Genomic DNA, 56441 nt, shown 5'->3' on the forward strand with positions numbered 1-56441 from the left:
GCGCCCGCGCCCACCCGCACTTCCAGTTCGAACGGCGCGACGATCTCCGCACTGGCGGCAATGGCGGCCTGCATCTTCGCGATCGCGTGCGGATATTCGCTGCGAATGTAGACATAGCCGCGCTGCGCCCCCACCGCTTCGGCGGCGATCGCCATGCCTTCGATCAGCATGAAGGGATCGCCCTCCATCACCATGCGGTCCGCGAACGTGCCAGAATCACCCTCGTCCGCATTGCAGACGATGTATTTTTCGCCGCCGGCAGCCCCGGCGACGGTCTTCCACTTGATGCCGGCCGGAAAGCCCGCGCCGCCGCGCCCGCGCAGCCCCGACGCGGTTACCGTTTCGACAATCGCCTCCGGCCCGATCTCGCGCGCCTTGCGCAGGCCGTCCCAGCCGCCTGTGGCGGCGTAGTCATCAAGGTTGAGCGGCCGGGTTTTCCCCGCCCGCGCGAACGTGAAACGCTGCTGGCGCATGATGAACGGGTGCGCGGCAACGGGGCCGATACATTTCGCGTCAAGGCCGCCGTCAAGGATCGCCTGCACGTCGCCCGGCCCGACCGGTCCCCAGCCGATGCCGCCCACTTCCACCAGCGGTTCGAGCCAGTGCATGCCCCAGCTCGAAACACGCTCCACAGTGGCGCCCGCCGCCGTAAAGGCCGCGGCCACCGCATCGGCTCCGCACGCGAGCGCCAGCGCGTCGTCGCTGATCCGCACCGTCGTCACTTCGTCTGCTCCACAAGTTCGGAAAGCGTTGTGGGGTCGAGCCTCGCGTGAACCGTATCGCCGACCAGCGCGCTTGGGCCGGCGCTGCACAGGCCCAGGCAATAGACAGTGCCAAGCTGCGCACGCACCGATTCGTCCAGCGCGGCGACCAGTGCATCGACACCGCGAGCCTGGCACGCTTCCGCGCGGCACAATTTAACTTGCGGGCGCGGATCGGCATCTGTCGCGAAATCATGGTAGAAGCTGACCACGCCGTGCACTTCGGCGCGGCTGAGATTCAGCGCCGATGCAATCGCGCGAATCGCCTCTTCCGATATGTGTCCGAATGCGGCCTGCACATCGTGCAGGATCGGCAACAACGGGCCTTCCCGCCCGGCGTGCGCTGCGATTATGTCTTCAAGCCTCTCCATTGCGAGACATACTTACTCCGATGACGCTTTGTAAGCAACGCATACAAATATAATTGCGTCAGTGCGCGACGAGCCCGGCCAGCAGACGATGCGCGATTTCCGCCACGGTCTTGCGTCGCGAACCGTCCAACGCGTCCCAGCCAAGGAATGCCCGCGAAATGGGTTCTTCCCGCGTAAAGGCCGAAAGCGACGCGATCAGCATCAGTGCGCCGGCCCTGTCCTGCTCGCTGCCGGGTTCCCGCCTGCGCGCAATCGCGATCAGATCGGCGACAAGCCCGATGCCAGGCTGCCACAGTTCGTCGACCAGCAGGGTATAGCCCGGCCCCTGCTCGCTCATCTCGCGCAGAAGGAAATCGGTCGACAGGCGCTGTTCGGTATCGGCCGTGATCATGGCGACCAGCGCCGTGAGTATCTTTTCCAGCCAGTCGCGCGCCGCTTCGGGTGCCAAAGGGCCGGATGCCGCCTCTCTGGCAGCGCTGGTCAGTGGCAGCAGCTGGCGCCGGTGCTGTTCGACGATTTCCTGAGCGCAGGCGCGGTGCAGTCCGTCCTTGTTGCCGAAATGATAGGCGATCACCGGCAGCGTGACACCGGCTTCCGCTGCGATCATGCGGGTCGTGGCGCCGGCAAAGCCTTCGCGCGCGAAGCATCGCATTCCCGCAGCCAGAATGCGGTCTGCGGTGGTGCCCGAAGGCTCGGGCTTCACAACTGTCGAGGCGTCCATGCCCATCGCTATAGCGCGAACCCTGTTGCAGTAAAACCTATCGACTGATAACCCGGTCCAAAGTGGTCCGGGGAGGCTGGCATGGTGCGCCAGATTCGATCCGGGGCCAACGGGAGAACGGACTATATGACTCAGGCGACCGCTACCGCTCCGACCACGGCAGAGCGCACAGCCCACATCTTCACCTTCGACGATTTCATCCGCTTCTGGGCCGATGATCGCCCCGATCGCGTGGCGCTGGACGGTTTCGATGGCGTGCTTACCTACGCCGAACTGGCCGATACGACTGCCCGCGTCGCCGCAGGCCTGAAGGCGATGGGGATCACCAAGGGGGATCGCATCGCCTGGTTCGGCAAGAACAGCGTGCTTTACTTTACGGTATTCTTTGCGGCTGCCCGCGCGGGCGTGGTCATGGTTCCGGTCGGCTGGCGCCTTGCCCCGCCCGAAGCGGCGTGGATCGTCGAAAACGCGGAAGCCAAGGCCGTTTTCCTGGGTGACGGGTTCGATGCGATGCAGGAAACTTTCGGCAAGGTCGGAACCGTCCAGCGCTGCTTCACCGCGGACGAGGCCCGCAAATGGGTCGACGATTGCCAGCCCGGCGATTTCGAACCTGCGGCCGAAGAAGAAGCCGTGCTGCAACTCTACACCAGCGGCACCACCGGCAATCCGAAAGGCGCGGTGCTTTCCAACCGCAACCTGTTCGGCCTGCGCAAGCAGTCCATCGGGCAGGAACTGGCCTATATGCAGACCACCGACGACGAGGCGATCCTTGTCGCCATGCCCTGCGCGCATATCGGCGGCACCGGACTTGGCGTGATGGCGATCGCCGCGGGCCTGCCCGGCATCGTGCTGGCCGAATTCGAGCCGCGCGCGGTGTTCGACGCGGTGGAGCACAAGGGGATCACCCGTTTCTTCATCGTTCCCGCCGCGTTGCAGATGCTGCTGAACCATCCCGATTGCGGCAAGATCGACTACAGCCGCCTCAAATACATCCTCTACGGCGCGTCGCCGATTCCGCTTGAACTGCTGCGCGAATGCATCGCGATGTTCGATGCCGAATTCGTGCAGGCCTATGGCATGACCGAGACGACCGGCACGATCTGTTCGCTCCCGCCAGAAGACCACTCGGTGGAAGGGAACGAGCGGATGCGCTCTGCCGGCAAGCCGCTGCCGGGCGTGGAAGTGCGCATCGTCGATGCCGACGGCAACGCGCTCGGCCCGCGCGAGATCGGCGAGATCCAGACGCGTTCGTCCAACAACATGATCGGCTACTGGAAACTGCCCGAGGCGACCGCGAGCACGCTGTCGAACGACGGCTGGATTTCGACCGGCGATGCCGGATACGTGGACGAGGACGGCTATGTCTACATGCACGACCGCATGAAGGACATGATCATTACCGGCGGCGAGAACGTCTATCCCGCCCAGGTCGAAAGCGCGATTTACGGCCACCCCGACGTTCACGAAGTTGCGGTGATCGGCGTGCCTGACGACAAGTGGGGCGAAGCGGTAAAGGCCGTGGTCGTGCCCAAGCCGGGCCATACCGTCGATCCCGCCAGCGTAATCCAGTGGACGCGCGAAAAGCTGGCCGCGTTCAAGGTGCCCAAGACCGTGGACGTGATCGATGCCCTGCCGCGCAACCCCACCGGCAAAATCCTGCGCCGCGAACTGCGCGCGCCCTATTGGGAAGGCAAGGACCGGCAGGTAAACTGACCGGCCGGCCGGCGGTGGCCATGGACGAAACGCGCGGATCGGGGCAAAGCACCGGGCCGATGGCCTTGCAGCAACCGATCCGCGCGTGATTCGTCCCGCCCCGCTGATGGACCCGTGCGGCATAGAGCGCGCGCTGGTGCGCAGCGTGGACGTGCTGGTGCAGGACGCCGGTGGGCGCACGCTGCTGCAGTTCCGCGATGGTGCCGCGCGCACTTATCCGCTTGCCTGGAGCTTCTGGGGCGGCGCGGTGGACGATTGCGACGAAACGCTTGCCCATGCGGCAGCGCGCGAACTGGAGGAAGAACTGGGCGTATCCGTTCGGCCCGAAGAATTCGAACTTGCCGGCAGGCGCGTCGCGCGGTCGGGACGCACCGCACCGCTGTTCCGCCTCGTCCGTGCGCTCGCCTGGACAGACATAACCATACACGAAGGCGCAGGCGCGGGCTGGTTTCGCCGGGCGGAAATCCTCTCGCTGCCCGCGACGCCGAGCGTCGTCTTCCATGCACAGGAATCCCCGCGCCTGTTCGGCGATTAGGCGCCGTGAGGATAGAGTCCCCGCGGCCAAGGCGTGAATAGGGGCGATGCCGCTGCGCCGTTGCATCGTGATCGACGCGCAACGCCACCATCACGCCTTGGAAATGTTCAAGCGCCACACGGGCTTAACCAAAGCCCTATGAGTCAAGCTCATCGCGCTTTGGTATTACACGGCGTTGCTCCGATTCCTTCGCTTACCGCACGCCGTCGGTCCGCCGGATGAAGTCCGCCACGTTCGCGTGCAGTTCGGCCAGCACCTTCGGATTCACATAAACCATGTGGCCCGAACGGTAATACCGGTATTCGATGTTCTTCTGCAAAGCGGGCGACACCGGCAGGTGACGCAGTTCGAACTTGCCTTCGAAATAAGGGGTCGAAACGTCGAAATACCCGCCGTTGACCATCACCTTCAACGTGGGGTTCTGCTTCATCGCGGCGGCAAGGTCGGGCAGCACGTTGGGCAATGCGATCATGTCCCGCCCCGAACCTGGCGGGCGGTGGCGATAGTCCCAGCCCGAATAGACATCGATGCCCGCCTTGTAGGTCTTGCCCGCACCATAGTGCAGTGTCTGGCGGACATAGGTGTTGAGCGCGGCGACATAGGCCGAACTGATACCCGCGCTTTGCGGATCGTATTCGGCGACTTTGCTTAAAGGGTCGAGCGTCGGGCCGGTAAAGCGCGTGTCCAATGTGCCGGTGGTAAGACCGCTGCCAGCCAGCAATTCCTTCTGGAATGCGCCGTATTCGATGCGCAGGTTGGTCTTGATCAGATAGCTGACGGGAAGCCCCGTCAGGTCGTGCAGTTTCCGCGCCATCGCCTGCCTGTCCGCATCCGGCAAGTCGTTGCCCTGCATCAGCGCGGCGGCATATTCGGTAGTGGCAAAATGTTCGACCCGGGCCAGAAAGCCTTCCAGGTCGGCGGGCTTGTTCGGCAGCTTGTCATGATACCACGCGGTTGCGGCATATGTCGGCAGCGCGACGATATAGGGTTCGTCAATCGATGGATTGAGCTGCGGATCGTCCGGCATCGTATCCCAGTTGAGGATATTCGACAGCAGGATCGTGCCGTTAAGGTCGATGTCTTCCTGTTGCAGCGCCAGGGTCAGTCCCGCCGCGCGCATCGTGCCGTAGCTTTCACCGAAAAGGTATTTGGGGCTGTTCCACCGGTTATACTTCGAAAGGAACTGTCGGATGAACATCGCGAAGGCGTGGATATCCTGGTCCACGCCATAGAACGCCTTGTCCTTGTCTTTCCCCGCAATGCGCGAAAAGCCGGTTCCGGGTGCATCGACGAACACCACGTCCGACACGTCGAGCAGGCTCTGGTCGTTGCTGACGATGCTGTATGGCGCGGCGGGCGTGTGGGTGCCGTCGCTCACCACCACGCGCACCGGGCCGAAGGCGCCCATGTGCAGCCAGAGGGATGACGAACCCGGCCCGCCGTTGAAAACGAAGGTGATCGGCCGGCTGGCTGCAGGTACGCCGTCCCTGAAATAGGCGGCATAGAACATCGACGCTTCGGCCGGCGCCTCGTCCGCGTCCGCTTTGGCGTCCTTGCCCGTTACGGCGGCATCGTCCCAGCCCTTGGCGTGAACCACTAACGTGCCCGCCATCGCGGTATAGCCGATGCGCCGCCCGCCGATCGTTACGCTGCCGGCAGATCGCACTTCGTCCGGCGTGAACAGGCCCGCCTGCGCTTTTGCTTGCTGACCGCCATCGGCGGCATGCGCGGGCAACGAAGCCGCGGCAAGGCCCGCGGCGAACAGGACGGTAATGGATTTCATCTGCGCAAGGTTCCCCGGTTTGTCCGGCGTTAACTGCCGGTCCGGACCGAACAAATAAAGGGCGGGGCGGCTGTGTAAACCGCCCCGCCCCGCTGGAGAGCCTTCTGGGGCTGTCCCTTACCGGAACGTGGTCTTCAGCGTTGCACCCCATGTCCGGCTGTGGCCGGGGAAGCGCACCGCCGTGTTGGCGTTGGTCGCGGCCGATACCCAGTAGTATTCGTCCGTCAGGTTGCGCGCCCAGATCGAGAAGTCCCACTTCCCGTCAAGGTCGTGAACGCCGATACTGGCGTTGATCGTGCCGTAAGGCTTGAGGTTCAGCAGCGGATCGTTCTCGAGCGTGTTCTTCGCGCTTGACTGGTAATGCCCGTTGACGATTGCCCGGACGCCCAGCTTGTCGCTCACGGGCACGTCATAGCTGATCGTTGCCGCGCCCGAGAATTCGGGGCTGAGCGGGAAGGTCGCGCCGTCATAGCTCTTGGGCTGGCCCGCCGCGTCGATCCCGGTGAAGCCCTGGATCTCGGTCTTCAGCCATGTCGCGGCAAGAGAGACGTTGAGGTTGGGCGTAAGAAACCACGAAAGGTCGCCGTCGAGGCCATAGGCCCGCGACTTGGGCACGTTGTCGAGCCGCAGCAGCGTGGTGTAGATCGGGTCCGCGAAATAGACCGCCAGCTGCTTGTCGCGATAGTCGTAATAGAACCCTGTCAGGTTGAAGTTCAGCTTGCGGTCAAGCAGCCGCAGCTTGGTGCCCAGTTCATAGGACGTCAGTTCTTCCTGCCGCGCGGGCGCATCCTGCGTGGAGATGTTCGCGGCGTTCACCGGGGTAGAGCCCGATTTGTAGCCGCGGGAAACCGACGCGAAGAAGTGCGTATCCGGGTTCACTTCCCATCCCAGCGCGACGCGCCACGCCACGTTATCCTCGTCCAGCTTTGACTTGACGATGCCGAAGGTGCCCGTGGCCGGATCGAAGGTGTTGCACTGGTTGGTCCCGATCGGCGCCGTCACCACACCATAAACCTGGTAGAAGAACGCCCGGTTGAACAGGTTCACGTTGGGCTGCATCGACCCGTTGATATCGCGCGAACAGCCGGCGAAATCCTGCGTATCCTTGGTGTAGCGGATGCCGGTCGTCAGCGTCAGCGCCGGGGTAAGCGTCCAGTCGGAGCTTGCGAAGATGCTCTTCGTCTCGACGTTGAAGTTCGCCGTATCGCGATAGGTGCGGAACGATTGCAGCACGTCGGTAACGGTATAGCCTTCCGAATTGAACGGCGAGTTCAACAGGTCGAGCCCCAGGATCGTCGCGCGGATGGCGCCGACGTTGGCGTTCTGGCCCAGCAACGTCTGGTTGGTGTCCAGCACCTTGTCGTTGGCATAGTATCCGCCGATTACCCAGTCGGCCGGCCCGGTCTTGCCCTGGAAACGCATTTCCTGGGAGATCGAGTCAACATAGCCTTCGGCGTGCTGCACCAGGATCACATAGGGGGAGCCGGACCAGTCGAACGTGCCGTTGCGCTTTACCTTGTTATAGCCGGTGAGCGAAACGAACTGGATGTTGTCGGTCAGGTCGAACTGCATCAGCCCGCGGATGCCGATGTACCAATCGTTCTCGCGCAGCGGGTCGGAAATGCCCGCGCCGCGTCCGATGTCGGTCGAGCGCGACGAATAGGGAGCCCAGTCGGCGGTATCCTGGTTCCACGTGTCCTTGTGCGCGGCAATATATTCGGGCAGCCCCGCGGCGTTGAACATGGAAAACAGCGTTCCGTTCGCCGGATCGGTGTTGGGCGTAAAGCCGATGCCTTGCGCGGCCAGCGTGTCGGACTTGTTCTTCCAGCCGTTGATGCCGAGTTCCAGCTTCATTCGGTCGGTCGGGTGCGCGGTGATCGTCAGGCGCGCGCCATACTTGTGGACCTTGCCCAGCTTTTCGTCGCGGCTGGCGCTCTTCTGCCAACCTTCCCAGCTATCCTCGGTGCGCCACGCCAGGCGCGCGGCCAGCCCGTCACCCATCGGCACGTTGAGGAAGCCTTCGGTGTTCAGGGTCTGGAAGTTGCCGCCTTCCACCGTAAGCCCGGCGGAAAGGTCGTCCGTCGGCTTTGCGGTGATGAAATCGACAAGACCCGCCGTGGTGTTGCGGCCGTAGAGCGTGCCCTGCGGCCCCTTCAGCACCTCGACACGTTCAAGATCGAACACCGGGCCGGAATTCATGAACGGATAGGCCAGCGCCACTTCGTCGACATAGGTGCCGACCGTGGACGTGGAAGAAAGGTTGATCGTATTGAAGCCGATACCGCGCAGCGTATAGATCGGCACGCCCTGATACCCGCGCGAGACATTGAACGAAGGCACCACCGTCTGCAGGTCTTCGGTGGACGTGACGCGCAGATCCTTCAGCTTTTCGCCGCTGAACGCCTGGACCGATGCGGGCACATCCTCAAGCGACTGGGCACGCCTTTGCGCGGTAACGACGATAACGCCGTTTCCGGCCGCCGGCGCATCGGGCGTAGCGGCTTCGGCCGCCTGCGAATCGGGTGCCGTCTGCGCAAGCGCCGGTGCGGCGAACAGCGGCGTGGCAAGCATCGAAGCAGCAAGCAAGGAAGGCGCGATTCGCCTGGCAATCGACATGTTTCTCTCTCCCAAAAGCACAGTTGTTTGCCAGACAGTCTATCACCGGATAAAAAGTTATCAATCATGATAGTGAGGATGGGTTGTGACATTTTTGCACCATAGCGGGTCGGGCCGCTTGCTTTTCCCACCGCGAACCGGTCAAGTGCCGCGATGAAAGCCCCCGCACGCAAGTCCGCGGCCACGCGCCAGCCTCGCGAAAACAGCCGCGAGACGCTTCTGGACGCGACCAGCGCGCTGATGCGCGAACTGGATACGGTGGAGGTCGGCATTGTCGACATCGCCGCCCGCGCCGGGGTGAACCACGCGATGATCCGCTATTTCTTCGGCAGCAAGGAAGGGCTGATGTTCGCGCTTCTGGACCGCGACGTGGAAAAGCGAATTCGGCAGCTGGACCGGCTCTTCGCGCTAGACGTCACACCGACGGAGCGGATGCGTATCCACCTGCGCGGCATCATGGATACTTATTACGAGATTCCCTATCTCAACCGCCTGATCCAGCGCATGGTGCGCGAAGCGGACCCGGTGCGGGTGGAACACGTGGCGGAAGAATTGCTGAAACCGATCGCGCAGGCACAGCACCGAATTATCGAGGAAGGGGTGAAAGCCGGCGAATTTCGTCCGATCGATCCCAAGCTGTTCTATTTCAACACGATCGGCTCGGCCGACGGGCTTTATGCCAACCGCTTCACGCTTTCGGCCGTGTTCGGCGACGTTCCGCATTTCGATCCGCAGCTTCATGCCCGGTATCGCGATCAGACGGTAGACACGCTGATGCGGGGCTTGCTTGTCTGACCAAGCATGTTATCAGATCTGATAATTCGTATCACCCGATAACATAACCTGCCGGAGAACTGCCTCGTGAATCTCGAACTCGATGACGACCTGCGCCTGTTGGGAGAAAGCCTTTCGGGTTGGCTGGCACAGCATCTTCCGTTCGAGCGCCGCCGCGAGATGCGCGATGCCACAAGCCAGGCGGGCTTGTGGAACGAGATGAATGCCGCCCTGGGCCTTGCAGGCGCGGGCCTGCCCGAAAGCTGGGGCGGTTTCGGTCGCGGCTGCGAAGCGCACATGGTCGTGGCCGAAGCGTTGGGTGCCGCGCTGGCCCCCACACCCTATGTCGAAAGCGCGGTGCTTTCCGGCACGCTTCTGGAATCGCTGCAAGGGCAGGACGAACTGGGGGCACAGCTTGCCGCCGGACGGATCGTGATAACGGCCTGGGAAGAACCGCAGTCGCGCGGTGACGCGACATCGATCGGCACCGCCGCGCGGGCTGACGGCAACGGCTGGAAGATAAGCGGGCTGAAGCGCGCCGTGCGCTGGGCGGGCGAAGCCGATGCCCTGCTGGTGAGTGCGAGAACGGCTGACGGCCCGTCAATCTTCCGCGTCGCGCTCGATGCGCCGGGCATGGACCTGCGGGCCTATCGCCTGATCGACGATCATCCCGCATCCGACATAACGTTTTCTGACAGCCCGGCCACGCTTCTGGCAAGCGGCGCCGATGCTGCCGACGCGCTGTCGCGCGCGATCGACGCGGCCACCGCCGCTACCTGTGCGGAAGGTACCGGTCTGATGCGCACGCTTCTGGACGATACCATCGCCTATACGCGAGAGCGCAAGCAGTTCGGCCAGCCGCTGGCATCGTTCCAGGTCCTGCAGCACCGCATGGTGGACATGCGGATCGCGGTTGAGGAATCGAGTGCCGCCGCCTTGCTTGCGGCGCTGCGCGCCGACGATCCCGCCGCCGTTTCCGCCGCCAAGACCACCGTGGGCGAAGCGGTGCGCAAGATCGGCCAGGAAGCCGTGCAACTGCACGGGGCGATGGGGCTGACCGAGGAATTGCGCGTCGGGCATTATTTCCGCCGCACCACCGCGATCGAAAACCAGTTCGGCGACGCCGACCGCCACCTCGCACGTTATCGCGCGCTGAAGACCGCCTGACCGGCGCGCGCGCCCACGGCGGCCGCGGCTTCGGATTCGAGTGCGGCGCTAAACAGATATTAACCAAGCCGCAGCCATGATCCGGGCCGACGCCGCATGTTGGCGTTGCAGGCGAACGAGATGGCAACCAGAAGTTTCCTGAGAGGATTCACCGACCGTGCCGCCGCGCGGGGTGAAAGTGCGAAGCACTCCGACGATCACGCCGCCGTGATCGCGATGAGCGATAGCACGCGCCGACTGGAAGTGCTGGACGATTGCGAAAATGCAGACTTCGCCTGGCTTTGGGCCAGCGATCCCGAAGGCCGCCTGATCTATATCTCCCCCGGCGCCGCCGCCCGGCTGGATTGCGATGCAGAACAGATACTTGCCCGGCCGCTGGTGGATATATTCGAAGTCGCCACGGACAATCCCGGCGGCAGTTCGCAGCGGCCGCTGAAATTCCAGCTTACCGCGCGAAGCAAGATCAACAACCTGATCGTGCACGTCGCGCCGGGCGAAGGCGAGCGCACGCGCAAGTGGTGGTCCCTCTCCGGTCATCCCAAGGTCGATGCCGCCGGCACGTTCCTGGGCTATCGCGGAAGCGCCAAGGACGTAACCGTCGAATACGAGCGCAAGCTGCAGGATTCGCGGCTGGCCGAATACGATTCGCTGACGGGACTTGCCAACCGCCACCGCATGAACCGTCTGCTGGACGGCACGCTTGCCAGCTTCAAGGCCGCAAAGCGCAGTTGCGCGCTGCTGATGCTCGACCTCGACCGGTTCAAGCATGTCAACGACACGATGGGCCACCAGGCCGGTGACGACCTGCTGAAACAGGTTTCGGAACGGCTTTTGCGCATCATCGGCGATGCGGGCGAGGTCGGCCGCCTGGGCGGCGACGAGTTCCAGGTGATCCTGCCCGATCTCGACGATCGCGGCGCCCTGGGCGAACTGGCCGACAAGCTGATCCAGATGATCTCGCAGCCCTATCCCATTGGCGACAAGCGCGCGATCATCGGCACCTCCGTGGGCATCGCCATCGCCCCCTATGACGGGCTCGACCGCGATGGCCTGGTGCACAGCGCGGACCTTGCGCTTTATGCCGCCAAGAATTCGGGTCGCGGCCAGTTCCGTTTCTTTTCGCACGACCTGAAGGACGAAGCGGAAGAGCGCCAGCGGTTGATGGAAGACCTGCGCGAGGCGCTGGCGACCGACGCGCTGGAACTGCATTACCAGCCGGTCGTGCGGCTGGAAGACAACCTGGTGGTCGGCTTCGAGGGGCTGATGCGCTGGAATCACCCCGAACGCGGCTTCGTCAGCCCCGGCACCTTTATCCCGATGGCCGAGGAATCGAACCTCATCATCCAGCTGGGCGACTGGGCACTGCGCCGCGCCTGCCGCGATGCGGTGGCATGGCCGCAGACGGTGAAAGTGGCGGTGAACGTATCTGCCCTCCAGTTCGCGAACCCCGGCTTCCTCGATTCGGTAGCAGAGGCGCTGAAAAGCTCTGAACTGACGCCCGAACGGCTGGAGCTGGAGCTGACCGAAAGCGTGTTCATGGGCGACAACACGCTGGTCGACGAAACGTTCAAATCGCTGAAGGAACTGGGCGTAAAGCTGGCACTCGACGATTTCGGCACCGGCTATTCCTCGCTCAGCTATCTTCGCTCTGCCCCGTTCGACCGGATCAAGGTGGACAAGACGTTCGTCGATTCCTGTACCGCCAGGGACCAGAACAGCGCCAAGATCATCGCGGCGATCATCGGGCTTTCCAATGCGCTGGACATCGAAACCACGGTGGAGGGCGTGGAAGCGTTCGACCAGCTGGACCTCGTGCGCGAAAAGGGTGCGCGATTCATCCAGGGATGGATCTATTCGAAGGCGCTGCCCCAGAACGAAGTGATAGAACGCATGTCGATCGGCACGTTCAAGATCGAACCCGACGGGCCGGACCGCTATCGCGCCGAACGGCGCAAGGTGCTGAAGCGCATCGGCGTGATCCACGGCGACCATCGCCTGCAAGGCGTGATGCGCGACCTGTCGAAAACCGGCGCGGGAATAGAGGGACTGTTCGGTATCGGCATGAACGAATCCGTCGTGCTCGACCTGGGCGAAGGCCAGCTTGCCGTCTGCCAGGTAACGCGCGTGCGCGAAGGCGAGATCGGCGTGGAGTTCGAAACGCCGCTGGTCAGTGACGGCGCGGGCGGCCTTTGCACGCGCCACCGGATTTCTCCCTATGCGCTGGCAGCGGCCGGGATGCCGCTGGAAGCCTTGCCCAAGGGCAGCTACCCGATGGGGCTTTCCGCCAAGGCTTAGAGCGCTTTTCCGTTTCGGCGCGATGGTTGATGCAGCATTAACCGCATAGGTTATGTCATCCTTGATATCGCGACACAGACCCTCTGTTCATCGGTGGGCAGCCTGATAGGCTGTCATCCATCAACTGCTCGGGGGAGTGTTGAATGCGTAAGATCATCATAGTTTCGTCCATGTCCGCCCTGGCCCTGGCCGGTGCCGTCTATGCCGCGTCCGGTGGCGCGGGCGGCGGTGCAGGCGGATCCTTCATAACCTTGCCGGCCAGCGCCGCGGGTGGGGGAAGCCCCGCCGCAACGCTGAACGCCACGCCGGCCGCCGTGGATACGGCCGTGGACGACAGCGATGCCTCGCTTGTCGCCGACAGCTGGATCTGCGTGTTCAAGCCGGGCCTGACCCGCGCCGCGATCCGGAGCGAGGCGGCAAAGGCGGCGCACGCGGCGGGCGGATCGCTGGGCCATGTCTACAAGGTTGCGCTTCAGGGCTTCTCGCTGAAGGCCAGGGGCAATGCGGTTGACGCGATGAAGGCCCACAACCCGCGCATCGACTATTGCACCGCCGACAAGGTGGCGCGCATCATCGATCCGGCGGACGCTGGCTCCGACAAGGGCCCCGGCGCCAACAAGGGCAAGCCGGGCAGCGGCGGCGGCTCAACCGGGCAGGAAACGCCATGGGGCATTGCCCGCGTGGGCGGCGGCGCCACTTATACCGGCAGCAATTCCGCGTGGATCATCGACACCGGGATCGATCTGGATCACCCGGATCTCAACGTCGATACCGCGCGCAGCGCAAACTTCGTGACGCGTGAAACCTCGCCCGACGACCTTAACGGTCACGGCAGCCACGTGGCCGGAACAATCGGCGCGATCGACAACAGCGAAGGCGTGGTCGGCGTCGCCGCGAACGTGCCGGTGGTGGCCGTGCGCGTGCTCAACCGGCGTGGCAGCGGTTCCTATTCGGACGTCATCGCGGGTATCGAATATGTCGCCACCAACGGCAAATCGGGCGACGTCGCGAACATGAGCCTTGGCGGCCCCGCCGACCAGACGCTTGACTACGCGGTGATCAACGCCGCCTCCAAAGGCATAAGGTTCGCGCTCGCCGCCGGCAACGAGGCGGACGATGCCAACAACCATTCGCCCGGCCGTGCCAACGGGCCGAACATCTATACGATCTCGGCCATCGATAACACGGACACGTTCGCCTATTTCTCGAACTTCGGCAATCCGCCGGTCGATTTCGCCGAACCCGGCGTGAACATAAAATCGACGTGGAAGAACGCGGGCTACAACACCATTTCCGGCACATCGATGGCCACACCGCACGCAGCCGGACTGCTGCTGTGGGGCAACATCGCGACCGATCGGTATGCCTCTGCCGATCCGGACGGGAACCCGGATCCGATTGGCCACAAGTAAGCCGCAATACCGGAACCGCGAACGGCCGCACCTTGCGCAAGGTGCGGCCGTTTCACGCGCCTGAGTGCAAGGCAATGGCCCGGCGACCGGAAACGGCCACCGGGCCTGCGCCCGAAGGTATTTGTCGCGGCCGCATGGGCCGAAAGGTTTAGCGCAGCAGCGACAGCACGTTCTGCTGGCTCTGGTTGGCCTGCGCCAACATCGCGGTCGATGCCTGCGAAAGGATCTGGGCCTTCGCCAGCGCGGTGGTTTCGGCCGAATAATCGGTATCCTCGATCCGCGAGCGCGCGTCAGTCAGATTGGTGACATTCGATGTCAGGTTGTTGACCGCGGATTGAAGGCGGCTCTGGCCCGCACCCAGCGACGCGCGGGTTGTCGAAACCGCTTCAAGCGCGCTGTCGATGTTGGTCAGCGCATCCGTGGCGCCCGTTTCGGTGCCGATGTTGATGCCGCCGACAATGTCGCCGGAACTGCCCGACACATAGATCAAGTCGCCCGAAGCCAGCGTCAGCGATGTCCCGATCATGGAACTGTCCAGCGCACCCGATGACCCTCCGCCACTTGCAATCGTCGCGCCAAAGGCAACGTCTTCGGCGGTAACGATATGGCTCGAACCTTCAAGCCCGGTGGGAATCGCATTGGCCGCGCCCGCCGTGGGGTTGCCAAGCGCGCCGGTAACACCGGTAAGATCGAGCTGGCCGATCTTCAGGTCAAGCTGATCGGTCGCCCCGGCGCCGACCTGGATGCTGATGTTGTTGTCGGCAGTCCTGTCAAACAGCGTCACGCCGTTGAACGTCGTCCCCATCACGTCGATCATCTGCTTTTGCAGTTCGTTCACTTCCACCTGAAGGTTGGCGCGATCCGAATCCTGATAGGTTCCCGACGCGGCCTGAACCGAAAGTTCGCGCATGCGCTGAAGCATGTTGGTCGTCTCGTTCAGCGCGCCATCGGCGGTCTGCGCAAGGCTGATGCCGTCGTTGGCGTTGCGGATACCCTGGCTCATGCCGCGCACCTGCGCGGTCATCGTGGTGGCGATGGCAAGGCCGGCGGCGTCGTCCTTGGCGCTGTTGATGCGCTTGCCGGTCGAAAGGCGCTCCATCGACGTGCCAAGCATCTTGTCGGCCGTCGTCGAGGCGTTGGCGGCGCGCAGGGCGCTGATGTTGGTGTTGATTACGGACATACTTGGAATCTCCAGCTTGCGTTCCCGAAAAGGACGGCCGGCCATTTCCTGTTGAAGCGCGGCTGTCGCATGGAAAGACCGGCAGGCGCGCCGCAGAGTTAAGCCCCGTCGCCGGTTTCCGGGCTGCCGCACGTATTTTTCCGTAAGCAATCGCCCCGGCCTTAACCTTACCGCATGTTTGGCCGTGTCGCGCGAAAACACCCCTGCGACTGACGATGGTTAACACCGGGGGTAAACGATGAAGGGGACAGGAACGGCATTGCGTGTGGCAGGCGCGGTGGCATCGCGCCACGCACCGCTGGTCCAGCGCGCGGCGGCAGTGATCGGGTCTGCCGGAACCTGCGGGCGCGTGGTGATTCACGATGCACGCGACGAACCGCAAGGCGATCCGCTGGCAACGCAGGTTGCGCTGGACCGCGCGGGCACCCCCTCCCTGATCCGCCGGGGGCGCGGCCGGTTCACCCTTTCCTATGCAGACGGCGGAGGCGAAGCCGCCATGGCCGCGCTGCTGGCTGTAACCACACCGCCGGGAATGCCGATTGCCGCCGATCCGGAAAGTCTTTCGGTCCTCGCGCTGGCAGAGCGCCTGGCGGCCAGCGACATTCCCGTGCTGATCAACGGCCCGACGGGAACCGGCAAGGAAGTGCTCAGCCGCTTCATCCATGATCGCAGCCCGCGCAAGAACAAGCCATTCGTCGCAATCAATTGCGCGGCCATGCCCGAAGCCATGCTGGAGGCGTTGCTGTTCGGCCACCAGAAGGGTGCCTTCACCGGCGCCAACGCCGCGGGCGAAGGGTTCTTCCGCGCGGCGGATGGCGGCACGCTGTTGCTGGACGAAATCGCGGAGATGCCGCTGGCGCTCCAGGCCAAGCTGCTCCGCGCGCTGCAGGAAGGGGAAGTCGTTCCGCTGGGCGCGACGCAACCGGTGAAGGTCGACGTGCGGATCATCGCCTGCGCGAACCGCGACCTTCCGCTGGAAGTAGAGGAAGGGCGTTTTCGCGCCGACCTTTATTACCGACTGAACGTATTCCCGCTTGCGCTGCGCGCGCTGTGCGAACGGCGGGAGGATATCGCCCCGCTCGCCTTCGCGCTGGCGCTGCGCCACACACCGGAAGGTGCGAATATCCCGTGGATCGGCGAAGCGGCGCTGGCCATGCTGGCCCGCCACACCTGGCCCGGCAACGTGCGCGAACTGGAAAACGTGGTGCGCCGCGCATTGCTGCTGGCCGGGGACGAGGGGAAAATCGCGCCCGAACATATCGTGTTCGACCGTCCGGCCCGCCTTGTCGACCAACCGGCCCCCGCCCTTCCCGCCAGTGGCGATGGCGCGGGCAAGCTGTCCGACATCGTGCAGATGCACGAAGCGCGCGCGATCCTGAACACGCTGGACGCCTGCGGCGGCAGCCGCGTCGCCGCCGCGCGCGAACTGGGCATTTCCGAACGCACCCTGCGCTATCGCCTCGCAAGTTTCCGTGAAGCCGGGATCGCCGTTGCAGGAGGCCGGCGATGAGCGGGGTCGGCGCAACCGGCGCGGGCGGGGCTGCGGGCCTGCAGCAGATCATCGCACTGCGCCAGCAGATCATCGACCGGTCCGCCCTGCTTCAGCAGGTCAAGGACCCCGCCGCCGCGATTGGTACCGCACAAGGCGTTGCACCCGCGCAGCCGCAAGGTCCGGCAGGCGGCTTTACCGATGCGCTGCAATCCGCGCTCGATAGCGTGAACGCCAGCCAGCAGAACGCCGAAGCGCTGAGCAGCGGATACGAAAAGGGTGAAGTGACCGATATCGCCAAGGTCATGCTGGCGCGGCAGCAAGCAGGCGTCGCCTTCGAAGCGACGCTGCAAGTGCGCAACCGCCTGCTTTCCGCCTACCAGGACATCATGCGGATGGGGGTCTGATAGATGGCCGATGCAATCTCCGCCGGAAGCGCCCTTGCACCAGGCGCGCAGCAGGGCTCGCTCATCGCGCCGCTTGCCGATCCGGCGGGCGGAAGTGCGATGAAGCGCCTTTCCGCCTTTGTCGCGCAACCGCCGGTGCGCCGCGCGCTGCCGTGGTTCGCGGGCGTTGCCGCCGCGGGCGCGACCGCGCTGTTGTGGATGACGATGGCCCCTGCCCCGCAGCGCATGCTCTATTCGGACCTGTCGGACAGCGAACGCGCGCAAGTGGCCGCCGCGCTCGACAAGGCGGCCATCCCCTATCGCATCGACAACGCGACCGGCGCGGTGACGGTGGACGAAGACCAGCTTTACAAGGCACGCATGGTCGCGGCGTCCGACGGTGCGCTCGCCACCCCCGAAACCGGCGAACAGATGATCGACAAGCTGCCGCTGGGCGCATCGCGCACGCTTGAGGGGGAGCGGCTGCGCGCCGCGCGCGAGCGCGAGCTGGAACTGACCATCATGGAAATAGACGGGGTGGAAGGTCTGCGCGTGCACCTGGCCGAGGCGGCCAAGTCCGTCTTCGTGCGCGACAACACGCCGCCCACCGCATCGGTCATGGTAAAGCTGGCACGCGGGCGGCAACTGTCCGGCAGTCAGGTTGCCGCAATTGTCAACCTCGTCGCCGGATCGGTTCCGGGGCTGTCGCTCGATGCGGTCAAGGTGATCGACCAGCACGGGCGCCTCCTCTCGGACGGGAGCGGAACCGATGCCGACCGGCTGGACCTTCAGGCGCGCATGGAAGAAAAGCTGCGCAACCAGGTTTCGGCCCTGCTTACCCCGATGCTGGGCGCGGGCAACTTCTCGTCCGAGATCCAGGTCGATCTGGATATGGACCAGACAACCAGCGCGCGCGAAAGCTATGACAAGGACGGTGCCGTGCGCACCGAAGCCGAAGCGCAATCGCGCACCGCGGGCGGGCAGGCCGCGCAAGGCATTCCCGGCGTGCTGTCGAACACGCCCCCGCCCGCCACCACCGCGCAGCCCGGCCCGCCACAGGGAACGCAACCGCAAGCCGGGCAACAAGCGGCGAAACAGCCTCCGCTCAACACCGAAAGCTCTTCGAAAAAGACCTATGAACTGGGACGCGAGGTTGCGGTGAAGACGCAGGCGCCCGGCACGATAAAGCGCCTTTCGGTTGCCGTTGCCCTGTCGAAAGCCGCGATGGCCAAGGCAAAGCAGACCGATATCGACCAGATAAAGTCGCTGGTAAGCGCGGCGGTCGGCGCGGATACGGCACGCGGTGACCAGGTCGCCGTCGCGGTGCGCGATTTCACTCCGATCGATGTCGAACCCGTGCCGTTCTATGAGGCTCCCTGGTTTGCCATGGTCGTGCGCAATACCGTGGCGCTTTTGGCCGTGCTGCTTTTCCTGCTCTTGGGGGTGCGGCCGCTGATCAAGGCGTTGCGCCGCGACCCGGCGAATGTCGCCAAGGGTTCGGGAAACGGTGGTGACGATGCGAAAGACCCGTCGCGCCCCGCACCCGATCCGATCACGGGCGCGGTTGATGCCGCGCTGCTCCATCGCCAGATCGGCGCCGCGCAGCGGCTCGTGGAGGAAAAGCCCGACCACGCGGTCGCCGCCCTGCGCGAAATGCTGCAAGCGCAACCGCAGCATGAAGGTGCAGCATGAGCGAGGCCCTTCCCGTTGGAGAGGGCGCGCGCAACGCCGCCGTCTTCGTGATGCTGCTGGATGACGAACAGGCCGCCGCCGTTCTTTCCCGGCTCGATCCGGCAGAACTGGCGCAACTGGGCGAATCGATGTGCGGCCTCGGGGAAATCCGGCCCGATGCGATCAGTGCCGCGCTGGGCGGATTCGTCTCACGCGCGACGCAGGAAGGGTTGCCGCCGGGCGACAGGCGCGGCCGCGTGCGCGCCCTGATGACCCGCGCAGTGGGCGACGTGAAGGCCGAAGGCGTGATGGACCGGATACCCGACGATGCGCCGCCCCGCGCGATCGACCTTGCCCGCTGGCTGACGCCAAAGGCCATCGTCCCGCTGATCCGCGGCGAACACCCCCAGGCGATTGCCGTGCTGCTGGTGCAGCTTGAAGCCGAAACGGCAGCGCAAGTGCTTGCCGCGCTTCCGCAGGACCAGCAATCGCAGGTCGTCCACCGCATCGCGACGCTTGGGCCTGTTTCCCCACACGCGATCGCCATGCTGGAAGATATGCTCTCACGCCGCATCGCGGACCTGCACGGAACGCGCGCGCTTGCGATGGGTGGCGTGCGCGAAGCGGCGGAAATCATCAACGCCTCGGCCCGCCAGGTCGAAAAGCGCGTGATGCCCCAAATCGCGAAGATGGACCGCGCGCTGGCGCGCAGCATCGAAGCGGAGATGTTCAAGTTCGAACATCTCTTCACGCTGGACGAAAAGTCCATGGGCACGCTGCTGCGCGAAGTGGAAAGCGACGTATTGATTGGCGCACTGAAAGGCATTGCAGAAGACCGCCGCGACCTGTTCTTCCGCGCGATGTCAAGCCGCGCCGCCGACGGACTGAAGGACGAGATCGAAGCGCGCGGCCGCATGAAGATGGCCGAAGTGATCGAATCGCAAAAAGCCGTCGTAAATGCCGCGCGCAAGCTGGCCGCCGATGGCGAGATCGTGTTCGGCGCAAGCGACGACGACTATGTCTAGTGTGCCGTTCTCCGCCCTTGGCGCGGGCTCGCGCGGTTTTTCCGCCGACCCGCGATTCACGACAAATGCTGCACCTTTGCCTGTGCAGCATGAAGTGCAGCACGATCCACTGGCCGAAGCGTTCGAGCGCGGCCGGGATGAGGGCGAGCAACAGGCGCTCACGGCCTGCGCCGCGGAACGCAGGGAGAGCGAGGCTGCCCGCCAGCGCATCGTGATCGCGCTGGCGCGGCTGGACGAGGCGCAGACGCGCACACTGGCCGAACGCTTGCGCGACACCGTGCTGGCGCTGTGCGACAGCGTGCTTGCCGACGCTGCGATCCAGCCGGAAGCGCTGGCCGCGCGCGTGGATCGCGCCGCGAGAATGCTGACCCGCGCCGATGACGAACGCGTGATCCGCCTGCACCCTGACGACCTGGCTCTGGTTGCGCCCGACCTACCAGACGATTGGGTCTTCGAACCCGACCCCGCGCTCGAACGCGGAGCGGTTCGCATCGAAGGCACCGATGGCGGAGTGGAGAACGGTCCCGATCAATGGCGCCGCGCAATCGAAGAGGCGCTGCGCAGATGCTGAACCTGCTGGATACTTGCGCGCGCCTTTCGCCCGATCTTTCGCCCAGACGCTTTGGCCTTGTCACCAGTTGTGATGGCGGATTGCTGGAAGTGTCGGGCCTGAATGCCCCCATCGGCACGCAATGCCGCATCGCGCAGGGCAGGGGCACGCTGGGCGCGGAAGTGATCGGCTTCCGCAACGGGCACGCGCTGGCGATGTTGCTGGGAGATACCGTGATGCTGCGCCCCGGCGCACGCGTACACACCGAGGGCCATCCCGGAATGCTGGAGGTGGGCGAAGCCTTCCTGGGCCGCGCGGTAGATGGCGAGGGTCTGCCGATCGACGGCGGTTCACCCATCGCCACACGGCACGAATGGCCGGCGGGCGGCCTGCGCACGCCAGCGCTGGACCGGTCGCCCGTGCGCGTCCCCTTCGATACCGGCGTTCGCGCGCTGAACGCGCTCACCACCTTCGGGGTCGGCCAGCGCATCGGCGTGGTGGCCGGATCGGGTGTGGGCAAGTCCGTATTGCTCGACATGATCGCGCACGGCGCCGAAGCGGAGATCGTGATCGTCGGCCTGATCGGCGAACGCGCACGCGAGGTTTCCGACTTTGTGGAACGGCACATGACGGGCGAAAAACGCGCGCGCACGGCTGTTGTCGCGGTTCCCGCCGATCACGCGCCCAACTTGCGCATCCGTGGGGCGATGCTGGCGACCAGCCTGGCCGAACACTTCCGCAGCCAGGGCAGGCGCGTCCTTCTTGTCATGGACAGCCTGACGCGCGTTGCCCACGCGGCGCGGGAAATTGCGTTGCTGCTGGGGGAGCCGGGTGCAGCGCGCGGCTATCCGCCTTCCGCCCTCGCCGCGATCACCAAGCTTGTTGAACGGGCGGGCAACTCGGCCGCCAGCGGCGGTTCGATCACCGGGCTTTATACCGTGCTTGCCGACGGCGATTCGCAGGATGACCCGGTGGTCGATACCGCGCGCGCGATACTTGACGGACACGTGGTATTGAGCCGCGAACTGGCCCAGCGCGGGCAATATCCGGCAATCGACATCGCCGCATCGCTGAGCCGCGTGATGAACGACATCGTCACGCCTGAGCACCAGGCGCTTGCACGGCAGTTCCGCGCGCTTGTCGCCACGTACGAAGCGAACCGCGACCTTGTGCTTATGGGAGCCTATCGCGCCGGAGCCGATCCGCAGCTTGATCGTGCGATTGCTATGCACCCGCAGCTTACCGCGTTCCTCTGCCAGCCGCAGGGCGAGGTCGTGCCGCTGGACCAGAGCATCGAGGCGCTGGTGCGCCTGCTTTCTGCTCCGCCGCCGCAATGAAGGCCGAACGCACGCGCCTTGCGCGGCTGAGACGGCTTGAACGCATCCGCGACGTGGCGAAGCAGGCGGCGCTGGCCGAAGCAGGGCGCGCCGAAGGCACGCTGGCGCAACTTCTGGAACTGGCAGAGCGGACCGAGGCGATGCACGGCGATTACGCGCCGCGCGCGGGCCTGACCGATGGGCACGCGCTGGCTGCGCTCAACACCTTTCGCGATGGGCTGGACCAGATCGCAGGCGCAACGCGCGCCGATGCCGATCGCGCCCGCGCAGTAGCCGACAGCCACGCACAGGAAGCGGCCTTGGCCGAACGGCGGCGCGCGGCGGCGGAGGAGCGCGCCACAGAGGCCGCGAAAACGCTTGCCCGCAAAGCGCAATCCGCGCTGCCCGTTGGAATGCGCAAGAGGCTTGGCACGCGTTTTGAATAGCAGTTGGCGAACCCGATAACGGAGCGCCGAAACACGATGATTGCCACCCGTTCCCCGGACCTTTCCCTTGCAGGAACAGGCGCGGCCCCTCCGCAAAAATCCGCCAGAAGCGAGGGAATTGCGGAAGTTTTCGCCGACGTCCTGAAAAAACAGCCCGGCGCGGCGGCCAGCGGCAGGCAAGCCGGGACGCAGGTTGCCGCCTTGCCGGAAAGCGGCAAGGATTTGCCGGCCGGCAAGGCGGTGCCGGCCAGCGGCAAGAGCGGCGGCGCACCTAAGACCGAGACGCCCGGAAAGGACGCGAAAGGCGAAGGCAAGGAAGCGGCAGCGGACAAGGTGGTTGCGCCCGTAATCGCACCGCAATTGCCCTACCCCGCCGCACAAGTTCCCGTCGCGCTGGCGCCGCTTGCCGCCAGTGACCCGACGCAACCGTCCGCGCCGGGACCGCGCGGCGCCACGCCGCCGCGATCCGCCCCGCCACAAGCCCCTGCGCCAATTGCCCCCCGGACTCCCGCGAAGGCGCACCCGCCTTCCGGCGCGATGCTACCGAACGTCACCGTGAACGCAGATCTGCCGACAGGCGAAGACGCTGTAGCCGTGGTGAAGGTGGGAATGAACGGCAAGACGCCCGCCGGGCCTGTCGTCCGGTCCGCGTCCGCTCCTGCCCCTGCACCCGAAACGCAAGGCGAAGCGCACGGAGCGCAGGACAAATTTGCGGCCCCGGCCGCTGTCGCCGCCCGCCGCGATACTGCACGAGCCGAACCGGCGCGGCCCGAAACGCCAGCGTCACCCGCTGCATCGCCCCTCGCAACCGCACCATTCCCGCGACATGATGCGGCCGCACCCGCCACGCCGCCGCATGCCGCAAGTCCAGAGCGGCTGGATTTCGCGCAGTTGGTCGATTCGATCGCCCGCGCGCGCCAGGATGCGGGAACACAGCCGGTCCGCATCTCTCTCGACCATGCGGAGTTCGGCGCGGTTTCGCTGAAGTTTCGGCACGAAGGCGATGCGCTTTCGGTTCAGATGGCCAGCACCGACCCCGGCTTCGCCCGCGCGGTCGCCGCCACTCATGCAGCCGATCCCGGCCAGATGCGGCACGACCAGCCGCAACATGGCGAAGCCGCGCAAGGCCAGTCGCGCGGGGACACTGGCAGCGATGCCTCTCGCGGACAGCAGAACCCGCACACCGCATCGCATGCGGGTGGGCAATCGCATTCCGGAGCCGGTGACCAGCCACACCGGCAGGCGCGGGGCACCGCAGCCAACAATCCACCGCACGGTCGGGCCACGCAGACGCGGCACAGGGGCGAAGACGCGTCGGGCCGCTTCGCCTGACGACACCAATCAAGGGGGTAAACCAATATGAGCGACAAGAAAGACAAGGACGAAAAGCCCGGAAAGAAGAAAGGCAAGGGCCTGATGGTCAAGGCGCTGGCCGCCGTCGGGCTTGTCGGCGCGGGCGGCGGCGGGGCGTTCGGCCTTGTCCAGGCCGGCGTGATCGGCGGGGGCGGCCATGAAAAGGCGCATGAGGACAACACGCCAAAGCTGATCCGCAAGGGAGAGGAAGACCCCTATGCCCCGGCATCCGCCGGGGGCCACGGCGAAGGCGGCGGCGCGGCATATGTGGAAGGCGAAGGCGGCAGCGAATACCGCACCGCCTATTTCCAGTTTGCCGAACCGTTCACGTCGAACCTGAAGAATTCGCCCGCGCTGGTGCAATTGGCGCTCGCCTGTTCGACGCGCCGCGACGGCCGCGTGCTGATGTGGCTGAAGGAACACGAACTGGCGATCCGTTCGGCGCTGCTGGTGGTCCTGGCCGACACGCCCGAACAGGACGTGGCGACCCCCGAAGGCAAAAAGCGCCTTCAGGACCGAATGACCGCGGCGATCAACAAGGTGCTCACCGAAAAGGAAGGCTTCGGCGGGGTCGACCGCGTCTATTTCAAGAGCTTCCTGGTCCAGTGAAGCCCGAACGCGCCTTTGTCGCCGAACGTCCCGTCGCCCGCCACGCCGCGCAACTGGTCCGCAGCGGTCCCGCGCGGGCGGATCTTCTGGCCGACCTGCACCGCATGGGTGAGCGGCTGGCGCGCGAACTGCCGCGCGCGCTGCACCCGCTGCTTGGTTCGCGGCCCGAAGCGCACTGCGATGCACCGGCGGAATCGACATTTGCGGCCGTGACTGGAAGCGATGCCCCGCTTGCCATGCACGCTCTTCTGGGCATCGGGTCGGATACGGCACCGTTGCTGGCGACGATCGAGGCGCAAACGCTTCTTTCGCTGGTCGACCGCGCCTTCGGCGGCAAGGGCAATGCGGGCGGTGACCTGCTATGCGCCTTGCCGCTTTCGGCGGATCTGATGGCTGCGCGGCTTGAAACGCTGCTGTGCGAAAGCCTTGCCGCCGCACTGGGGCCGGAAGGCGGCGCGGTGCGCGTGCTGCACCGGGATACCGATCTTGCCAACCTTGCGCCATTCGCCGCGCAAGAGCCGCTCGCCACACTGCGGACGAGTGTGCGGGAAGAAGGGCGGGACGACTGGAGCATTACGCTTGCGGCACCGTTCCGAACGCTGGCCGACCTGTTTGCAAGCGGCGCGCGCAAACACGTCTCGCGCGGCCCCGCAACGCCTGCCGATGCCCCGTTCCGTGATGTGCCGCTGCCGCTTCGCGCGGTGCTTGTCGACATGGCCCTGCCGCTTTCCGCGCTTTCAGCGCTTGAGCCCGGCCAGATCATTCCCGTGCCCGTCGCCCGGCAGGTTCCGCTGCGGATCGGCACCGCAACCGTCGCGCACGGAGCGGTCGGTTCCGAAGACGACCGAATCGCCGTGCGCATCGCGCGAATTTCCTGAACAGACGAAGAAAGGCCCGAAATGACCCATTCGCATCGCGGTTTCGACCTGATCAAGGACGTGGACGTCCGCCTGACGGTCGAGCTTGGCCGCACCGAGATGAAACTGAAAGACGTGCTTGCTCTGGGCGAGGAAAGCGTCGTGATACTGGACCGCCTGACGGACGAGCTGCTCGACGTGATGGTCAACGGCAAGCCGATCGCGAAGGGCGAAGTGGTGGCCCAGGGCGACCGTTTCGGGCTGCGCATCGTGGAACTTGCCGGGCAGACCGCCCCCGCCGTCCCGCCACAAACGGGCGAGGCCGCGTGATGCTGTTCTATATTCTGAAGCTGCTGGTCATCCTGCCGCTGATCGGCGCGCTCGCCTGGGGCAGCCTGTGGCTTGCCCGCAAGGCCCGCACGCGCATTGCCGCGACGCAAGGCCCGCGCGCCGCGCGCATCGTGGAAACGCAGATGCTTGGACCCGGCCTTCGCCTTGCCGTGATCGAGTTCCACGGGCGCGAAATCCTGGTTTCTGCCGGAAAGGGCGGATTCACGCGGCTGGCCGAAGCCCCTGCCCGCACGGTGGAACCATGAAACGCGTCGCAACGCTTGGGGCGCTTACCGCTCTGATCGTCCCGGTCGCGGTTCATGCACAAGCGGCCGTTCCCGGCGCGCTCGACCGTGCGCTGGGCGAAGTGGCCGGGCATTCGGGCGGAAGCCTGTCGCTTTCGCTGCAACTGCTGATCGTCATGGGGCTGCTGACGATCCTGCCCGGCCTGCTGCTGATGATGACCAGCTTCACCCGCATCCTGGTGGTGCTGTCTATCCTTCGGCAGGCGTTGGGGCTGCAACAGTCGCCGCCCAACCAGGTGCTGATCGGGCTTTCGCTGTTCCTATCGCTGTTCATCATGGCGCCAACGCTGGACAAGGTGAACGCGAACGCGATCCAGCCTTACGCGGCGGGCACGGTCAACCTTGAACAGGCCGCATCTGCGGGCGGAGCCGCGTTCCACGGCTTCATGATCCGCCAGACGCGCGAGCATGACCTGATGATGTTTGCCGATATGGCCCATGCTCCGAAGTTCACCGATGCGGCTCAGGTGCCGTGGTCGATCCTGTTGCCGGCCTTCGTGACCAGCGAACTGAAGACCGCGTTCCAGATCGGCTTCATGCTGTTCCTGCCGTTCCTCGTCATCGATCTTGTCGTGTCATCGGTGCTGATGAGCCTTGGCATGATGATGATGAGCCCGACCATCGTTTCGCTGCCGTTCAAGCTGCTGCTGTTCGTCCTTGTGGACGGCTGGGCGCTGCTGATGGGCAGCCTTGCCGCGAGTTTCAACTGATGACTCATCGACAGGCCCGGGACGACCGGAAAGGTACAAGTCATGGATGATACCGCCTCTCTCCTTGCCCTTGCGGACCACATGCTTTGGGTAACGGCGCTGGTCGCCGCACCGGTGCTGCTGGCCAGCCTTGCCGTAGGCCTTGTGGTCGGCGTTATCCAGGCGGCGACTTCGGTCAACGAACAGACGCTGACCTTCGTGCCCAAGCTGGCGATCACCGCGCTGGTGCTGGTTCTGCTGGGTTCGGCGATGATGGGGCTGGTGGCCGATTTCACACAGGAAATCTTCGCCGCCATCGCCGCGATCGGATCATGAACGCGATCGATTTCGGTTTTGGCCCGTTGGAGGCCGACCTGTGGCGCCTGCTTTTCGCCATGACGCGGATCGGCGCGGCACTGCTGGCCGTGCCGCTGTTCGGATCCGCCAGCGTGCCGATGCAATTGCGCGTGATCCTGGTGGGCGCGATCGCCGCGACGGTGATCACCTGGACGCCATTTGCCGCGCCGCCCGCGCTGTTCACGCTGGCGGGGGTGCTTGCCTGCCTGAAGGAAGTGCTGGTGGGGCTGGCGCTGGGCTTCGTGCTGCAATTTTCCTTCGCCGCGCCGGTCATCGCCGCCGAAGTCATCGGTGGCGGCATGGGCATGAACCTTGCCGCCAGCGTCGATCCCGCCACGGGCGCCCGTTCGCCGGTGCTGGGACAGTTTTTCGGCGTGCTGATGACGCTGACCTTCCTGGGGCTGGGCGCGCATCTTGTCTGGATCGGGCTGCTGATGGACAGTTACCGGGCCTTTCCGCCCGGCGGCGCGTGGCTGGGGCCGGGCACGATCGAAACACTGCTGTCTTTCGCGGGCGAGATGTTCGCCGCGGCGGTGGCCATTGCGCTGCCCGTAACGCTGGTGCTGCTGGTGGTGCAGGTCGTGACGGGCATCGTCAGCCGCTCCGCCCCGTCGCTCAATCTGTTTGCGCTGGGCCTGCCCGCCAGCGTGCTGGCCGGGCTTGCCGCGCTGATCGCCGCCGTCCCGCTGATCGGTGACAGGATGGCGGAACTTTCCTCGACCGCCGTGATGCAGGCCGGAACCTTGCTGCGATGAGCGAGAGCGCCGGCGAAAAGAGCTTCGCACCGACCGCGAAACGCAAGCAGGATGCGGCGAAAAACGGCGACGTCCTGCGCTCGCGCGAGTTGACCACGGCGGTCACCGTGCTGCTGGGCGCGGCCTGGCTGAAACTCGCCGGCCCCTGGATGTTCGCGGTGATGCGCGATGCCCTGCGCGCCGGGTTCATGTGGACCCGTGCCGACATAAGCGATTTCACGCCGGGCACGATGTTGCTTGGCCTTGCAGGCGCCGCGCTGCCGCCCGTGCTGGCGTTGGGAGGCGCGGTGATGCTGGGCGCTGTCGCCGCGCAACTGGGCTTTGGCGACGGACGCTGGGTGATCGGCAACCTTGCGCCGAAGGCAAGCCGCATCAACCCGGCAGCGGGCATGAAGCGCGTGGCGGGGCCGCAAGGCTGGATCGAACTGGGCAAGAGCCTGCTGAAGCTCGCTCTGCTGGGCGCCATCGCCTGGGCATGGGGACGCGCCAACCTGCCGCGGATCGTGACGCTGGGCGGCGGCAATGTCGAAGGCCAGCTTGCCGCCGCGTGGGACGCGCTGACGGGGCTAGTCTTTGCGCTGTCCGCCGGGCTGCTTGTTATCGCCCTTGTCGATTTCCCGATCCAGTTCCTGCGCCGGTTCTTCCGCCTTCGGATGACGCAGCAGGAAATGAAGGACGAAACGAAGGAAAGCGAAGGCAGCCCAGAAAACAAGGCCGCGCAGCGCCAGCGGCAGCGCCAGCTTGCCATGGGCGGCGTTTCGCGGGCGATGCGCGAGGCGCAGTTCGTGATCACCAACCCCACGCATTTCTCTGTCGCCATGGCCTATGACCCGGAAAAGGCCGCCGCGCCGGTGGTGCTGGCCAAGGGGCGCGGCGAAAAGGCGATGGCGATGCGAGAGCTGGCGGCCGAGCACGGCCTGCCCACACTGGAATACCCGGCGCTTGCCCGGTCCGTGTTCTACACCACGCGCGAAAACCAGGTGATCCGCGAGGAACTGTATGCCGCCGTCGCCGCGGTGCTGGCCTTTGTCCTGTCCCTGAAGCGCGGCGAAACCCCGTCGCCGCCGCGCGTGGAGGTTCCGGTTGCCCTGCGCTTCGATGCCGACGGGCGGCGCGAAGCGGCTTAATCGCGCGCGAAAGGAACCGTCCTTCCAGTCATGACTACAACCAGCGTTACATCGTCCATCGTCAACACGCTCGGCGGCGGCAGCGGGATCGACATGACCGCGCTCGCCGAAAGTCTGGCCACCGCGCAGTTCGCCGCACGGACAGACAGGCTGGACACGCAGAGCCAGACGCTCGACTCCCAGATCAGCGCGGCCTCGTCGCTCAAGAACCAGTTGCTTTCGCTATCGAGCGCGATGGGCGACCGTGTGCGCAACGGCGATCTCGCCGCGAAGCCGAGCGTCGCCAATCCCGCCGTCGCCACGGCAAGCGCGGGAACCGGCGGCGGCGGCGAGGGCATTTACGCGCTGGAGGTTTCCGCACTCGCACAGGGGCAGGTGCTCGCCAGCCCCGCCTATTCCGCCGCGAGCGACACTGTAGGCTCAGGCACGCTTACCATCCGTTTCGGCACGGTAAGCGGCGGCACGTTCGCGCAGGACACCGCCCACGCCGCCGTCGACGTGGCGATCCCCGCAGGCGCGACGCTGAACGATGTTGCCAGCGCGATAAACGGCGCGGACGCGGGCGTGCTCGCCTATGTCGCGCAGACGACCGATGGCGCAAAGCTGGTGCTGAAAGGCGCGAACGGGGCGACCAACGGCTTCGTTCTCGATGCCAGCGAAGACCCCGCCGATCCGGGCCTTGCCGCGCTGGCATGGAATCCGGCGGGCGATGCAGCGCGGCTGAAATCCGGCGCATCCGACGCGGCCTTTTCGCTCGACGGCGTGGCGATGACCAGCAGCAGCAACACGCTGACCGATGTTGCCCCCGGCCTTTCGCTGGCGCTGACGGGGACGAACGCGGGCGCGCCCACCACCATCCGCTTTTCCGATCCTTCGGCATCGATCGATTCCGCGATGAACGATCTTGTCGGCGCGCTGAACTCCATCGTGCAGGAACTGGCCAAGGACACCGATTCGACCACGGGCGACCTTGTGCGCGATCCGGGCGCCCGCGCGCTGCGCAGCACGCTTTCGGCGCTGCCGGGCAAAACGGTGATGCCCAATGCGGCGGACGGCAGCCCGAAAACGCTGGCGGACCTGGGCCTGAGGATCAATCGTGACGGCACCTTCGACATCGATGCAAAGCGCCTTTCGGATACGCTGGCGCGCGATCCCGCCGGTGCGGCGGCGATGTTCACGACCGGGCTATACGGCGTCTATTCCACCATCGACGCGATGGCCCGAACGGCCACGTCGGCCAGCAACCCCGGATCGCTGGGCGGTTCCATCACCCGCTATACCGCCAAACAGACCGATGTGACCGACCGGAAGGCGAAGATCGCCGACCAGCAGGAAGCGATGCGCCAACGGCTGGTAGGCCAGTTCGCCAAAGTCGATTCACGCGTGAGCGGATACCATTCCACGCTGACCTTCCTCCAGTCGCAGATCGCGGCGTGGAACGCGAAGGGCAACTGATGCTGCGCCGCGCCGATCCATCGGAAGCCTATCGCCGCGTCGATTTCGACGCACGCGTGAACGGGGCGAGCCCGCAGCAACTGGTAGACCTGTGCCTTGAACAGCTGACGGGTTCCATCGACCGGGCGGTGTTTGCCGATGCGCGCGGGGACAACGCGATGAAAAGCGCGGCGCTGACCCGCGCCGTCGCCGCGTTGACCGCGCTGCAACTGGGGGTGGATTCCGCCAATCCGGCAAGCGGCGCGCTTTTGCAGCTTTACGGGGCCGCCCGCCGTGCGGTGCTGGACAGTGCGGTTGCATTCGATCCCGCGACGCTCAATTCGATCCGTGACGATTTCAACGACATCCGCAAGGCGATGCACGGCGGCGTGGCGGCCTGACCCGGTACGCACCGCAAGATCAATGACCAAAACGGGACGGTCGCGCCACAACGGTTGCGCCGCGCGGCCTGTGCCGTAAATGCATCCGTCATGGCAGTAATCGCGGTCTATTCAGTGAAGGGCGGCGTCGGCAAATCGACGCTGGCCGCCGCGCTCGCGTGGAGTTCGGCCACGGTTTCGCGCCGCCATACCCTGCTGTGGGATCTCGACGTGCAGGGCGCGGCCGCATTCCTGACCGGACACGAAAGGCCGCACGGCAAGCAGGCCGCTTCGATCTTCAGCCGCGAAACTGCACCGGCCGATCTTGTGCGCCACACGCGGTGGGACCGGCTGGACCTGCTGCCCGCCGACGACAGCCTGCGCGAGATAGACAGCCTGTTCGCCCGGATCGGCAAGAAGCGGCGGCTGGCCCGGATGACCGAGGCGCTTTCCAGGGATTACGAGCGCATCATCCTCGATTGCCCGCCGGTGCTCAATTCGCTGTCCGACCAGGTCATCCGCGCGGCGGACCTGATCGTGGTGCCGCTGCCGCCCAGCCCGCTTTCGCGCCGCGCGCTTACCGCGATCCGCGATGAACTGGTTCGCAACCACAAGAAGCACCCGCCGATCCTGCCGGTGCTTTCGATGGTCGACATGCGCCGCACGCTGCACCGCGAAGCTGTGGCCGAAGCGAACGGCTGGCCGGTGATCCCGATGTCCACCCATCTTGAACAGATGGCCACGCGGCGCGAACCGATCGGTGCCTTCGCGCCGTCTTCCCCCGCCGCGCAGGCCATGGCGCGGGTATGGACCGGGATAGAACGCAAGCTCTGTTCCTGAAGGATCAGCCGCACGGCAGGCGCTGCTTCGCCTTGCCCCACCCGGACAGCGCCCTGCTTTCCGCACGGCGCAGCAGCCTGTCGGCATCGCGGATGCAGAACGCCTGCGCGGTTTCGATATCGCCAAGCTCGTCCCAGCCGACCGGCGCGGCAACCGGCGCGCCCGATCGCGCCCGCGCGGAATAAGGCACGATCGCCGTCGATCCGCGCTGGTTGCGCAGCCAGTCGATGAAGATGCGGCCTTCGCGCTTTGCCTTGCTCATCGTCGCGACGAAGCGATCCGGATCGGTTTCCGCGAAATCGGTGGCCACAGCCTTCGCGAAATCCCGGTGCGCTTCCCACGAATGGCCCGCCGTCAGCGGCACGACCACGTGGATGCCCTTGCCGCCGGTCAGCATGGCAAAGCTTTCCAGCCCGGCATCGTCCAGCCGGTCGCGGATTTCCCTTGCGGCGCGCTTTACGTCGGCGAAATCCAGCCCCTCGTCCGGATCGAGGTCAAACACCATGCGATCGGGCCGCTCCACCGCGCTTGCCAGCGCCGCCCAGCCATGGAACTCGATCGTGCCCATCTGCACGCAGGCGCGTATCCCTTGCGCACTGTCGAGCCAGAGGTAGCCGGCCTCGTCCCCGTCCTTTTCCCTGATCGAAGCCACGTGCACGTGCGGGCCGAAACCGCCGGTATCGTGCTTCTGGTAAAAGCATTTCCCGCCGCGCCCTTGCGGGCACCGCACCAGGCTGACCGGCCTGTCCGCCGCGAATGGCAGCATCACAGGCGCGATGGCGGCATAGTAATCGGCAAGGTCGCCCTTGGTCTCGCCGCTGTCGGGAAAGAATACGCGTCCCGGATGCGTGATCCCTTCCGCATCCTGCGATCCCGGCGGTCCTGCTTTCGGCACACGGCGCTCCCCAATTGCAGTCGCGCCTGAAATACGCGCCTGCCCCCTCTCCTGTCGAGCTTCCGCCCCGCCTGACCCGTTCCTGACGGCCGCACGGCTTTGCTTGCCGCACCGCCCCGCTGCACTGTAGAGTATGTTCCGATATGGCCACACAGCAGATCAACGTCCCGTCCGCCGCCAACGAAGACCCCTTGCCGCGGGGGGACAGCCGCTATTTCAACCGCGAGCTTTCGTGGCTGCGGTTCAACCGGCGCGTGCTGGCCGAAGCGGAGAACACCGCCTACCCCCTGCTGGAGCGGCTGCGCTTCCTGTCGATCTCAGGCAACAACCTGGACGAGTTTTTCATGGTCCGCGTGGCGGGCCTTTACGGGCAGGTGCAGCAACACATCGAAACGCCGTCCATCGACGGGCTGACACCGCAGCAGCAGCTTCCGCTGGTCGCGGCCGAGGCCGATGCCCTGATGGCCGACCAGCAGGCCCTGTGGCGTGAACTGCGCCCGCTTCTGGTTGCCGAAGGCATCCAGGTGCTGGAGATCTACGACATAGACCGGCGCGCCGAGGCGGAACTTGAAAGCTTTTTCGACCTCCAGCTGTTCCCGGTCATCACACCGCAGGCGCTGGACCCGGCGCACCCCTTCCCTTTCATCCCCAACCTGGGCCTGTCGATGCTGTTCGAGCTTCGGCGGCGGAGCGACGGGGAACTGGTGCGCGAACTGATCATGCTCCCGTCGGGCCTGCCGCGCTTCTTCACCTTCGCGGACGGCATGCGCTGCATCCCGATCGAAACCGTTCTGCGCCATTTTTCCGAAAAGCTGTTTCCCGGCTTCGAGGTGATCGGTTCCGCCGCGTTCCGCATCATCCGCGACAGCGATATCGAGATAGAGGAAGAGGCCGAAGACCTTGTCCGCTATTTCCGCACCGCCATAAAGCGGCGGCGGCGCGGGCAGGTGATCCGCCTGGAAGTGGAATCCGCGATTCCGCCCGAGTTGCAAAGCCTGATTACCCGCGAACTGGGCGGGGAGGACGCCTTCCTGATCCAGACCGACGGGTTTCTGGGCCTGTCCGATCTGTCCCAGATCGTCGATCTCGACCGGCCCGACCTGAAGTTCGCCCCCTATACCGCCCGCTTTCCAGAACGCATCCGCGAACACGACGGGGATTGCTTCGCCGCGATCCGCCAGAAGGACATCATCGTCCACCACCCCTACGAAAGTTTTGACGTCGTGCTGGCGTTCCTGAACCAGGCGGCGGCGGACCCGGACGTGGTGGCGATCAAGCAGACGCTTTACCGCGCAGGCAAGCAGGGCGCGGTGATCCGCGCGCTGTGCGACGCGGCGGAAGCCGGCAAGTCGGTAACGGCGGTGGTCGAGATCAAGGCCCGCTTCGACGAGGAACAGAACCTGCAATGGGCCGCGCAGCTGGAACGGTCGGGCGTGCAGGTGGTCTATGGCTTCATCGAGTTGAAGACCCACGCCAAGATCAGCCTTGTCGTGCGCCGCGAAGGCGACGGCATCCGCACCTATTGCCACTTCGGCACCGGCAACTATCACCCGATCACCGCGCGCATCTATACCGACCTCTCGTTCTTCACCGCCGACCCCGTGGTCGCGCGCGATGCGGCCGAAGTGTTCAACTATGTCACCGGCTATATCGAACCCACGAACCTTGAAGTCCTGACGGTCAGCCCGCTCAACCTGCAAAGCCACCTGTTCGAACTGATCGACCGCGAGATAGAGAACACCCGCAAGGGGCTTCCATCGGGCATCTGGGCCAAGATGAACTCGCTTTCCAACCGCGCGGCGATAGACAAGCTTTACGAGGCGAGCCAGGCCGGGGTGCCGATCCGCCTGATCGTGCGCGGCGTGTGCTGCCTGCGCGCGGGCGTGCCCGGCCTTTCGGAAAATATCGAGGTCAAGTCCGTGATCGGCCGCTTCCTTGAACACAGCCGCATCTGGGCCTTCGCCAATGGCGAGCCGCTGCCCAGCCGCAACGCCGATGTCTATATCTCGTCCGCCGACTGGATGAGCCGCAATTTCGAACGGCGCGTGGAATATTCGCTGCCCATCCGCAACAAAACCGTGCACGATCAGGTGCTTGGCCAGGTGATGATGGCGAACCTTCTGGATGACGAGCAAAGCTGGTTTCTCCAGCCCGACGGTAGCTATGTCCGCGCCACGCCGGGCGATCCGCCGTTCAACCTGCACCGCTATTTCATGACCAATCCTTCGCTGTCTGGTCGCGGTGCCGCGCTGGATACGACTGGCGCCGTGCCCAAACTGTCCCTACACACGCGCGAGTGAATCTCGCCGGACCGCAAGCTATCGTAGACATCGGATCGAATTCGATCCGGCTCGTCGTGTTCGGGGGCGCAGCGCGCGCGCCCGTCGTCCTCTACAACGAAAAACTGATGGCCGGCCTTGGCCGCGGCGTGATCGATACCGGGGCGCTGGACGCGGAAGGCATCGCGGTGGCGCTGGCAGGGCTGGAACGGTTCGCGGGGCTTCTTGACGGCATGGACCTGTCCTCGCTGCGCGTGGTGGCGACGGCGGCGGTGCGCGAGGCGGCGAACGGTCCCGACTTCGTGGAGCAAGTGCGCGCGCTGGGCCTGCCGGTCGAAGTGCTGGACGGCACGGGAGAAGCGAACGGCGCGGGTTATGGCGTGATCGCCGCGATGCCCGATGCGGACGGGCTGGTCGCCGACATGGGCGGCGGCAGCCTGGAACTGGTTCGGGTGCGCGATGGCGAGGTCCACCGACAGGCATCGTTCGCGCTGGGCGCATTGCGCGTCGCCGCGATCCGCGCCAGGGGCAAGCCCGGCCTGAAGGCGGAGGTGGAAGCCGCGCTGACGTCGCTCGAATGGCTGGACGAATGCCGGGGCAAGCCGCTCTACATCGTCGGCGGCACCTGGCGCTCTCTCACCCGCGTCCACATGGACGAACGCAAGTTTCCGCTTTCGGTCATCGGCAACTACACCTTCCCCGCGGAAGACGTGAAGCCGCTGTTCGCCGCGGTGGAAGCGATGGACAAGGCGGACCTGAAGGCAATCCCGCAGGTGAAGACGCCGCGCATCCCCTATCTGGAAGACGGCGCGGCCCTGCTGAACGCACTGGTGGATATCATCGGCCCCGGCGCGATTGCCGTTTCCGCCTATGGCCTGCGCGAAGGGTTGCTTTACGAATCGCTCACCCCCGAACAGCGTGCGCGCGATCCGCTGATCGAAGGCGTGCGCTATCTTACGCAGGCACAGCAGCAATTCCCCTTCTACGCCGAGGCACTGCACACCTGGCTGGACGGGCTGTTCCCGGACGAACCGCCGCAATGGCGCCGCCTGCGCCAGGCCTCCGCCCTGCTTCGCGGCACCGGCTGGTCAAGCAATCCCGATTTCCGCGCGCTGGGCGGAGAGGAACTGGCCCTGCACGGCGCGTGGACCGGCGTTACGCCCGCCGACCGGGCCATGATGGCGGCGGCCCTGTTCGTCGGCATGGGCGGCGGTGGAGGCGAGCCGGAAATTCTTTCACGGCTGGCAGGCGACAAGGAACTGGCGCGCGCGCGGGCATGGGGATACGCGATGCGCCTTGCACAGCGCGTGTCCGGCGGCGCACCCGCCACTTTGCGGCGCACGGCGGCGACGTTGGAAAAGGGCCAGTTCGTCCTTTCGATTCCCCGCTCGCTCGACGCGCTGGTTGACGCAACGCTGGAACGCCGCATGGCGCGCGTGGCCGATGCGCTGGGCGCCAGGACGCCGCGCATAGACTTTACCGACTGATCGGCGAAAGCTGATCCACCGGAAATTGCACCAGACCGCCTTCCCTCGCTGGACAGGCGCCGCGGGTCTTTGCCATGACGGCGCCCATGTGGACGCTCCACCATTTCGCCCTCTGCCCGTTCAGCCGCAAGGTACGCCTCCTGCTCAGCGAGAAGGGCGTCGCCTACGAGCTTGAGACAGAACACCCGTGGGACCGGCGCGAGGAATTCTTCGCGCTCAACCCGGCGGGCCGTACACCCGTGATCCGCAACGACGAACGCGGCGTGACGCTGATAGACAGCCGCGCGATCTGCGAATATTTTGAGGAAACGGTCGAAAAGGCGCCGATGATCAACGGCACCGCCGCAAACCGTGCCGAGATTCGCCGTCTGGTGGCCCTGTTCGACGAAAACTTCTTTGCAGACGTTACCGCGCCCCTGATGGGCGAGAAGATGCACAAGCGCCTGTTCCTGCGCCAGCCGCCCGACAGCCGTATGCTGCGCGAGGCGATGCGCCTGGCGGACGAGCATCTGGACTATATCGATTACCTGATCGACAACCGCCCCTGGATCGCCGGCGCGACAATGAGCCTGGCCGACCTTGCCGCCGCCGCGCAGGTATCGGTCGCCGATTACCTGGGCGGGATCGACTGGTCTGGCCACGAACAGGCGCGCGGCTGGTATTCCGTGTTCAAGAGCAGGCCCAGCTTCCGCCCGCTGCTGTCCGAACGCATGGGCGGCATCCATCCGCCCTCGCACTATGCGGAAGTGGACGCCTGACCGGCGGGTTTCGTGCCAAGGTTTAGCGGTCAGGCCGCGGCGCGCTCGCCAAAGCGGCCATGCTTGCGATAACGGGTCATCCACCGGTCGAGGAACAGTGACAGCGGACGCGCCTTCACGCCCAGGTCGCCAAGGCCGGGCAAGGTGCCGCCCGCCACGTTTCCGGCCTGCAGCAAGGCCCACTGGTCACGATTGATCGGTGTGCCGGGCAGCGCCGCGATCAGGCCCGAAACACCGTCGGGCAATTCCACGAACACCCGCTTGCGCCCCTGCGCCGCCGCGATCCTGCGGTTGAGCTCCAGCATCGTCAGCACATCAGGGCCGGCCAGTTCATAGGTCTTGCCGCCGTGCGAAGCCGGATCGGCCAGCGTCTGCGCCACCGCTTCGGCGGCATCGTCCACGAACAAGGGCTGCAGCTTCGCCTGCGGGCCGAACACCGGCAGAACCGGATAGGTGGAAATCAGCCCCGCGAACATCGTGACGAATTCGTCGTCTTCGGCGAACAGGACGGAAGGACGCAGCACCGTCGCCTTGGGGAAAGCGGCGAGCACCGCGGTCTCGCCCTCGGCCTTCGTCCGGGCATAGCCGACCGCAGAGGACGCATCGGTGCCGATTGCCGAGACGTGAACATAGGCGGAAACGCCCGCATCGCGCGCGGCGGCGGCCACGCGGCCCGCGCCTTCGCCCTGCAACGAATCGAGATCGCCCGCGAAAGCCCCGACAAGGTTCACCGCAGCGTCCGCCCCGGCGAACGCCGCGGCAACCGTTTCCGGCTTCGTCACATCCACCCGGCCGAACTGGACCTGGCCCAGGTTGGCAAGCGGCTTCACCCGCCACGCCTTTTCCGGATGCCGGCTGCAAATGCGCAGCCGCGCCCCGCGCGAAAGCAATTCCTGCGCGATATGCGTGCCGAAAAAGCCGCTGCCGCCGATCAGCGTAACGATCCTGCCTTCGAGATCGCGCGTGGTCTTGCCCATCGAATCGCCCGTTCCTGCTGTCATTGATCCAGGGGCAAGCACAAAACCGCGTCGGCGCCTGCCCGTCACCAAGCGCCTTTGCACATGCGAAGGGCGCTTATCAATGCCCTCGATCAACCGGGATGGCCCCTTTCGACGCGCAAAGGCATTTTGTGCCATTGACAAAGCCCGACGCCCCCCGCTATCGGCGCGCTCCTACCCGGCGAGCGGACATAGCCGTATCGCCCCGTGCCCAGATGGCGGAATTGGTAGACGCACCGTCTTCAGGTGGCGGCGCTCGAAAGGGCGTGGAGGTTCGAGTCCTCTTCTGGGCACCATTTGTTCTCATCAGAACGTTCCAAAACATTGCAGAAATGGCGGAATTCTGCCATTCTTGACCTCTAGCGCAGAAAGCGAGGTCTTGTTTTGTTCCGCTTTGTTCCAACGTCTCTGGGGGCCTCGGCTGGGGGCTCCAGCCCAAAAGGCCCCAATTTGCAAAAAAGTGAGGCCCCCAAATGAGCCTCAATGTGCAGGAAATCAAAGGCTTCCGGGCTGCCGACAAATCGTACAAGAAATACGACTCGCGGGGGCTGCTGCTTCTGGTGAAGCCAAACGGCTCCAAGCTCTGGTATTTCAAGTACCGCTTCGGCGGGAAGGAAAAGAAGCTACCCATCGGCGCGTTCCCAGAGGTCAGCCTGTCGCAAGCGCGCCAGCTTCGCGACCGAGCGCGGCTCAAGGTTTCGGATGGCATCGATCCGATGCTGGAGCGGAAGCGCAAGAAGGCCAGGATCAAGTTAGGTGCAGAGAACACCTTCGAGGTCATCGCCAACAAGTACATCGACGAGAAGATGGTGCCCGAAGGCAGGGCAGAAGCCACGCTGCGCAAGGCGCGCTGGTTCCTCGACCTGCTCAAGCCCGCGATCGGCAATATGCCAATCAACGATGTCGATCCGCAGTTGATGCTGGCGGCGCTCAAGAAGCTCGAAGCCAAAGGCAATCTCGAAACTGCGAAGAAATGCCGATCCTTCGCAAGCCGGGTGTTCCGGTATGGAGCCGCGCTTGGCCAGTGCCAAACCGATCCAACCTCGATCTTGCAAGGCGCACTGGTGACGCCAAGAGCACGGCATTACGCGGCTATCCTCGAACCCGAGAAGTTGGGCGGGCTGCTTCGCGCTATCGATGACTTCGAATGCTACCCGGCTACGAAGTTCGCGTTGAAGATTGCACCGCATGTCTTTGTTCGACCCGGTGAGCTTCGCCATGGCGAATGGAACGAGATCGATTGGGACAAGGCCACCTGGACAATTCCGAAAGGCAAGATGAAGGCGCGCCGGACCCATGTGGTGCCGCTGTCACGGCAGGTGTTGGAGCTGTTTCGAGAGCTAAGATCGATTACCGGCAGCAAGGGCTACATCTTCCCGGCGTTCCATACGCGCCAGCGCCCGATGAGCGAGAATACCATCAACGCGGCATTTCGCCGCATGGGCTTCACAAAGGACGAAGTGACGGCACATGGCCTACGCTCAACGGCTTCGACCATGCTCAACGAGAGCGGGCTCTGGCACCCGGATGCCATCGAAAGGGCTCTCGCGCACGGCGACAGTAACGCTATCCGAGGCGTGTACAATCGCGGCAATTACTGGGATGAGCGTGTGAAAATGGCTCAGTGGTGGAGTGACTATTTAGACAGTCTTCGGCATCGGGATTAGCGGCCGTGGGGCATGTGCAACGGCGCGCCACCAAGCGTGCGACTTAATTGTCGCTATCTAAAGTCGTCGAAACGACCGCATTCTTGCAACAGGCTGATTGCAGTTTGCAGTCGGTCAGGTGTCGGAACCGGAACTCCGCCAACCGAGGCTCCGGGAGTTAGCGTCCAGCCCCCTTCGTCCATCACGATCCGTAAGCGCAACAGTGAAGCGTCCCGGGTTTTCCGGAGGCTCCTATTTGTGAGAAGGAGCCACAATGAGCGCTACAAGGAACAAGTTTTCGCCTGAGTTTCGCGACCGTGCGGTACGGATGGTGGAGGAGCATCGGGGAGATTATCCGTCAGAGTGGGCGGCAATGACCTCGATTGCCGGAAAGGTCGGCTGCACGACCGAGACGCTGCGCCGCTGGTGCCGCGAGGAGGCGAGCCGACGAGCGGGACCAGCGGCGCAGGCCGCCAGTGACCGGGATCGGGTCAAGGCGCTGGAGCGCGAGGTGAAGGAGCTTCGCCGGGCCAACGAGATCTTGCGTAAGGCCTCGGCATATTTTGCTCAGGCGGAGCTCGACCGCCACGGCAAATGGTGATGTCGTTCATCGACGCTCACCGGGGTGAACTGGGTATCGAGCCGATCTGCCGCGAACTGGCGGTCGCCCCGTCCTCCTATCACGAACATGCTGCCCGCCTTGCCGATCCCGGAAGGCGTCCTGCCCGTGCCCAGCGGGACGACGATCTCATGGAAGACATCAAGCGTGTCCATGAGAACAGGTTGGCTTCGCCGCCCTTCGGGTCGGCCTCTATGGCACGCGCAAGGTCTGGCACCAGTTGCGGCGCGAAGGCATCGCTGTAGCCAAGTGCACCGTGGAGCGGCTGATGCGGACCATGGGGCTGGCAGGCGTTCGGCGGGGCAAGACGACGGTCACTACCGTCAGCAACCCGAAGGCGCCATGCCCGCTCGACAAGGTCAACCGCGAGTTCCGCGTCAGCCGGCCCAACGCCCTGTGGGTGGTCGACTTTACCTATGTCCACACCTGGGCCGGGTTCGTCTACGTCGCCTTCGTGATCGATGCCTATGCCCGGCGTATCGTGGGCTGGAAGGTCAGCACCAGCGCCACGGCGAACTTCGTTTTGGATGCCCTGGAGCAGGCGATCCACGCCCGCAGACCCGGCCCCGATGACGGCCTGATCCATCACAGCGACAGGGGCGTGCAATATCTGGCCATGAACTACACCCAGCGCTTGGCAGAGGCCAACCTCGTCCCGTCCGTTGGCAGCGTCGGCGATAGCTACGACAATGCCTTGGCCGAGACGATCAACGGTCTCTACAAGGCGGAAGTGATCTGGCGGCAGCGGTCATGGCCGAGCGTATCGGCTGTTGAAATGGCAACCCTGCGCTGGGTCGACTGGTTCAACAACCATCGCCTGTTCGGCCCCATCGGGCACATCCCACCCGCCGAGGCCGAAGCCAATTACTATGCAGCCAGAGGGAACCTCGATATGGCCGCATGACTCAAATGAAACCGCCTCCGGAAAACCCGGGACGCTTCACAAAGCAGGTACCACCAATTGAAATCTAAAATCATTCGGTTGAGGTGGATTCACCGACATGTTATGGAATAACTAGAGACACGGTGGCATAAAAAGAGAATCAAATCATCCCATATGGAGCTATTCAGGGCCAGCAAGAGGGTCATTGATTTATATAGGTGGCAGAATATATTTCACATCAAATACATATACTTAATTATTGTTTCCTCTTCTGGCACCATCTACCTGCTCGCAGGTAAGCTAGATTGTTTCCGCGCCGACTTCGGCACCCCTATAGCGAAGGTGCTTGTCCGGCAGCGCAAAGGCGCGCGCAAGGTGCAGGTGTCGCCATTGTCCCCGGAACTCCCATTCCAGGCTGAGGCCGATCCTGTGCCATCCTGCCTTGCGGAAGGCGCGCAGGGAGGGTTTGTTGGACCACCACACGAATGCGACAGCCCGCGCCGCTCCGTTTTCGAGATAGCGCGCCGTCGTGTGATCGATCAGCGTCACCGCCAATCCCTTTCCGCGGTCGGCCTCTTCGGTAACGACGTCCATGATCGCGATCTCGTTCGCTTTCAGGGGCCAGGTTGCGTCGCGGGTGTATTGGGCTGCGTCCGCATAATGGATCACCGCCTGCGGACGCCCGTCGCGGCCAATTGCAAAGCCGCCGAGCCCCGCGTCGCGATAGGTCAGCGCGTTGCGCACTTTCGCGGTGTCGCTGCAGGCAAGAAGCGCCGCGATCGCATCGTCGACGGGGCTGATCGCCTGGCCCGGCTGCAACTGCGTGCGAACCGAAGGATCGGCGCGGGCGACGATCCAGTTTATGCGATAATCGCTGACGATGCGGTTCGCCAATCGCCTTGCGAGACGTTTCACGCCCGCTCAAGCCCGCAGAAAGCGCCGCATCCGCGCAAGCGCGCCGTTGCGCTGCGCAAGCGTTTTGCCCGCCGCGACCGAACGATCGAACACCGCCAGCGCGCCCAGCAGCAGGCGGCTTGAGAGGGTACGCTTCAGCAGGAAGAACGAGCAGGCATCGACAAAATCCGTGCCGAACAATTGCTTGTGCGCGCCTTCGCCTTCGGTGAAATCGAAATAGGTATAGCGTTCCTCTGCAAACAGACGGCGAAGCGCCTCCATTTGCAGCACTGTGCCTGCCGACAGGTTCGCGCGATCGGGATCGTAACCGAGAAAGGCGTAAGTCACGACGTTGTCGATTACCGGCAGGAAAAGATAGCTGACGGGCGCGTCGTTCAGGAACAGCAGGTAGGCGCGCAGCCTGTCAGCCCCGGCAAGTGCGCGCATTTCGTCCACGAATGCTTCGTCTTCGGGCAGCCCGGCGTCGAGCAGGCGCGCCTGGTACGTCTTGCGCGAAAGCGGCATGGCGTCGACCAGGAATTGGTCAAGTTCGTCCGGCGTGCGATACTCGCGCACGTCCAGCGTGCCGCCGCCCAGATCCTGTATCTTGCGGCGCTTTCGATTAAGCGTGGAACGCGCCCGCGAAGAGAACCGGCCAAGGTAACCTTCATAGGTGCCCGCCATGTCGATGTAGAACCGGCGATAGACGTGCAGCCCGCCCATAACGAAGCCTGGATGATCCGCCACGATCGCGGGAAGCATCGCGCGTGGCACCGAATGTACGCGGTATCCTTCGCGACCATCTTCCAGTTCGGGCAGGCAGGCGGCGGTTCCGGCAACGAGTTGGGAGAGGCCGAACGCCACGGTCTGCAATGGCCTGCGCATTTCGGCGATCTTGCGCGATCCGATGACGAAGCGGATCGAAACGTCTCCGGCGTTCATCGCGCACCGTAAAGCGCGTTGGCGACAAGCTGTTCGGAAAGGCGCTGGCCGGTCCGCAGGAAGCCGGGCGGCAGGACCGGCGTGTACTGGCGGCCCTGCACGGCCGGAGGGCGCCGGGCAAACGTGGCGCTTTGCGCGCCGTCCAGCCTTGCCAATCCTTGGCAGAAGCGTTCGAAGCGGTGCTTCACGATGCGGTTCGCCCGCAGTCGGTCGCGGCTGAGCAGTTCGAAGCTGTGCGACACGATGGTGAAGCTGTCCACGCCGCCCTGGACCGCGTGATTGATGGCGGCCAGCATCTCGCCGCTGCCAAGCGCGGTGACCTGCGCGTGCCGAAGCCCCTCCCCGCGTGTGCCGATGCAGCCGACCGGCACTTCCACCACGCCTTCGTGCATCATGGGCTGGCGGTCTTCCGGCCCAAGCGAGATGTCGCACAGCGAACCGGCAATGCCCGGGCAATGGCTTGTGTCATAACGCAGGCCCAGTTCCGCAAGTGCGCGCAAGGTGTCGTCGTCCGCGCCATAGTTCCCGGCGCGGAAGGCGACGGGAAACGGCGCGCCCGCCCATTGCAGAACGCCCGCGGCATAGGCGATCAGTTCGCACTGGTCGTCGAACGCGAAGTCCTTGATATTCGTCCCCGTGCGCCCGTCCAGCGGATTGGCCGGGCCGGCAAGCGCAAGCCATTCGGTATGAAGGTGCAACTGCACGTCGTGGCCGCGCGAAACGATGGGGCCGACGACATCGGCAATCGCTTCCACCCCCCACAGCAGCGCGGGCATGGGATCGACGAAGAACACCGCCTTGATCCCGTGGCGATCGAACACGTCCATCTGATAGCCGATGCCCACTTCCCCGCCGGGGGTGTCGCAGCGGATGGAGCGGGCGAATGCCTCTTCCCGTCCGTGTGCGGCGAAGGCGGCCGAATATTCGGTGTCGATGGTGATATAGACCGACGTCATGGGCCGTGGGACCGATCCGAAAGATGCGGCGCGGTTGCCCCGCGCGCGATAGAACACGGTTCGTGGTATCGGCGCCGGGTTAATTCCGCGTTTCCTTGCACCGTTCCTTGTACCGTTTGCTGGGCGGATTGGGACGACGGGGCGAAGTGCTGTATGCTGCGCGCATGAAACCCAGCCGCAGGGGAGACGCGACGTGACCGACGAGACCACTCCGCCGCCATCGGGCCAGCAGCCGTCCGGCGGCTTCGATTTCAACCGGCCGACGGTTATCGCGCTTTTGTATATCTTCTCCTTCGCCACCGGGATTTCGGGCATCGTGGGCGTGATCCTGGCCTATTCGTGGCGCAACGAGGCGATGGAGCCGTGGGAGGAGAGCCATTACACATACCTGATCCGCACCTTCTGGATCGCGCTGGCCGGCACCATACTGGGCATGGTGCTGATGATCGTGCTGGTGGGCGTGCTGGTGATCATGGCGGCCGCGGTGCAGATGCTGGTGCGCAGCGTTTTCGTGATGGTGAACGCGCAGAAGAAGGCGCCCATGCCGCACCCGGAAACGCTGGTGGCCTGAAGCGCCATCGGCAAGACAGGCCAGGCGCGGTGCGAGCGCCGGAAATGCGGGAATCCTGCCCGCCCCGCAAAGCGATTGTGCCCTACCCGATCAAGCGATAGGTTCCCATCCGCGGGCCGATTCCAGGCGCCACAAAGGCGATGCCGGCCCGCGATCGAGAGGAGCATTCGCTATGAACCAGCCTGAACATTCCGCCCAGAATCCGCCACCGCCCACGCTGGGCATCGCCCTGCTGATATGGCTGGGCGTGATCGTTGCGATCATCGGCTTCGTGGCCATCGGCTATGCCCTGTCGCTGGTGCCGCTTTATGCCGGGTTCACGCTGGTCTGGTACTGGGCGAATGTCGACAAGCTGAGCTTCACCTTCGCGCCGGCGACCGTGGTCGGCGCTGTGGCCGGGACGGCGAATGCATGGCTGCTGCAATGGGCGGCCGCAAACCACAACACCGCGCTGATCGTCGCCGCGCTGGCGATTTTGGCGGTGGTGCTGCTGTTGAGCATCATGGAACGCGCGCAGATTTTCGCCAACGCGTCCTATATGCTGTTCGTTACCGTCGCCTGCGCGCCGCTGCTGCAACAGGGCGAAAACTTCGTGCAGGTGATCGAGACGATCCTGCTGGGCGCGGTCTATTTCGGCGGACTGGTGTGGATCGGCATGAAGGCGTTCGGCGGCAGCAAGACCGAACAGGCCGCCGAAGAGCGGCTGGGCGTGGAAGCCTGACGGGCACAGAGCGCACGTAAAACGGCACCGACAGCGCGCAGGCGGGCACCTCAGCCCGTCGGTTCGCTGGCGGTGGACGGTGCAGCAGACGGCGATGCGGCGGGTGCGCCGCCGGTCGTGCCCTGGTGCATCGCATCCTGATTCATCGCGCCCTGATTCATGGCGTCGTTGTTCATGCCTGCACCGTTCGTCCCGGTGCCATTCATTCCGGTGCCGTTCATCGCGCCCATCGTGGCGGGTGCGGCGTTGGCGGGATCGCCTACAGGCTCGTTATAACCGCGCGGGATCATCGAGACCATCAGCGCCACGACCAGCACCACGATCAGCGAGCCCAGCACCCAGACCCAGCGCTTTCCGCTGAGCGGCAGTTCTTCATCTTCGGGTTCCACGGGATGACTCCTTTATCGGTTCTATCCGGCATTCCCTGTCGGGATCACGCGATCAACGTGCGGGGCGGCGGGGTTGTTCCGACGCGCGCCGCAGCGCCCGCCCGTCCGTTCTCGCGAGGTTCAGGGAGAATGGGGCAAAGCCGGATTCGTCCTTGGGGAGCGCCGCCCGCGCCGGTCACGCCATGCGCGCCGCGCGGGAGCGAACAAGGAAAGGCCCGGAAAATGGCCGCGACAACAGCATCCCCCCTGCCGGCCGGCGCCGCGCCGCCGAACGATGGCGAGCCGCATGACGGCGTGCGCCGCAGGGACTTTATCAACGTTGCCGCGATAAGCGCGGCGGGCGTGGGCGGGCTAGTAACGCTCTATCCGCTGATCAGCCAGATGGCCCCTTCGGCCGACGTGCTGGCGCAGAGCACAACCGAAGTGGACATATCCTCGGTCCAGCCGGGGCAGGGCATCGTCGCCAAGTATCGTTCGCAGCCGCTGTTCCTGCGCAAGCTGACGCAAAAGGAGATCGCGCGGGCGAACGCGGTGCCGCTTTCGGAACTGCGCGATCCGCAGACGCTGGCCGAACGCACCAAGCCCGGTCACGAGGAATGGCTGATAACGATGGGCGTATGCACGCACCTTGGCTGCGTGCCGCTGGGCATCACGTCAGACCAGGACCGCGGCGACTATGGCGGCTATTTCTGCCCCTGCCACGGATCGCAATACGATACCGCCGCCCGCATCAGGAAGGGTCCCGCGCCGAAGAACCTTGTGGTGCCGGATTGCGTGTTCAAGACGCCGACCGTGGTGAAGGCGGGGGTGAAATCGCTGACGGCGGCGTGATGGGGTGGCAGTTCAATCTCGCTGGGAGAACCGAAGCCCGATTGTCAAATGAGTCAATCTTCTACGTAGAGTTGATCGCTGATCCCAAACACCACAATCGGACAGCCACCCCCAGAACCACCACGGAGACGTGGCAGGAGCTTTCCCATGTGTGTTGTCGAATTTCCGTAGCTGGATCCCTTACCCAATCTATTGAAAATCACTTGCAATTCTGAACACCTGGTAATGATAACCCCAACATCAATCACTTGAAGGTCAAACAAAAGTCTGAAATTGTTCAAATCGCGATCGTAGAACGGATCTTTATTGTTCCATTCCACCTCAATCGCAACTCGATCCTTAAAACAATCAACAGCGTGGGTCGGAGATTCGGTTGCCTCGCCATCAACTACGATTGAGGTTGCAAATTGCCTCTCGGTCCAGCCCGCTTCTTTTAGAGGCTTCTCAAGCCGAGCCACGATAGAAGATCGATTGCCCCCTGCGGCGACGACTTCGCTACGCAAAAGCCGAAAGATTCGAAGAGCGTTTTGAATTTCGTCCCACTCGTTTGGGCAAGCTGTCGCCAGAATGCCAACGGCGTTGCGCCATTCATGCACTTCATAGAGAGCGACAATGTCAGGCGGGACAAGATGATCAGTTGTCACTGCTTATTCTGCCGGAATCGCCGTAGCACTGTTATAGCCGTAAGTCGCCCAATCAGGGGCATAACTATCATCTGCCTGGTTGCCCCAAACGGTCCAGCCTTTACGCTTACCTCGGCTGAACAATTCGATGCGTGGCCCCCAACTACATTCCTCAATAATCTTGTATTGTTCGTCAGGTTTGCGGCTGTGTTCGCGCTTTCGACTCTGGATCATATTCACCTGCCGACGTCCAGCATCGAGCGTACGCGCATTCTTTCCACGTACACCGAACAACAGGAGTTCGGTCACGTTACGAAAATAGAAGCCTACTCCGCGACCGTCTGACCCGCCGTCTTTCCGCACTTTGTGCCAGACAATGTTGGAAACATAGCGAAAGCCCCACGCCTCCATTACCTTGAGGCCATCAGGTAGCAACGCGTTAGGTACCCACATATATAAATGCGACGGATCAGCGGCAATTTCCTGCACTGGCAAAGCGCAAATTTCGTCAAGCGTCATCGTTCCATAGCGGTTGAGACGCTTGTGTTCGGGTGCAACCTTGCCAGTGCGGTTCTGAAACTGCCACGGTGGATCAGCAAGAACTGTCCCGAACTGCTTGCCACGCGCAGTTCGAATAAGATCAAGATGCGCGGCGAGTGGACCATCTGATGAGAACATAACGAGATCCTATGCACATGCTGTGCATGGGTCAAATTGTTTATTTGCCACCCTACTCCGCCGCGATTCCCGCCTTCGAGAACATGTCCTCGCCGTCGTCCTCGCCCGCGTCGTCTACAACGTCGTTGGCCTTCGCCTTGCGGCGGCTGTCGAAGCTGGACCACACGTCCTGCCAGTTGCCGCGCGTTGCGCCCTTCGAATATTCGGTGGCGCGCGTTTCGAAGAAGTTGGCGTGTTCCACCCCGTTCAGCAGCGGGGTCAGCCACGGCAGCGGGTGATCCTCGATCATGTAGATCGGCTGGAAGCCGAGCTGGCCCAGCCGCCAGTCGGCGATATAGCGGATGTAGCGCTTGATGTCCTTGGCGCTCATCCCCGGAACCGGCCCCATTTCAAACGCCAGGTCGATGAAGGCATCTTCCAGCCGCACGGTCTTCTGGCAGCAATCGATGATGTCTTCCTTCACCGCCTTGGTCAGGCAGTCGCGTTCGGCGGTAAAAGCGTGGAAAAGGCGCGTGATGCCTTCGCAGTGCAGGCTTTCATCGCGCACCGACCAACTGATGATCTGGCCCATGCCCTTCATCTTGTTGAAGCGCGGGAAGTTCATCAGCATGGCGAAGCTGGCGAAAAGCTGCATCCCTTCGGTAAAGCCGCCGAACATCGCCAGCGTGCGGGCGATATCCTCGTCCGATTCCACGCCGAATGTGTGCATGTAGTTCGCCTTGTCGGCCATCTCGGTATAGTCAAGGAAGGCCGAATATTCGGCTTCCGGCATTCCGATGGTATCGAGAAGGTGCGAATAGGCGGCGATGTGGATCGTCTCCATATTGGAGAACGCAGCCAGCATCATCTTCACTTCGGTCGGCTTGAACACGCGGCCGTATTTTTCGTGATAGCAATCCTGCACTTCCACGTCCGCCTGCGTGAAAAAGCGGAATATCTGCGTGAGCAGGCTGCGCTCATGCTCTGAAAGCTTCTGCGCCCAGTCGCGGCAATCCTCGCCCAGCGGCACTTCTTCGGGCATCCAGTGCACCTGCTGCTGGCGCTTCCAGAAATCGTAGGCCCAGGGATATTCGAACGGCTTGTAAACCTTGCGGGCTTCGAGAAGGGACATGGGCTTTTCCTGTCAGCGAGTGTGCGGAAGCGGGGTGAAGGGAACGGGCGCGAAAGCAATGCGCGCACGCGAAAGGGCGGCGCGCGAAGGCACCGCCCGTGCGAATATCTGTTGTTTGCAGGTTGGGCGAAGCGCCCGCGGGCGCCGCGCGGTTATTTCCAGAACCAGCCGGGCTTTATGTTCCGCTTCGCGCGGTTGCGGAACATGACGATGTACATCCACAGCCCCGAAAAGCTGAAGAACACCATCACAAGGCCCGACAGCACAGAGATCGCGGTGCCCAACGGCCCGAACGTCTCGCCCGAATGCAGGTGATGGAACAGGCCCACCATGCTGCGGATGCCGCCGGCATCGGCGCGCGGGGGCAGGCAGCGCCAGCCTTCGGGACACGCGAACCCGGCGGGCGGCGCGGGCGGCGCCGCGGCTTCCGTTCCCGCCGGCCACAGGACCGCGACCTGGCTGAGCACGCCGGTTACCGCGATCCACAGCAGGAACACTCCGAAAAACACTGAAATCCAGCGGTGCCACTTGCGCATCGACCATCACTCCTTGCCGGTCATTTCTCCGGCGCGCAGCCAAAGCCGAGCGGACCGGCAAGGTCCAGTCACACAGTGTCGCAAGGTGTAACGCACGCGCATTCATGCGGCGAACTCCCGAAAGCGCGGGAGGATGCCGCCCGCCATCACTGGCAGGCGAGGCATTCCTCGTAATCGGTTTGCTGCCCAAGCTCGTACTTCGCGGCCTCGGGCGTGTTGTCGGCTTCCACCCCGCCGGCGAACCCGGCGCGCTGCACCGATTTGGAGCGGAGGTAATAGAGCGACTTGATGCCCTTTTCCCACGCCTGGAAGTGCAGCATGGCCAGATCCCACTTGTCCACGTCGGCCGGGATATAGAGGTTCAGCGACTGGGCCTGGTCGATATAGGGCGTGCGGTCCGCCGCGAATTCCAGCAGCCAGCGCTGGTCGATCTCGAAGCTGGTCTTGTAAACCGCCTTTTCCTCCGGCGAGAGGAAATCGAGGTGCTGGACCGAGCCGCCGCGCTCAAGGATCGAATTCCACACGTTGTTGGAATCCTTGCTTTTCGATTGCAGCAGCTTTTCAAGATAGGGGTTCTTCACCACGAAGCTGCCCGACAGCGTCTTGTGGGTATAGATGTTCGCGGGGATCGGCTCGATGCAGGCGCTGGTGCCGCCGCAGATGATGCTGATCGACGCGGTCGGCGCGATCGCCATCTTGCAGCTGAAACGCTGCATCATGCCCATTTCGGCCGCGTCCGGGCACGCCCCGCGTTCCTGCGCGAGCATGATGGAGGCTTCGTCCGCCTTCGAACTGATATGGCGGAACATCTTCATGTTCCACGCCTTGGCCATCGCCGTTTCGAAGCCGATGCCCTTCTGCTGCAGGAACGAGTGGAAGCCCATCACGCCCATGCCGACAGACCGTTCGCGTGCGGCCGAATACTTGGCGCGGGCCATCTCGTCCGGTGCGCGGTCGATATAGTCCTGCAGCACGTTGTCGAGGAAGCGCAGCACGTCTTCGATGAAGAGCTTGTCGGCGTTCCATTCGTCCCAGGTTTCCAGGTTGAGCGACGACAGGCAGCACACCGCCGTGCGGTCGTTGCCCAGGTGGTCGCGCCCGGTGGGCAGCGTGATCTCGCTGCACAGGTTCGAGGTGGAAACCTTCAGGCCCAGTTCGCGGTGATGCTTGGGCATCATGCGGTTCACCGTGTCCGAGAACACGATGTAGGGCTCGCCCGTGGCCAGCCGCGTTTCGACCAGCTTCTGGAACAGGCTGCGCGCATCGACCGAGCCACGCACGCTGCCGTCGCGCGGGCTTTTCAGCTCGAACTCGGCCCCGTCGCGCACCGCTTCCATGAACTCGTCGGTCAGCAGCACGCCGTGGTGCAGGTTCAGCGCCTTGCGGTTGAAGTCGCCCGAAGGCTTGCGGATTTCAAGGAACTCCTCGATCTCGGGGTGCGAGATGTCGAGATAGCAGGCGGCCGAACCGCGCCGCAGCGACCCTTGCGAAATGGCAAGCGTCAGGCTGTCCATCACGCGCACGAAGGGGATGATGCCGCTGGTCTTGCCGTTAAGGCCCACCGGCTCTCCGATGCCGCGCACCGCGCCCCAATAGGTGCCGATGCCGCCGCCGCGGCTAGCCAGCCACACGTTCTCGTTCCAGGTGCCGACGATGCCTTCCAGGCTGTCGTCCACCGAATTGAGATAGCAGCTGATCGGCAGCCCGCGCCCGGTGCCGCCGTTGGACAGCACGGGCGTTGCCGGCATGAACCACAGGTTGGAAATATAGTCGTAAAGCCGCTGCGCGTGTTCGGCATCGTCGGCATAGGCATCGGCGACGCGCGCGAACAGGTCCTGATAGGTTTCGTTCGGCAGCAGGTAGCGGTCGTCCAGCGTCTCTTTCCCGAACGCGGTCAGCTTCGCATCGCGCGCGGGATCGGTGACGATGTTGAAACGCCGGGCGTTGATCGTCTTTGAATCGCTCTTCGGTTCGGCCGCGACAGCCGCCGCTGCGGCCGCGCTCACGCCCGCCGCCATGGCGTCTACCAGCGCCTCCGATCCCGAATCCTTCGCATCCATGTTCATCGCCGCACCTGTCTTGTCCGCAACGGCCGCATCCGCGTCGGCGTTATCCGATGCCTTGTCCGGCGCCCGCGTCTCTTTCGGCCCCGTATCGGTTGCCGACATTGCCGCTTCGTCCAGATCCGTCGCATCGTGCGCCACCGAACCGTCTCCAGCCCTGAAATCCATGCCTGCCCCGCCTTTCCGGGCGCCGCGCAAACCGCGCCGGACACCCTTGTGATCCCTGTTTCGCGCGGAACGCCGGAATGCCCGATGTTCCACTTGTGTTCGAATCGGCGAAGGAAGCCGACCCTAGCACCAAACCCGTCTGGAGATGCGAAAACTTATCCCCAGATGCACTGTCCCGGCCGGACCGCGGCGCCCCTTTCGCAGGACGCACGCCACCGTTCGCACCCCAAAGGGTGCGTGACCGCCCCAAACAAGGTTTAGAGGTCCCCCGTCATTCCGACCACTACCCATAGTGCCTTTTCGTGAGTCGGACGCAAGAGGGTAAATGCGGGATTGACGGTGCGGTTCGTCGTATGTGCGATTCGTTTCGTCGCACCCCGCACCATGCTGCAAGGCCGCGACGCGTGGACCGAGCAAGGCTGGCGGGTTGCGCAAGGGGGTATTTGGCGTTCCGAGATTTTTTTTGCACGCCGCGTCTAAATTGTGGACAAGGTCGCATCGAACCGGAGCGACGACAGCTCCGGCGAAGGGAGAAAATACAATGATCAATATCCTGTCGACTGTCCTGTCCGGTCTGGTGATCGGCATCCTTGCCCGCTTCTTCTATCCCGGCGCGGTGGAGATGGGCTGGTTGCTGACCATCGGACTGGGCGTTGCCGGTTCGCTGCTGGCCGGGCTTGTGACCACGCGCGGCAAGATGAACCAGGGCTTCCACATGGCCGGCTGGATCGCCTCGATCATCGGCGCGATGGTGCTGATCTTCGTCGCGCGCCTTATCGGCCTGGGCTGACGGGCCACCTGCGAAAGGGAACCCCGCAGGAAAAACAGGGGCGGCCCGCGCCGGCTTCGTCCGCAGAACCGAAGCCGGCGCGGGCCGATACCGCAGGCAGGATCGGGGGTTCAGCCGGCGGTAAGGGTCTTACCCGTGGTAAGCGCGACTTCGGTTGCGCCCTGCGATGACCGGGCCAGGCGCACCATGTCACGGTCGGCCTGGCGGTGCAGGCGGGCAAGCGTCACTTCGTCCGCCGCGAACACGATGTTCGCCCGCACGCTTTGCATGGAACTGCTGCTGCGCGGCATCGGCTCTATCCCGGAAAGGCCGGCCACGGCGTTCAGCGCCGCACGGTCAAGCCGCGAACTGCCCGAGGTGCGGCGCAGCACCACATCGACCGGCGCGCCGTCCGCGCCGACGCGGAAGCTGATGGAGGCATAACCGGATTCAGGCCCGTTGCGCCCGAAATAGCTCGGATAGCGCAAGTTGGTGTCGATCGCCCCGGAAACGTCGGCGACCCAGGCGGCCAGCGTGGGTCGGTTGGCCTCGATTTCGATAGGGGTGCGTCCTTGCGCCGCCACTTGCACGGGCGAAAGCAGAACGACGGCAGAAGCCGCCACAAGGGCGTATTTCATCGCAACATCCTTCCCATTTTGTTTTTGCCGGCCGCAACCAAAAACGGCGCGAAAACGCGCTTGACGAGTTTAGTAGCGGCCGAAGGGGGGATGGCATGCGTTCTGCGGACCACGCGCTGTCCCAACCGGAACAGCAACATTAAATTGCCCACTGGTCAAGAGCGCCGCAATTTACCGTAAGCTAAAACCCTGATGGTCGATGTAAAATTTTTCGACACCCGGTCGGATACTGTACCGGAAGCCTGCATTTTCCACGCGGTCCCAGCCCGGTCCGCCAATCCCGGTCGTTACGGAAACGCGAGTCGGCCGATGATGGGGGTGCGGGGTGGACGCGCACAATCGCCCACCCGCCTGCCAAATAGTGAGGCGAACTTCAGATTTGGGCCACCAGGGTCTGCGGGGATTCAGGTCAGGCCGCCTGTGCCTCTTCCGGCATGTACTTGAGCACGTGTCCGGCGAAATCGACATCCTGCCTGTTCGCCGCGCCATCGATGGCAAAGCCGGCATAGCCCTTGTCCGCCACGTCGTCGCAAATGTCGCGATAGGCGTGGACCCCGCCAATGAAGGGCATGAAGATGCGCGGCTTGCCCGGTATGTTCGCGCCCAGGTACCAGGAATTGGCCTGCATATAGACCGTCGGTTGGGCAAATTCGTTGCCCATCGCCACCCAGCCCTGTTCGAACTCGGGCAGCGGCTCGACCTCGCCCGCACCGCGCTTTTCCATCTCGGCCAACAGCGCGGCGATCCATTCCACGTGCTGTTCGATCGAGGTGACCATGTTGGACAGGACCGAGGGGCTGCCCGGGCCGGTGACCATGAACAGGTTGGGAAAGCCCGCGCTCATCAGCCCCAGATAGGTGAGCGGCCCGCCTTCCCACTTGTCGTTCAGCGCCAGCCCGTCACGCCCGCGGATGTCGATCCGGCTCAGCGAACCGGTCATGGCGTCGAAGCCCGTCGCCAGGACGATGGCGTCGACGTCGTATGTCCCGCCAGTGGTGCGCACGCCGGATGACACCACCGTTTCGATCGGCGTGGCGTTCAGGTCCACCAGATCCACGTTGTCGCGGTTGTAGGTCTCGTAATACTCGATATCGACGCAGAGCCGCTTCGACGCGAAGGGATAGCTGGTCGGGCACAGCAGCTCCGCCACTTCGGGATCGTCCACGCGTGCACGTATCCTGTCGCGGACATAGCCGGCGATCCGGTCCGCCGCGGCAAGGTCCAGCCCGCTGTCCGGGTGCGAGCCGACGAAGCCCACCAGCCCGCCGACCGCCCAGCGCCGGTCGAGATCGGCCTTCAGTTCTTCCGGCGTGGATGCCAGCACGGGCTTTTCCGTCGGCGGCAGCACGCGCGACGCGCCGACCAGCGAATGCCGCGCCTCCTTGCGCATTTCGGGATAGACCGCCTGGATCTTCGCGTGGTCTTCGTCCGTCAGCGGGTGGTTGTGCGCGGGCACCGCGAAGTTGGGCGTGCGCTGGAACACGGTAAGCCGGTCCGCCTGCCGGGCGATGTGCGGGATGGACTGGATCGCGCTGGACCCGGTGCCGATCACCGCCACGCGCTTTCCGGTAAAGTCCACGCCTTCGTGCGGCCACTGGCCGGTCATGTAGATCGGGCCGGAAAAATCGTCGAGGCCGGGGATGTTCGGCCGGTTGAACGAAGACAGGCAGCCCGTGCCCATGATGCAATAGTGCGCGCTGTAGTGTTCGCCCTTGTCGGTCTCGATCGTCCAGCGCTTGCTGTCGTCATCCCACCTTGCGGACGTTACCCGCGTCGAGAAGGCGATGTCCCGGCGCAAGTCGAACCGGTCCGCCACATGGCGCAGGTAGGAAAGGATTTCGGGCTGCGCGGCATAGCGTTCGGACCATTTCCATTCGCGTTGAAGGTCTTCGTCGAACGAATAGGAATATTCGAAGCTCTCGATATCGCAGCGCGCGCCCGGATAGCGGTTCCAGTACCAGGTGCCGCCCACATCGTCGCCCGCTTCGATGACGTGCGTGGAAAGGCCCATCTTGCGCAACGTGTGCAGCATATAGAGGCCGGAAAACCCGGCTCCAACAACAAGAGCGTCAACCGTTCGCGCTTCCGCGGGGCGCCCGTTCCCAGTGCGCTCGTCCATTGCAATTCTCCCGATCGTATCGTTTGCGCTATCATGCGATAGGCAGGCCGGTGAGTCCAGCCGATGCAACAATGCGAAGGGGATGGCTTGGCCCGCGCCGCCTCGTCCGCAGAACCGAAACCGGCGCGGGCCGCTACCGCAGGTGGAAGCCGGGCTTCAGCCGGCGGTAGGAGCAGCGCTTGTCGTCAGGGCAATTTCGTTCCTGCCCTCGGAAGTGGCTGCCAGCCGGGCCATGTCGCGCCTTTCCTCGCGTGCCAGTTCGGCCAGAGTCACCGCGTCCGCCGCGAACAGGATATTGGCGCGCACCTTGCGCGCGACGCCAGCGGTCGCGGGCAGCGGACCGATGTTCGTCATACCCGCAACCGCAAGCATCGCCGCGCGATCGAGGCGCTTGTTGCCCGTCGAGCGGCGCAAGGTCACATCCACCGGCGATCCGTCCGCACCGACGCGGAAGGTGATCGAAGCGTATCCGGATTCAGGGAGAGCGGGGAAGCTGTCCAGAGGATAGCGCAGATTTTCGTCGAGCGCCTTCGATACATCGGACACCCAGCCGGAAAGCGTCACGCGCGGCGCCTTGATCTCGATGGGAGCCCGATCCTTCGCAAGCGATTGCCCGGGCGCAAGCAGAACGACGGCGAACGCCGCCAGGTGAGCATAATTCATCGCAACATCCTTCCCGTTCATGTTGAACCGGCCACAACCGATCGGGCGCGATAACGCGCCAAACGATCACATTGCGGCCGAAGGGGGGATGACGTGCGTTCTGCGGGCCACGCGCTGTCCCAAGCGGACGGAAACAGGAAATTGCGCCGCAGTCAAACTTCAAGCAACTTTCAATTAACCAACGCCAAGATTTGCAATGTTAATTTTTTGACCTGAGCGTTCATCAGCGCGCGTCGCAACACCGGGCAGGTTCGATCAGACCGGCAGGATGGGCGGGAGCCGGTGCGACTCGGCCCGGCCAGAGGCGCGACACTGCCCCCCTGCGCTACCTGTTCAGGGCACCAGTATCGTCTCGCGCGCGGCGGGTTCGGTCTGCGGATAATCGAGGTTGTAGTGCAACCCGCGGCTTTCATGCCGGTGGCGCGCGCTCTTCACGATCAGTTCCGCCACCTGGTGCAGGTTGCGCAGTTCGATCAGGTCCGCCGTCACGCGGAAATGCGCGTAATATTCGGCGATCTCGGCCTTCAGCGTCTTGATCCGGTGTTGCGCACGCTCAAGCCGTTTGTTGGTGCGAACGATGCCCACGTAGTTCCACATGAAGCGCCGGATTTCGGTCCAGTTCTGCTTGATGACCACTTCCTCGTCAGAATCGGTCACGCGGCTGGCATCCCACGGGTTGAGCGCGGGAGGCGTATCGAACTCGTCCCAGTGTTCGATGATGTGATGCGCGGCGGAATCGCCGAATACGAAGCATTCGAGAAGCGAGTTGGAGGCAAGGCGGTTGGCGCCGTGCAGCCCGCTTTCCGAACATTCGCCAATCGCATAAAGGCCCGTCAGGTCCGCGCGCCCGTTCAGGTCGGTCAGCACGCCGCCGCAGGTATAGTGCTGCGCGGGGACGACCGGGATCGGCTCTTTCGTCATGTCGATGCCCAGCCCCAGCAGCCGTTCGTAGATCGT

The 56441-nt window shown here is 64.3% G+C and carries 53 protein-coding genes, 1 tRNA gene, 2 pseudogenes and 1 other annotated feature (2 of these 57 only partly in view); of the genes and pseudogenes, 35 read left to right on the plus strand and 21 right to left on the minus strand.

The features are described 5' to 3' along the window. The 3 genes in view from RXV95_RS15110 to RXV95_RS15120 are tightly spaced (at most 58 nt apart) and all read right to left on the minus strand, a layout consistent with a single transcriptional unit that may run on beyond the window. Positions 1 to 722, minus strand: the start of a protein-coding gene (locus RXV95_RS15110) for an NADH-ubiquinone oxidoreductase-F iron-sulfur binding region domain-containing protein (RefSeq protein WP_338466848.1). The gene continues 799 nt to the left of window position 1, outside the view; 722 of the gene's 1521 nt are visible here — the first part of the coding sequence; its start codon is at positions 720 to 722; its stop codon lies off the left edge, out of view. Then, complete coding sequence (locus RXV95_RS15115; protein WP_338466849.1) at positions 719 to 1132, minus strand: NAD(P)H-dependent oxidoreductase subunit E; 414 nt, start codon at positions 1130 to 1132, stop codon at positions 719 to 721. The genes RXV95_RS15110 and RXV95_RS15115 overlap by 4 nt, the downstream gene beginning before the upstream one ends. Before the next feature lie 58 nt (positions 1133 to 1190). Next, positions 1191 to 1853 (minus strand): CerR family C-terminal domain-containing protein, encoded by a 663-nt coding sequence (locus RXV95_RS15120; protein WP_338466850.1) that lies wholly within the window; start codon positions 1851 to 1853, stop codon positions 1191 to 1193. A 126-nt stretch (positions 1854 to 1979) separates the two neighbouring features. Between RXV95_RS15120 and RXV95_RS15125 the strand changes: the two genes are divergently transcribed. Beyond that, complete coding sequence (locus tag RXV95_RS15125; protein ID WP_338466851.1) at positions 1980 to 3566, plus strand: fatty acid--CoA ligase; 1587 nt, start codon at positions 1980 to 1982, stop codon at positions 3564 to 3566. Positions 3567 to 3651: 85 nt separating this feature from the next. Further along, complete coding sequence (locus RXV95_RS15130) at positions 3652 to 4101, plus strand: NUDIX hydrolase (RefSeq protein ID WP_338466852.1); 450 nt, start codon at positions 3652 to 3654, stop codon at positions 4099 to 4101. A 193-nt stretch (positions 4102 to 4294) separates the two neighbouring features. Here RXV95_RS15130 and RXV95_RS15135 read toward each other — a convergent pair whose 3' ends face one another. Next, a complete protein-coding gene (locus RXV95_RS15135) occupies positions 4295 to 5884 on the minus strand; it encodes a peptidase S10 (RefSeq protein WP_338466853.1) in 1590 nt (529 codons plus the stop codon). Between the two features lie 117 nt (positions 5885 to 6001). Next, on the minus strand, positions 6002 to 8500 hold the full coding sequence (locus tag RXV95_RS15140; RefSeq protein ID WP_338466854.1) for a TonB-dependent receptor: 2499 nt from the start codon (positions 8498 to 8500) through the stop codon (positions 6002 to 6004). A gap of 153 nt (positions 8501 to 8653) precedes the next feature. Between RXV95_RS15140 and RXV95_RS15145 the strand changes: the two genes are divergently transcribed. From RXV95_RS15145 to RXV95_RS15160, 4 genes are all read left to right on the plus strand, one after another. Next, positions 8654 to 9295 (plus strand): TetR family transcriptional regulator, encoded by a 642-nt coding sequence (locus tag RXV95_RS15145; protein ID WP_338466855.1) that lies wholly within the window; start codon positions 8654 to 8656, stop codon positions 9293 to 9295. Between the two features lie 66 nt (positions 9296 to 9361). Further along, a complete protein-coding gene (locus RXV95_RS15150) occupies positions 9362 to 10441 on the plus strand; it encodes an acyl-CoA dehydrogenase (RefSeq protein WP_338466856.1) in 1080 nt (359 codons plus the stop codon). A gap of 120 nt (positions 10442 to 10561) precedes the next feature. Next, the gene (locus RXV95_RS15155) at positions 10562 to 12736 is read left to right on the plus strand and encodes an EAL domain-containing protein (protein WP_338466857.1); all 2175 of its coding nucleotides are present in this window, start codon (positions 10562 to 10564) and stop codon (positions 12734 to 12736) included. Positions 12737 to 12879: 143 nt separating this feature from the next. Continuing rightward, a complete protein-coding gene (locus tag RXV95_RS15160) occupies positions 12880 to 14148 on the plus strand; it encodes a S8 family serine peptidase (protein ID WP_338466858.1) in 1269 nt (422 codons plus the stop codon). Positions 14149 to 14296: 148 nt separating this feature from the next. On the opposite strand, the gene RXV95_RS15165 is transcribed toward RXV95_RS15160, so the two are convergent. Further along, entirely contained in the window at positions 14297 to 15328 is a 1032-nt protein-coding gene (locus tag RXV95_RS15165; protein ID WP_338466859.1) for a flagellin, read from the minus strand. A gap of 238 nt (positions 15329 to 15566) precedes the next feature. Here RXV95_RS15165 and RXV95_RS15170 point away from each other — a divergent pair, with 238 nt between their 5' ends. The 19 genes from RXV95_RS15170 (at position 15567) to RXV95_RS15260 (ending at position 31247) form a co-directional block, all read left to right on the plus strand. Continuing rightward, positions 15567 to 16838, plus strand: a complete 1272-nt coding sequence (locus RXV95_RS15170; RefSeq protein ID WP_338466860.1) for a sigma 54-interacting transcriptional regulator — start codon at positions 15567 to 15569, stop codon at positions 16836 to 16838. Continuing rightward, positions 16835 to 17224: a flagellar hook-basal body complex protein FliE gene (gene fliE / locus RXV95_RS15175; protein ID WP_338466861.1), complete on the plus strand. Its 390-nt coding sequence runs from the start codon at positions 16835 to 16837 to the stop codon at positions 17222 to 17224. Before RXV95_RS15170 ends, fliE begins: the two co-directional genes overlap by 4 nt. Before the next feature lie 3 nt (positions 17225 to 17227). Then, positions 17228 to 18895 (plus strand): flagellar basal-body MS-ring/collar protein FliF, encoded by a 1668-nt coding sequence (fliF, locus tag RXV95_RS15180; RefSeq protein ID WP_338466862.1) that lies wholly within the window; start codon positions 17228 to 17230, stop codon positions 18893 to 18895. Further along, positions 18892 to 19899, plus strand: a complete 1008-nt coding sequence (gene fliG / locus RXV95_RS15185; RefSeq protein WP_338466863.1) for a flagellar motor switch protein FliG — start codon at positions 18892 to 18894, stop codon at positions 19897 to 19899. Before fliF ends, fliG begins: the two co-directional genes overlap by 4 nt. 82 nt (positions 19900 to 19981) lie before the next feature. Further along, positions 19982 to 20470 carry a FliH/SctL family protein gene (locus tag RXV95_RS15190; RefSeq protein WP_338468583.1) on the plus strand — a complete coding sequence of 163 codons (489 nt, stop codon included), beginning with the start codon at positions 19982 to 19984 and terminating at the stop codon, positions 20468 to 20470. Further along, positions 20464 to 21786 (plus strand): FliI/YscN family ATPase, encoded by a 1323-nt coding sequence (locus RXV95_RS15195; protein ID WP_338466864.1) that lies wholly within the window; start codon positions 20464 to 20466, stop codon positions 21784 to 21786. Before RXV95_RS15190 ends, RXV95_RS15195 begins: the two co-directional genes overlap by 7 nt. Continuing rightward, positions 21783 to 22211 carry a hypothetical protein gene (locus RXV95_RS15200; protein ID WP_338466865.1) on the plus strand — a complete coding sequence of 143 codons (429 nt, stop codon included), beginning with the start codon at positions 21783 to 21785 and terminating at the stop codon, positions 22209 to 22211. Before RXV95_RS15195 ends, RXV95_RS15200 begins: the two co-directional genes overlap by 4 nt. 36 nt (positions 22212 to 22247) lie before the next feature. Next, entirely contained in the window at positions 22248 to 23543 is a 1296-nt protein-coding gene (locus RXV95_RS15205; protein WP_338466866.1) for a hypothetical protein, read from the plus strand. Positions 23544 to 23570: 27 nt separating this feature from the next. Beyond that, on the plus strand, positions 23571 to 24173 hold the full coding sequence (locus RXV95_RS15210; protein ID WP_338466867.1) for a flagellar basal body-associated FliL family protein: 603 nt from the start codon (positions 23571 to 23573) through the stop codon (positions 24171 to 24173). After that, positions 24170 to 25051, plus strand: coding sequence for a FliM/FliN family flagellar motor switch protein (locus RXV95_RS15215; protein ID WP_338466868.1), 882 nt, complete (start codon positions 24170 to 24172; stop codon positions 25049 to 25051). Before RXV95_RS15210 ends, RXV95_RS15215 begins: the two co-directional genes overlap by 4 nt. A 21-nt stretch (positions 25052 to 25072) precedes the next feature. After that, entirely contained in the window at positions 25073 to 25360 is a 288-nt protein-coding gene (fliN, locus tag RXV95_RS15220) for a flagellar motor switch protein FliN (protein ID WP_338466869.1), read from the plus strand. Then, the gene (locus tag RXV95_RS15225; protein WP_338466870.1) at positions 25360 to 25626 is read left to right on the plus strand and encodes a flagellar biosynthetic protein FliO; all 267 of its coding nucleotides are present in this window, start codon (positions 25360 to 25362) and stop codon (positions 25624 to 25626) included. Before fliN ends, RXV95_RS15225 begins: the two co-directional genes overlap by 1 nt. Then, complete coding sequence (fliP, locus tag RXV95_RS15230) at positions 25623 to 26375, plus strand: flagellar type III secretion system pore protein FliP (RefSeq protein WP_338466871.1); 753 nt, start codon at positions 25623 to 25625, stop codon at positions 26373 to 26375. The genes RXV95_RS15225 and fliP overlap by 4 nt, the downstream gene beginning before the upstream one ends. A gap of 42 nt (positions 26376 to 26417) precedes the next feature. Further along, positions 26418 to 26690 (plus strand): flagellar biosynthetic protein FliQ, encoded by a 273-nt coding sequence (locus tag RXV95_RS15235; protein ID WP_338466872.1) that lies wholly within the window; start codon positions 26418 to 26420, stop codon positions 26688 to 26690. Then, positions 26687 to 27466: a flagellar biosynthetic protein FliR gene (gene fliR / locus RXV95_RS15240; RefSeq protein WP_338466873.1), complete on the plus strand. Its 780-nt coding sequence runs from the start codon at positions 26687 to 26689 to the stop codon at positions 27464 to 27466. The genes RXV95_RS15235 and fliR overlap by 4 nt, the downstream gene beginning before the upstream one ends. After that, on the plus strand, positions 27463 to 28593 hold the full coding sequence (locus RXV95_RS15245) for an EscU/YscU/HrcU family type III secretion system export apparatus switch protein (protein ID WP_338466874.1): 1131 nt from the start codon (positions 27463 to 27465) through the stop codon (positions 28591 to 28593). The genes fliR and RXV95_RS15245 overlap by 4 nt, the downstream gene beginning before the upstream one ends. 30 nt (positions 28594 to 28623) lie before the next feature. Next, a complete protein-coding gene (fliD, locus tag RXV95_RS15250) occupies positions 28624 to 30048 on the plus strand; it encodes a flagellar filament capping protein FliD (RefSeq protein WP_338466875.1) in 1425 nt (474 codons plus the stop codon). Then, the gene (locus RXV95_RS15255; protein ID WP_338466876.1) at positions 30048 to 30428 is read left to right on the plus strand and encodes a flagellar protein FliS; all 381 of its coding nucleotides are present in this window, start codon (positions 30048 to 30050) and stop codon (positions 30426 to 30428) included. Before fliD ends, RXV95_RS15255 begins: the two co-directional genes overlap by 1 nt. Before the next feature lie 90 nt (positions 30429 to 30518). After that, complete coding sequence (locus RXV95_RS15260) at positions 30519 to 31247, plus strand: ParA family protein (protein WP_338466877.1); 729 nt, start codon at positions 30519 to 30521, stop codon at positions 31245 to 31247. A 4-nt stretch (positions 31248 to 31251) separates the two neighbouring features. Here the strand turns inward: RXV95_RS15260 and ligD are convergent. Beyond that, positions 31252 to 32100: pseudogene (gene ligD / locus RXV95_RS15265) on the minus strand (non-homologous end-joining DNA ligase); the annotation flags it as partial. Positions 32101 to 32285: 185 nt separating this feature from the next. Between ligD and RXV95_RS15270 the strand changes: the two are divergent. The 3 genes from RXV95_RS15270 to RXV95_RS15280 all read left to right on the plus strand — a co-directional run bounded on the left by RXV95_RS15270 (position 32286) and on the right by RXV95_RS15280 (position 36666). After that, complete coding sequence (locus tag RXV95_RS15270) at positions 32286 to 34442, plus strand: RNA degradosome polyphosphate kinase (RefSeq protein ID WP_338466878.1); 2157 nt, start codon at positions 32286 to 32288, stop codon at positions 34440 to 34442. A 56-nt stretch (positions 34443 to 34498) separates the two neighbouring features. Further along, the gene (locus RXV95_RS15275) at positions 34499 to 35908 is read left to right on the plus strand and encodes a Ppx/GppA family phosphatase (RefSeq protein ID WP_338468584.1); all 1410 of its coding nucleotides are present in this window, start codon (positions 34499 to 34501) and stop codon (positions 35906 to 35908) included. A gap of 86 nt (positions 35909 to 35994) precedes the next feature. Further along, on the plus strand, positions 35995 to 36666 hold the full coding sequence (locus tag RXV95_RS15280; protein WP_338468585.1) for a glutathione S-transferase family protein: 672 nt from the start codon (positions 35995 to 35997) through the stop codon (positions 36664 to 36666). Positions 36667 to 36695: 29 nt separating this feature from the next. On the opposite strand, the gene RXV95_RS15285 is transcribed toward RXV95_RS15280, so the two are convergent. Beyond that, positions 36696 to 37667 carry a complex I NDUFA9 subunit family protein gene (locus RXV95_RS15285; RefSeq protein WP_338466879.1) on the minus strand — a complete coding sequence of 324 codons (972 nt, stop codon included), beginning with the start codon at positions 37665 to 37667 and terminating at the stop codon, positions 36696 to 36698. A gap of 206 nt (positions 37668 to 37873) precedes the next feature. Here RXV95_RS15285 and RXV95_RS15290 point away from each other — a divergent pair. The 3 genes and pseudogenes from RXV95_RS15290 to RXV95_RS15300 all read left to right on the plus strand — a co-directional run bounded on the left by RXV95_RS15290 (position 37874) and on the right by RXV95_RS15300 (position 40833). After that, a tRNA-Leu gene (locus RXV95_RS15290) sits at positions 37874 to 37960 on the plus strand. A 177-nt stretch (positions 37961 to 38137) separates the two neighbouring features. Next, positions 38138 to 39331 (plus strand): integrase arm-type DNA-binding domain-containing protein, encoded by a 1194-nt coding sequence (locus RXV95_RS15295; RefSeq protein ID WP_338466880.1) that lies wholly within the window; start codon positions 38138 to 38140, stop codon positions 39329 to 39331. A gap of 253 nt (positions 39332 to 39584) precedes the next feature. After that, a pseudogene (locus tag RXV95_RS15300) lies at positions 39585 to 40833 on the plus strand (IS3 family transposase). After that, positions 39866 to 39980 (plus strand) — a sequence feature (AL1L pseudoknot). It overlaps the preceding pseudogene by 115 nt. Before the next feature lie 279 nt (positions 40834 to 41112). On the opposite strand, the gene RXV95_RS15305 reads toward RXV95_RS15300, so the two are convergent. From RXV95_RS15305 to RXV95_RS15315, 3 genes are read right to left on the minus strand one after another with little or no spacing between them, the layout of a single operon-like run. Then, positions 41113 to 41727, minus strand: a complete 615-nt coding sequence (locus tag RXV95_RS15305) for a GNAT family N-acetyltransferase (RefSeq protein ID WP_338466881.1) — start codon at positions 41725 to 41727, stop codon at positions 41113 to 41115. A gap of 6 nt (positions 41728 to 41733) precedes the next feature. Beyond that, positions 41734 to 42648 (minus strand): GNAT family N-acetyltransferase, encoded by a 915-nt coding sequence (locus RXV95_RS15310; RefSeq protein ID WP_338466882.1) that lies wholly within the window; start codon positions 42646 to 42648, stop codon positions 41734 to 41736. Beyond that, positions 42645 to 43604 carry a hypothetical protein gene (locus RXV95_RS15315; RefSeq protein WP_338466883.1) on the minus strand — a complete coding sequence of 320 codons (960 nt, stop codon included), beginning with the start codon at positions 43602 to 43604 and terminating at the stop codon, positions 42645 to 42647. Before RXV95_RS15315 ends, RXV95_RS15310 begins: the two co-directional genes overlap by 4 nt. A gap of 193 nt (positions 43605 to 43797) precedes the next feature. Here RXV95_RS15315 and RXV95_RS15320 point away from each other — a divergent pair, with 193 nt between their 5' ends. Together RXV95_RS15320 and RXV95_RS15325 are read left to right on the plus strand one after the other, a co-directional pair. Next, positions 43798 to 44175 (plus strand): hypothetical protein, encoded by a 378-nt coding sequence (locus RXV95_RS15320; protein ID WP_338466884.1) that lies wholly within the window; start codon positions 43798 to 43800, stop codon positions 44173 to 44175. A gap of 172 nt (positions 44176 to 44347) precedes the next feature. Further along, the gene (locus tag RXV95_RS15325; RefSeq protein WP_338466885.1) at positions 44348 to 44896 is read left to right on the plus strand and encodes a hypothetical protein; all 549 of its coding nucleotides are present in this window, start codon (positions 44348 to 44350) and stop codon (positions 44894 to 44896) included. A 50-nt stretch (positions 44897 to 44946) separates the two neighbouring features. Here the strand turns inward: RXV95_RS15325 and RXV95_RS15330 are convergent, their stop codons facing one another. Further along, on the minus strand, positions 44947 to 45285 hold the full coding sequence (locus RXV95_RS15330) for a hypothetical protein (protein ID WP_338466886.1): 339 nt from the start codon (positions 45283 to 45285) through the stop codon (positions 44947 to 44949). A gap of 222 nt (positions 45286 to 45507) precedes the next feature. Between RXV95_RS15330 and petA the strand changes: the two genes are divergently transcribed. Beyond that, positions 45508 to 46116, plus strand: coding sequence for a ubiquinol-cytochrome c reductase iron-sulfur subunit (petA, locus tag RXV95_RS15335; RefSeq protein ID WP_338466887.1), 609 nt, complete (start codon positions 45508 to 45510; stop codon positions 46114 to 46116). Positions 46117 to 46169: 53 nt separating this feature from the next. Here petA and RXV95_RS15340 read toward each other — a convergent pair whose 3' ends face one another. The 5 genes from RXV95_RS15340 to RXV95_RS15360 form a co-directional block, all read right to left on the minus strand. Continuing rightward, positions 46170 to 46760, minus strand: a complete 591-nt coding sequence (locus RXV95_RS15340) for a BglII/BstYI family type II restriction endonuclease (protein WP_338466888.1) — start codon at positions 46758 to 46760, stop codon at positions 46170 to 46172. Between the two features lie 3 nt (positions 46761 to 46763). Next, a complete protein-coding gene (locus RXV95_RS15345) occupies positions 46764 to 47417 on the minus strand; it encodes an MT-A70 family methyltransferase (protein ID WP_338466889.1) in 654 nt (217 codons plus the stop codon). Between the two features lie 52 nt (positions 47418 to 47469). Beyond that, positions 47470 to 48528, minus strand: coding sequence for a ribonucleotide-diphosphate reductase subunit beta (locus RXV95_RS15350; protein ID WP_338466890.1), 1059 nt, complete (start codon positions 48526 to 48528; stop codon positions 47470 to 47472). Positions 48529 to 48680: 152 nt separating this feature from the next. Next, positions 48681 to 49064 carry a PepSY domain-containing protein gene (locus RXV95_RS15355; protein WP_338466891.1) on the minus strand — a complete coding sequence of 128 codons (384 nt, stop codon included), beginning with the start codon at positions 49062 to 49064 and terminating at the stop codon, positions 48681 to 48683. A gap of 146 nt (positions 49065 to 49210) precedes the next feature. Then, complete coding sequence (locus RXV95_RS15360; protein WP_338466892.1) at positions 49211 to 51295, minus strand: ribonucleoside-diphosphate reductase subunit alpha; 2085 nt, start codon at positions 51293 to 51295, stop codon at positions 49211 to 49213. Positions 51296 to 51836: 541 nt separating this feature from the next. Here RXV95_RS15360 and RXV95_RS15365 point away from each other — a divergent pair. Further along, positions 51837 to 52085 (plus strand): GlsB/YeaQ/YmgE family stress response membrane protein, encoded by a 249-nt coding sequence (locus RXV95_RS15365; protein WP_338466893.1) that lies wholly within the window; start codon positions 51837 to 51839, stop codon positions 52083 to 52085. Positions 52086 to 52195: 110 nt separating this feature from the next. On the opposite strand, the gene RXV95_RS15370 is transcribed toward RXV95_RS15365, so the two are convergent. From RXV95_RS15370 to nadB, 4 genes are all read right to left on the minus strand, one after another. Next, positions 52196 to 52702 carry a TonB family protein gene (locus tag RXV95_RS15370; RefSeq protein ID WP_338466894.1) on the minus strand — a complete coding sequence of 169 codons (507 nt, stop codon included), beginning with the start codon at positions 52700 to 52702 and terminating at the stop codon, positions 52196 to 52198. 409 nt (positions 52703 to 53111) lie between these two features. Then, on the minus strand, positions 53112 to 54821 hold the full coding sequence (locus tag RXV95_RS15375) for an NAD(P)/FAD-dependent oxidoreductase (RefSeq protein ID WP_338466895.1): 1710 nt from the start codon (positions 54819 to 54821) through the stop codon (positions 53112 to 53114). Between the two features lie 156 nt (positions 54822 to 54977). Beyond that, on the minus strand, positions 54978 to 55484 hold the full coding sequence (locus RXV95_RS15380) for an energy transducer TonB (protein WP_338466896.1): 507 nt from the start codon (positions 55482 to 55484) through the stop codon (positions 54978 to 54980). Between the two features lie 333 nt (positions 55485 to 55817). Next, positions 55818 to 56441: the final stretch of an L-aspartate oxidase gene (nadB, locus tag RXV95_RS15385; RefSeq protein WP_338466897.1), read on the minus strand. Its footprint extends 954 nt past the window's final position; the window shows 624 of its 1578 coding nt (coding positions 955–1578); its start codon lies beyond the right edge, outside the window; it ends in the stop codon at positions 55818 to 55820.

Origin of the sequence: Novosphingobium sp. ZN18A2, assembly GCF_036784765.1 — a bacterium.
Classification (GTDB): Bacteria; Pseudomonadota; Alphaproteobacteria; order Sphingomonadales; family Sphingomonadaceae; genus Novosphingobium.

Coding starts and splice junctions, on each gene's coding strand:
- RXV95_RS15115 (WP_338466849.1), bottom strand. CDS start 1,132: ATGGAGAGGCTTGAAGACATAATCGCAGCGCACGCCGGGCGGGAAGGC.
- RXV95_RS15120 (WP_338466850.1), bottom strand. CDS start 1,853: ATGGACGCCTCGACAGTTGTGAAGCCCGAGCCTTCGGGCACCACCGCA.
- RXV95_RS15125 (WP_338466851.1), top strand. CDS start 1,980: ATGACTCAGGCGACCGCTACCGCTCCGACCACGGCAGAGCGCACAGCC.
- RXV95_RS15135 (WP_338466853.1), bottom strand. CDS start 5,884: ATGAAATCCATTACCGTCCTGTTCGCCGCGGGCCTTGCCGCGGCTTCG.
- RXV95_RS15140 (WP_338466854.1), bottom strand. CDS start 8,500: ATGTCGATTGCCAGGCGAATCGCGCCTTCCTTGCTTGCTGCTTCGATG.
- RXV95_RS15145 (WP_338466855.1), top strand. CDS start 8,654: ATGAAAGCCCCCGCACGCAAGTCCGCGGCCACGCGCCAGCCTCGCGAA.
- RXV95_RS15155 (WP_338466857.1), top strand. CDS start 10,562: ATGGCAACCAGAAGTTTCCTGAGAGGATTCACCGACCGTGCCGCCGCG.
- RXV95_RS15160 (WP_338466858.1), top strand. CDS start 12,880: ATGCGTAAGATCATCATAGTTTCGTCCATGTCCGCCCTGGCCCTGGCC.
- RXV95_RS15165 (WP_338466859.1), bottom strand. CDS start 15,328: ATGTCCGTAATCAACACCAACATCAGCGCCCTGCGCGCCGCCAACGCC.
- RXV95_RS15170 (WP_338466860.1), top strand. CDS start 15,567: ATGAAGGGGACAGGAACGGCATTGCGTGTGGCAGGCGCGGTGGCATCG.
- fliE (WP_338466861.1), top strand. CDS start 16,835: ATGAGCGGGGTCGGCGCAACCGGCGCGGGCGGGGCTGCGGGCCTGCAG.
- fliF (WP_338466862.1), top strand. CDS start 17,228: ATGGCCGATGCAATCTCCGCCGGAAGCGCCCTTGCACCAGGCGCGCAG.
- fliG (WP_338466863.1), top strand. CDS start 18,892: ATGAGCGAGGCCCTTCCCGTTGGAGAGGGCGCGCGCAACGCCGCCGTC.
- RXV95_RS15195 (WP_338466864.1), top strand. CDS start 20,464: ATGCTGAACCTGCTGGATACTTGCGCGCGCCTTTCGCCCGATCTTTCG.
- RXV95_RS15200 (WP_338466865.1), top strand. CDS start 21,783: ATGAAGGCCGAACGCACGCGCCTTGCGCGGCTGAGACGGCTTGAACGC.
- RXV95_RS15205 (WP_338466866.1), top strand. CDS start 22,248: ATGATTGCCACCCGTTCCCCGGACCTTTCCCTTGCAGGAACAGGCGCG.
- RXV95_RS15210 (WP_338466867.1), top strand. CDS start 23,571: ATGAGCGACAAGAAAGACAAGGACGAAAAGCCCGGAAAGAAGAAAGGC.
- fliN (WP_338466869.1), top strand. CDS start 25,073: ATGACCCATTCGCATCGCGGTTTCGACCTGATCAAGGACGTGGACGTC.
- RXV95_RS15225 (WP_338466870.1), top strand. CDS start 25,360: ATGCTGTTCTATATTCTGAAGCTGCTGGTCATCCTGCCGCTGATCGGC.
- fliP (WP_338466871.1), top strand. CDS start 25,623: ATGAAACGCGTCGCAACGCTTGGGGCGCTTACCGCTCTGATCGTCCCG.
- RXV95_RS15235 (WP_338466872.1), top strand. CDS start 26,418: ATGGATGATACCGCCTCTCTCCTTGCCCTTGCGGACCACATGCTTTGG.
- fliR (WP_338466873.1), top strand. CDS start 26,687: ATGAACGCGATCGATTTCGGTTTTGGCCCGTTGGAGGCCGACCTGTGG.
- RXV95_RS15245 (WP_338466874.1), top strand. CDS start 27,463: ATGAGCGAGAGCGCCGGCGAAAAGAGCTTCGCACCGACCGCGAAACGC.
- fliD (WP_338466875.1), top strand. CDS start 28,624: ATGACTACAACCAGCGTTACATCGTCCATCGTCAACACGCTCGGCGGC.
- RXV95_RS15255 (WP_338466876.1), top strand. CDS start 30,048: ATGCTGCGCCGCGCCGATCCATCGGAAGCCTATCGCCGCGTCGATTTC.
- RXV95_RS15260 (WP_338466877.1), top strand. CDS start 30,519: ATGGCAGTAATCGCGGTCTATTCAGTGAAGGGCGGCGTCGGCAAATCG.
- RXV95_RS15270 (WP_338466878.1), top strand. CDS start 32,286: ATGGCCACACAGCAGATCAACGTCCCGTCCGCCGCCAACGAAGACCCC.
- RXV95_RS15280 (WP_338468585.1), top strand. CDS start 35,995: ATGTGGACGCTCCACCATTTCGCCCTCTGCCCGTTCAGCCGCAAGGTA.
- RXV95_RS15285 (WP_338466879.1), bottom strand. CDS start 37,667: ATGACAGCAGGAACGGGCGATTCGATGGGCAAGACCACGCGCGATCTC.
- RXV95_RS15295 (WP_338466880.1), top strand. CDS start 38,138: ATGAGCCTCAATGTGCAGGAAATCAAAGGCTTCCGGGCTGCCGACAAA.
- RXV95_RS15310 (WP_338466882.1), bottom strand. CDS start 42,648: ATGAACGCCGGAGACGTTTCGATCCGCTTCGTCATCGGATCGCGCAAG.
- RXV95_RS15315 (WP_338466883.1), bottom strand. CDS start 43,604: ATGACGTCGGTCTATATCACCATCGACACCGAATATTCGGCCGCCTTC.
- RXV95_RS15325 (WP_338466885.1), top strand. CDS start 44,348: ATGAACCAGCCTGAACATTCCGCCCAGAATCCGCCACCGCCCACGCTG.
- petA (WP_338466887.1), top strand. CDS start 45,508: ATGGCCGCGACAACAGCATCCCCCCTGCCGGCCGGCGCCGCGCCGCCG.
- RXV95_RS15345 (WP_338466889.1), bottom strand. CDS start 47,417: ATGTTCTCATCAGATGGTCCACTCGCCGCGCATCTTGATCTTATTCGA.
- RXV95_RS15350 (WP_338466890.1), bottom strand. CDS start 48,528: ATGTCCCTTCTCGAAGCCCGCAAGGTTTACAAGCCGTTCGAATATCCC.
- RXV95_RS15355 (WP_338466891.1), bottom strand. CDS start 49,064: ATGCGCAAGTGGCACCGCTGGATTTCAGTGTTTTTCGGAGTGTTCCTG.
- RXV95_RS15360 (WP_338466892.1), bottom strand. CDS start 51,295: ATGGATTTCAGGGCTGGAGACGGTTCGGTGGCGCACGATGCGACGGAT.
- RXV95_RS15365 (WP_338466893.1), top strand. CDS start 51,837: ATGATCAATATCCTGTCGACTGTCCTGTCCGGTCTGGTGATCGGCATC.
- RXV95_RS15370 (WP_338466894.1), bottom strand. CDS start 52,702: ATGAAATACGCCCTTGTGGCGGCTTCTGCCGTCGTTCTGCTTTCGCCC.
- RXV95_RS15375 (WP_338466895.1), bottom strand. CDS start 54,821: ATGGACGAGCGCACTGGGAACGGGCGCCCCGCGGAAGCGCGAACGGTT.
- RXV95_RS15380 (WP_338466896.1), bottom strand. CDS start 55,484: ATGAATTATGCTCACCTGGCGGCGTTCGCCGTCGTTCTGCTTGCGCCC.